This window comes from Kitasatospora sp. NPDC041917, from assembly GCF_055589745.1.
The window spans coordinates 172,188-228,967 of the sequence record NZ_JBVJBI010000007.1 but is presented as its reverse complement, the minus strand read 5'-3'; the positions used below and the strand labels follow the sequence as shown (position 1 = coordinate 228,967).

Annotated in this window: 53 protein-coding genes (1 of these 53 only partly in view); 16 read left to right on the top strand and 37 right to left on the bottom strand. The window is 72.5% G+C overall.

The window, feature by feature from the left end; all coding sequences use genetic code 11:
• Positions 1-99 precede the first annotated feature (99 nt).
• From ACZ6EM_RS11425 to ACZ6EM_RS11410, 4 genes are all read right to left on the bottom strand, one after another.
• Positions 100-1,512 carry a hypothetical protein gene (locus ACZ6EM_RS11425; protein WP_465772275.1) on the bottom strand — a complete coding sequence of 471 codons (1,413 nt, stop codon included), beginning with the start codon at positions 1,510-1,512 and terminating at the stop codon, positions 100-102.
• Entirely contained in the window at positions 1,509-2,228 is a 720-nt protein-coding gene (locus tag ACZ6EM_RS11420) for a DUF6114 domain-containing protein (protein WP_465772274.1), read from the bottom strand. Before ACZ6EM_RS11420 ends, ACZ6EM_RS11425 begins: the two co-directional genes overlap by 4 nt.
• A 133-nt stretch (positions 2,229-2,361) precedes the next feature.
• Positions 2,362-3,024 (bottom strand): DUF6230 family protein, encoded by a 663-nt coding sequence (locus tag ACZ6EM_RS11415; protein WP_359899897.1) that lies wholly within the window; start codon positions 3,022-3,024, stop codon positions 2,362-2,364.
• A gap of 700 nt (positions 3,025-3,724) precedes the next feature.
• Positions 3,725-4,717 carry a tetratricopeptide repeat protein gene (locus tag ACZ6EM_RS11410; protein WP_452177016.1) on the bottom strand — a complete coding sequence of 331 codons (993 nt, stop codon included), beginning with the start codon at positions 4,715-4,717 and terminating at the stop codon, positions 3,725-3,727.
• 539 nt (positions 4,718-5,256) lie between these two features.
• Between ACZ6EM_RS11410 and ACZ6EM_RS11405 the strand changes: the two genes are divergently transcribed.
• Positions 5,257-5,808 carry a TetR/AcrR family transcriptional regulator gene (locus ACZ6EM_RS11405; RefSeq protein WP_359900018.1) on the top strand — a complete coding sequence of 184 codons (552 nt, stop codon included), beginning with the start codon at positions 5,257-5,259 and terminating at the stop codon, positions 5,806-5,808.
• 64 nt (positions 5,809-5,872) lie between these two features.
• Here the strand turns inward: ACZ6EM_RS11405 and ACZ6EM_RS11400 are convergent, their stop codons facing one another.
• From ACZ6EM_RS11400 to ACZ6EM_RS11390, 3 genes are all read right to left on the bottom strand, one after another.
• Positions 5,873-7,558 carry an acyl-CoA mutase large subunit family protein gene (locus tag ACZ6EM_RS11400; protein WP_401055126.1) on the bottom strand — a complete coding sequence of 562 codons (1,686 nt, stop codon included), beginning with the start codon at positions 7,556-7,558 and terminating at the stop codon, positions 5,873-5,875.
• Positions 7,559-7,766: 208 nt separating this feature from the next.
• The gene (locus ACZ6EM_RS11395) at positions 7,767-8,108 is read right to left on the bottom strand and encodes a DUF3817 domain-containing protein (RefSeq protein ID WP_359899903.1); all 342 of its coding nucleotides are present in this window, start codon (positions 8,106-8,108) and stop codon (positions 7,767-7,769) included.
• Between the two features lie 76 nt (positions 8,109-8,184).
• Positions 8,185-8,721 carry a MarR family winged helix-turn-helix transcriptional regulator gene (locus tag ACZ6EM_RS11390; protein ID WP_401045014.1) on the bottom strand — a complete coding sequence of 179 codons (537 nt, stop codon included), beginning with the start codon at positions 8,719-8,721 and terminating at the stop codon, positions 8,185-8,187.
• Positions 8,722-9,219: 498 nt separating this feature from the next.
• On the opposite strand from ACZ6EM_RS11390, the gene ACZ6EM_RS11385 reads away from it, so the two are divergent.
• Together ACZ6EM_RS11385 and ACZ6EM_RS11380 are read left to right on the top strand one after the other, a co-directional pair.
• Positions 9,220-10,851 (top strand): M4 family metallopeptidase, encoded by a 1,632-nt coding sequence (locus tag ACZ6EM_RS11385; RefSeq protein ID WP_401045016.1) that lies wholly within the window; start codon positions 9,220-9,222, stop codon positions 10,849-10,851.
• A gap of 398 nt (positions 10,852-11,249) precedes the next feature.
• A complete protein-coding gene (locus ACZ6EM_RS11380; RefSeq protein WP_465772273.1) occupies positions 11,250-12,875 on the top strand; it encodes a M4 family metallopeptidase in 1,626 nt (541 codons plus the stop codon).
• Positions 12,876-13,026: 151 nt separating this feature from the next.
• Here ACZ6EM_RS11380 and ACZ6EM_RS11375 read toward each other — a convergent pair whose 3' ends face one another.
• A complete protein-coding gene (locus tag ACZ6EM_RS11375; protein WP_380348672.1) occupies positions 13,027-13,338 on the bottom strand; it encodes a DUF3817 domain-containing protein in 312 nt (103 codons plus the stop codon).
• Between the two features lie 266 nt (positions 13,339-13,604).
• Here ACZ6EM_RS11375 and ACZ6EM_RS11370 point away from each other — a divergent pair, with 266 nt between their 5' ends.
• From ACZ6EM_RS11370 to ACZ6EM_RS11350, 5 genes are all read left to right on the top strand, one after another.
• Positions 13,605-14,402, top strand: coding sequence for a DUF2127 domain-containing protein (locus tag ACZ6EM_RS11370; RefSeq protein ID WP_465772272.1), 798 nt, complete (start codon positions 13,605-13,607; stop codon positions 14,400-14,402).
• 103 nt (positions 14,403-14,505) lie between these two features.
• Entirely contained in the window at positions 14,506-15,144 is a 639-nt protein-coding gene (locus ACZ6EM_RS11365; RefSeq protein ID WP_401045021.1) for an AIM24 family protein, read from the top strand.
• The gene (locus tag ACZ6EM_RS11360) at positions 15,144-15,794 is read left to right on the top strand and encodes an AIM24 family protein (protein WP_359899915.1); all 651 of its coding nucleotides are present in this window, start codon (positions 15,144-15,146) and stop codon (positions 15,792-15,794) included. Before ACZ6EM_RS11365 ends, ACZ6EM_RS11360 begins: the two co-directional genes overlap by 1 nt.
• 242 nt (positions 15,795-16,036) lie before the next feature.
• Positions 16,037-16,846, top strand: coding sequence for an AIM24 family protein (locus tag ACZ6EM_RS11355; RefSeq protein ID WP_401045034.1), 810 nt, complete (start codon positions 16,037-16,039; stop codon positions 16,844-16,846).
• A gap of 40 nt (positions 16,847-16,886) precedes the next feature.
• Complete coding sequence (locus ACZ6EM_RS11350) at positions 16,887-17,402, top strand: MarR family winged helix-turn-helix transcriptional regulator (protein ID WP_359899917.1); 516 nt, start codon at positions 16,887-16,889, stop codon at positions 17,400-17,402.
• Between the two features lie 60 nt (positions 17,403-17,462).
• Here the strand turns inward: ACZ6EM_RS11350 and meaB are convergent, their stop codons facing one another.
• Both meaB and ACZ6EM_RS11340 read right to left on the bottom strand, forming a co-directional pair.
• Entirely contained in the window at positions 17,463-18,419 is a 957-nt protein-coding gene (gene meaB / locus ACZ6EM_RS11345; protein WP_359899919.1) for a methylmalonyl Co-A mutase-associated GTPase MeaB, read from the bottom strand.
• Between the two features lie 87 nt (positions 18,420-18,506).
• Positions 18,507-19,700, bottom strand: a complete 1,194-nt coding sequence (locus ACZ6EM_RS11340) for an acetyl-CoA C-acetyltransferase (RefSeq protein WP_465772271.1) — start codon at positions 19,698-19,700, stop codon at positions 18,507-18,509.
• 251 nt (positions 19,701-19,951) lie between these two features.
• Here ACZ6EM_RS11340 and mce point away from each other — a divergent pair, with 251 nt between their 5' ends.
• From mce to ACZ6EM_RS11325, 3 genes are all read left to right on the top strand, one after another.
• Complete coding sequence (gene mce / locus ACZ6EM_RS11335) at positions 19,952-20,392, top strand: methylmalonyl-CoA epimerase (protein WP_316526247.1); 441 nt, start codon at positions 19,952-19,954, stop codon at positions 20,390-20,392.
• A 509-nt stretch (positions 20,393-20,901) separates the two neighbouring features.
• Complete coding sequence (locus ACZ6EM_RS11330) at positions 20,902-25,794, top strand: hypothetical protein (protein WP_465772270.1); 4,893 nt, start codon at positions 20,902-20,904, stop codon at positions 25,792-25,794.
• A 117-nt stretch (positions 25,795-25,911) separates the two neighbouring features.
• Entirely contained in the window at positions 25,912-26,841 is a 930-nt protein-coding gene (locus tag ACZ6EM_RS11325; RefSeq protein ID WP_359899925.1) for a coiled-coil domain-containing protein, read from the top strand.
• A 125-nt stretch (positions 26,842-26,966) separates the two neighbouring features.
• Here ACZ6EM_RS11325 and ACZ6EM_RS11320 read toward each other — a convergent pair whose 3' ends face one another.
• A complete protein-coding gene (locus ACZ6EM_RS11320; protein WP_224283203.1) occupies positions 26,967-27,287 on the bottom strand; it encodes a hypothetical protein in 321 nt (106 codons plus the stop codon).
• Positions 27,284-28,081, bottom strand: coding sequence for an alpha/beta fold hydrolase (locus ACZ6EM_RS11315; protein ID WP_401046768.1), 798 nt, complete (start codon positions 28,079-28,081; stop codon positions 27,284-27,286). Before ACZ6EM_RS11315 ends, ACZ6EM_RS11320 begins: the two co-directional genes overlap by 4 nt.
• A 93-nt stretch (positions 28,082-28,174) precedes the next feature.
• On the opposite strand from ACZ6EM_RS11315, the gene ACZ6EM_RS11310 reads away from it, so the two are divergent.
• Both ACZ6EM_RS11310 and ACZ6EM_RS11305 read left to right on the top strand, forming a co-directional pair.
• The gene (locus ACZ6EM_RS11310; RefSeq protein WP_401046765.1) at positions 28,175-29,179 is read left to right on the top strand and encodes an ABC transporter ATP-binding protein; all 1,005 of its coding nucleotides are present in this window, start codon (positions 28,175-28,177) and stop codon (positions 29,177-29,179) included.
• A 1-nt stretch (position 29,180) separates the two neighbouring features.
• Complete coding sequence (locus ACZ6EM_RS11305) at positions 29,181-29,948, top strand: ABC transporter permease subunit (RefSeq protein ID WP_401046763.1); 768 nt, start codon at positions 29,181-29,183, stop codon at positions 29,946-29,948.
• A gap of 19 nt (positions 29,949-29,967) precedes the next feature.
• On the opposite strand, the gene ACZ6EM_RS11300 is transcribed toward ACZ6EM_RS11305, so the two are convergent.
• Entirely contained in the window at positions 29,968-30,291 is a 324-nt protein-coding gene (locus ACZ6EM_RS11300) for an ATP/GTP-binding protein (protein ID WP_359899933.1), read from the bottom strand.
• 229 nt (positions 30,292-30,520) lie between these two features.
• Here ACZ6EM_RS11300 and ACZ6EM_RS11295 point away from each other — a divergent pair, with 229 nt between their 5' ends.
• Positions 30,521-31,831: an LLM class flavin-dependent oxidoreductase gene (locus ACZ6EM_RS11295; protein WP_401046761.1), complete on the top strand. Its 1,311-nt coding sequence runs from the start codon at positions 30,521-30,523 to the stop codon at positions 31,829-31,831.
• A gap of 127 nt (positions 31,832-31,958) precedes the next feature.
• Here ACZ6EM_RS11295 and ACZ6EM_RS11290 read toward each other — a convergent pair whose 3' ends face one another.
• Positions 31,959-32,351, bottom strand: coding sequence for an SCO5389 family protein (locus tag ACZ6EM_RS11290; protein ID WP_401055799.1), 393 nt, complete (start codon positions 32,349-32,351; stop codon positions 31,959-31,961).
• Positions 32,352-32,832: 481 nt separating this feature from the next.
• Between ACZ6EM_RS11290 and nucS the strand changes: the two genes are divergently transcribed.
• On the top strand, positions 32,833-33,492 hold the full coding sequence (nucS, locus tag ACZ6EM_RS11285; RefSeq protein ID WP_359899935.1) for an endonuclease NucS: 660 nt from the start codon (positions 32,833-32,835) through the stop codon (positions 33,490-33,492).
• Positions 33,493-33,496: 4 nt separating this feature from the next.
• Here the strand turns inward: nucS and ACZ6EM_RS11280 are convergent, their stop codons facing one another.
• From ACZ6EM_RS11280 to ACZ6EM_RS11260, 5 genes are all read right to left on the bottom strand, one after another.
• On the bottom strand, positions 33,497-35,776 hold the full coding sequence (locus ACZ6EM_RS11280; protein WP_465772269.1) for an ATP-binding protein: 2,280 nt from the start codon (positions 35,774-35,776) through the stop codon (positions 33,497-33,499).
• A gap of 264 nt (positions 35,777-36,040) precedes the next feature.
• A complete protein-coding gene (locus ACZ6EM_RS11275; RefSeq protein ID WP_401055425.1) occupies positions 36,041-36,361 on the bottom strand; it encodes an STAS domain-containing protein in 321 nt (106 codons plus the stop codon).
• A 354-nt stretch (positions 36,362-36,715) separates the two neighbouring features.
• Positions 36,716-37,585, bottom strand: a complete 870-nt coding sequence (locus ACZ6EM_RS11270; protein ID WP_401053215.1) for a 3-hydroxyacyl-CoA dehydrogenase family protein — start codon at positions 37,583-37,585, stop codon at positions 36,716-36,718.
• Positions 37,586-37,755: 170 nt separating this feature from the next.
• Positions 37,756-38,406, bottom strand: coding sequence for a response regulator (locus ACZ6EM_RS11265; protein ID WP_380538219.1), 651 nt, complete (start codon positions 38,404-38,406; stop codon positions 37,756-37,758).
• Positions 38,403-39,611 (bottom strand): sensor histidine kinase, encoded by a 1,209-nt coding sequence (locus tag ACZ6EM_RS11260; protein WP_401053218.1) that lies wholly within the window; start codon positions 39,609-39,611, stop codon positions 38,403-38,405. Before ACZ6EM_RS11260 ends, ACZ6EM_RS11265 begins: the two co-directional genes overlap by 4 nt.
• A 157-nt stretch (positions 39,612-39,768) precedes the next feature.
• On the opposite strand from ACZ6EM_RS11260, the gene ACZ6EM_RS11255 reads away from it, so the two are divergent.
• Entirely contained in the window at positions 39,769-40,389 is a 621-nt protein-coding gene (locus ACZ6EM_RS11255) for a hypothetical protein (protein ID WP_465772268.1), read from the top strand.
• Between the two features lie 66 nt (positions 40,390-40,455).
• Here the strand turns inward: ACZ6EM_RS11255 and ACZ6EM_RS11250 are convergent, their stop codons facing one another.
• The 18 genes from ACZ6EM_RS11250 to rpmE form a co-directional block, all read right to left on the bottom strand.
• Positions 40,456-41,028: a cob(I)yrinic acid a,c-diamide adenosyltransferase gene (locus tag ACZ6EM_RS11250; protein ID WP_359899948.1), complete on the bottom strand. Its 573-nt coding sequence runs from the start codon at positions 41,026-41,028 to the stop codon at positions 40,456-40,458.
• A gap of 135 nt (positions 41,029-41,163) precedes the next feature.
• Positions 41,164-41,664: a DUF2550 domain-containing protein gene (locus tag ACZ6EM_RS11245; protein ID WP_030057523.1), complete on the bottom strand. Its 501-nt coding sequence runs from the start codon at positions 41,662-41,664 to the stop codon at positions 41,164-41,166.
• A 148-nt stretch (positions 41,665-41,812) separates the two neighbouring features.
• Entirely contained in the window at positions 41,813-42,196 is a 384-nt protein-coding gene (locus tag ACZ6EM_RS11240) for a F0F1 ATP synthase subunit epsilon (RefSeq protein WP_401048964.1), read from the bottom strand.
• 186 nt (positions 42,197-42,382) lie between these two features.
• Positions 42,383-43,828 carry a F0F1 ATP synthase subunit beta gene (atpD, locus tag ACZ6EM_RS11235; protein WP_401048966.1) on the bottom strand — a complete coding sequence of 482 codons (1,446 nt, stop codon included), beginning with the start codon at positions 43,826-43,828 and terminating at the stop codon, positions 42,383-42,385.
• A gap of 2 nt (positions 43,829-43,830) precedes the next feature.
• The gene (locus ACZ6EM_RS11230; protein WP_401048968.1) at positions 43,831-44,745 is read right to left on the bottom strand and encodes a F0F1 ATP synthase subunit gamma; all 915 of its coding nucleotides are present in this window, start codon (positions 44,743-44,745) and stop codon (positions 43,831-43,833) included.
• Positions 44,746-44,777: 32 nt separating this feature from the next.
• Complete coding sequence (atpA, locus tag ACZ6EM_RS11225; RefSeq protein WP_359899956.1) at positions 44,778-46,352, bottom strand: F0F1 ATP synthase subunit alpha; 1,575 nt, start codon at positions 46,350-46,352, stop codon at positions 44,778-44,780.
• A 156-nt stretch (positions 46,353-46,508) separates the two neighbouring features.
• The gene (locus ACZ6EM_RS11220; RefSeq protein ID WP_380538225.1) at positions 46,509-47,324 is read right to left on the bottom strand and encodes a F0F1 ATP synthase subunit delta; all 816 of its coding nucleotides are present in this window, start codon (positions 47,322-47,324) and stop codon (positions 46,509-46,511) included.
• Positions 47,321-47,881, bottom strand: a complete 561-nt coding sequence (locus ACZ6EM_RS11215) for a F0F1 ATP synthase subunit B (protein WP_401048971.1) — start codon at positions 47,879-47,881, stop codon at positions 47,321-47,323. The genes ACZ6EM_RS11220 and ACZ6EM_RS11215 overlap by 4 nt, the downstream gene beginning before the upstream one ends.
• 34 nt (positions 47,882-47,915) lie before the next feature.
• Positions 47,916-48,158 carry an ATP synthase F0 subunit C gene (atpE, locus tag ACZ6EM_RS11210; RefSeq protein WP_030302757.1) on the bottom strand — a complete coding sequence of 81 codons (243 nt, stop codon included), beginning with the start codon at positions 48,156-48,158 and terminating at the stop codon, positions 47,916-47,918.
• 91 nt (positions 48,159-48,249) lie between these two features.
• Positions 48,250-49,062, bottom strand: coding sequence for a F0F1 ATP synthase subunit A (gene atpB / locus ACZ6EM_RS11205; RefSeq protein WP_380538228.1), 813 nt, complete (start codon positions 49,060-49,062; stop codon positions 48,250-48,252).
• Between the two features lie 285 nt (positions 49,063-49,347).
• Entirely contained in the window at positions 49,348-49,791 is a 444-nt protein-coding gene (locus ACZ6EM_RS11200) for a hypothetical protein (protein ID WP_401049824.1), read from the bottom strand.
• A gap of 297 nt (positions 49,792-50,088) precedes the next feature.
• Positions 50,089-51,378, bottom strand: coding sequence for an MraY family glycosyltransferase (locus tag ACZ6EM_RS11195; protein WP_401049822.1), 1,290 nt, complete (start codon positions 51,376-51,378; stop codon positions 50,089-50,091).
• A gap of 172 nt (positions 51,379-51,550) precedes the next feature.
• A complete protein-coding gene (locus tag ACZ6EM_RS11190) occupies positions 51,551-52,831 on the bottom strand; it encodes a serine hydroxymethyltransferase (protein ID WP_465772267.1) in 1,281 nt (426 codons plus the stop codon).
• 145 nt (positions 52,832-52,976) lie between these two features.
• Entirely contained in the window at positions 52,977-53,618 is a 642-nt protein-coding gene (locus tag ACZ6EM_RS11185; RefSeq protein WP_355252781.1) for an arsenate reductase/protein-tyrosine-phosphatase family protein, read from the bottom strand.
• Between the two features lie 32 nt (positions 53,619-53,650).
• The gene (locus ACZ6EM_RS11180; RefSeq protein ID WP_359899969.1) at positions 53,651-54,298 is read right to left on the bottom strand and encodes an L-threonylcarbamoyladenylate synthase; all 648 of its coding nucleotides are present in this window, start codon (positions 54,296-54,298) and stop codon (positions 53,651-53,653) included.
• Between the two features lie 180 nt (positions 54,299-54,478).
• A complete protein-coding gene (prmC, locus tag ACZ6EM_RS11175) occupies positions 54,479-55,345 on the bottom strand; it encodes a peptide chain release factor N(5)-glutamine methyltransferase (protein WP_401049816.1) in 867 nt (288 codons plus the stop codon).
• Positions 55,346-55,403: 58 nt separating this feature from the next.
• The gene (gene prfA, locus ACZ6EM_RS11170) at positions 55,404-56,480 is read right to left on the bottom strand and encodes a peptide chain release factor 1 (RefSeq protein ID WP_387690898.1); all 1,077 of its coding nucleotides are present in this window, start codon (positions 56,478-56,480) and stop codon (positions 55,404-55,406) included.
• A gap of 132 nt (positions 56,481-56,612) precedes the next feature.
• A protein-coding gene (gene rpmE, locus ACZ6EM_RS11165; RefSeq protein WP_030235761.1) for a 50S ribosomal protein L31 crosses the window boundary here: on the bottom strand, positions 56,613-56,780 show its 3' portion. 54 nt of this gene lie beyond the right edge of the window; the window shows 168 of its 222 coding nt (coding positions 55-222); its start codon lies off the right edge, out of view — the gene reads right to left on this strand; it ends in the stop codon at positions 56,613-56,615.

The following is a 56,780-nucleotide window of genomic DNA, read 5'->3' as shown; positions in this document are numbered from 1 at the left end:
CCCGACCCGAACGCCCGTGGGGCGGTCCTCCTTCCGGAGGGCCGCCCCACGGGCCTTGCGGCGCACGCCGCTCGTCGCCCGCGCCGCCCGTCGCCGCCGCTATTTGTCGCTGTAGGGGGCGTCGTCGTTGAACATGCGCATCCCGGGGATCCGCAGGGTGCCGCCGAACTGACCGGCCTGCTTGGCGGTGACGCCGGTCAGCTCCAGGTCCAGCGGGATCGGGATGGAGCCGATCAGGTCGTACAGCCAGCGCGGCAGGGTGTCCGGGGTGAGGGTGATCTCGCCCAGGTCGATCAGGATCGGCAGGCCGAGCACCTTGGAGAGGTGGCCGGACAGCCGCTCCACGTACATGGTGACCGGGCCCTTGCGCATCGTCGAGGTGGACCCCGGGGCGCCCTGGACGTGGAAGGTGACGCCGTTGCCCTCCAGGGTGGACATGTCGAGGTTGTCGATGTCCACGCTGTCGACCACGAACTTCAGGACGCGCTTGCTGCCGGTCGGGGTCTTCACGTCGTAGACGCCGTGGAAGGCCGCGCCGTGCAGGGCGAGCCGGCTGGTCTTCAGGGTCCAGTTCTGCTCCGGGACGACGTGCCCGGGGGCGGGCGCGCCGGCCGTCAGAGACCGGGCGTCCACATCGCAGTTGGGGTTCTCGGTGGGCGTGGCGGACGGGCTGCCGGAGGCGCCCGCGGAGGGCGTCGCCGAGGCGTCCGCGGACGGCGTCGCGGAGGGCTTCGGCCTGCCGGTCGCCTTGCCGCTCGGCGCGGCGGTGGGCGTGGCGGTGGGCGAGGGCTCGTCGTCGGCCGGCCGGGTCGCGGGCGGCGCGGTCTGCGGGGCGGCGGCCCGGGCCTGCGGCTGGGCGGGCTGGGCCGGGGTGCCCGTGCTCGGGGCGGGTGCGGTCGGGCCCGTCGGAGCGGTCGGCGCCGTGGTGGCCGCCGGTGTGGTGGCCGGCGTCGGGCTCGGCGCGGCGTTCGGGTTCAGCAGGTGGCTGATGCCGCCGACCAGGTCGTCGATCAGGCCGGTCCGGACCGCCGTGCCGGTGTCGGTGGAACCGGCGACGGCGGAACCGGCGACGGACGGCTGGGCGGTGGCGGCCGACGGCTTGACCGGCGAGGTGGGCTGCTGGGCGGGCGCGGTGGTCGGCACCTGGGTCGGCACCGAGCCGGGGTCGGTCGAGGGGCCGGCCGGGGGCGCCGTGGTCGGGGCCTGGCTCGGCGCGCCGGACGGGCCCGGCGGCGGCTCCGGCAGCTCGCTCTTGGGCACCGGCGTCTCGATCGGCGCGACGTCCGGCACGGTGGCCGGAGCGGTGCCGCAGGGCTTGCCCGCCGCGGACTCGGCGACCGCCGGGTTGGGCGTGTAGGCCGCGGCCATCAGCAGCGCGGTCGGCACCGCCGCCATCGCCAGCGCCCGGCCTCTCAGCCGGACCCGTACGGGCGTGCGCGGGGCCGCGTGCCGGCCGGAGCGCTGCGCGGGAACGGTCGTACCGTTGTCGGCTTGCTCGGCCGGCCCGGTCACCGCGCCTCCTCCTGGTCCACGGCGTCGGCCTGCTTCGGGACGGTGCTCCCGGCGACGGTTTCGGCGGCCGCGGGGACGGTCGCGGCGGCGGTCGCCGGCGGCGCGCCCCGGGCGGGCAGTTCGGCGGTGGGCACCGCGACGGCGCCGTCGGTGGCGGGCGCGGCGGCGGTCCGGGTCTCGGCGTTCGGCTCGGCGTTCGGCTCGGTGGCGACGCTCTGCGCGACGGCGCTCCCGGCCGCCGCGTCCCCGGCGCCGCTCCCGGCCCGGCGCCGGCGCCGGCCCTTGGCGGCCTTTCCGGCCTCGGGCTCCGGCAGCGGGGCCCAGGAGACCATCAGCCCGCCGCCGATCAGGCCCGGCAGCAGGGCCAGCCCGAAGCCCCCCAGGTTGGAGACCGGGATCGAGACCAGCGTCAGCAGGGTGGTGGCGATACCGGCGAAGACCCGCACGGCCGGCTGGAACCACGCGGTCAGTCCGAGCACCACCAGCAGCACGCCGATGATCAGTGACCCGGCACCCGCCGTGGTGGCCATGGCCACGGTCATGCCGCCCAGCGAGAGCTTGGCGTACGGGAAGTACATGATCGGGACGCCGGCGATCATGGCCAGCAGACCGCCGTAGTACGGCCGCGTCCGGCGGAACGTACGGAACACCCGGCGCAGCCACTGGGCGGGGTTCTCGTGCTCGGCGGGCCGGTAGGAGGCAAGGGCGCTGGACACGGTGCAGCTCCTCGATGGTGTGAACGAGGGGATGGACGAGACACGGGATCCGGGGACGGCGCACACACCGTCCCCGGTCCCGCAGGTGCCGTCGGGGCGGGCGGACCGGGCCCGGTCCGCCGCCGTCAGCGGCTCAGTAGCACTCGCCGGAACCGTCGGTGTGCAGCGCGAGCTTCAGGCCCTGGAGCTTGAAGGTGCCGGCCGAGGTGGCCCAGGCGGTCTGCTGCACGTTGTACAGGTCGGCCTTCTCGGCGGCCTGGGCGAAGCCGGTCTGACCGGACGGCAGGCCGCCGAGCTTGGACTGCCAGCCCTGGGTGGCCGAGCCCTTGAGGGTCGAGGCGTCCTGGCCGATGTTGATGTTGGTGAACTCGGCGTCGGCGTTCAGCTGGTCGAGGTCGATCAGCAGGTTCTTGGCGTAGACCTGCTTGTTGACGTCGTCGCTGTTGCCGGCCTCCAGCCGCAGGACGATCTTGGGCAGCTTCCACGGCAGGTGGGGGATGACGTTGGGGTCGGTCACCACCGACTGGCAGAGGCCCTTGATGGTGGCCTCGTCGAAGGCCGAGACGGCGACCGGGTGCGGAGTGCCGTTCGTCTCCGCGTCGATCGAGCCGAACTGGGCGAAGTTCTTGCCGTGCAGCTCCGGCGTGGTGACCTTGAAGCTCTGGCCGGACACGCTGAACGAAGCCGCCAGCGCGTTGTTGGCGATCGAGATGCCGACCATCGCGGTGGCCGCGACGCTCGGCACCATCACCAGGGCGAAGCGCTTCCAGCGGGTCTTGCCGTAGGTCTGGGACATGCGAGTCCTCCTTCTAGGACGTACATCTCCGGCTCCCCGGCGGTGCGTCCCGCACCGGTGGGGGCCTGGGATGGGAGAGAGCTACGTCCTCGGTAGCGGAGAGCGCCTTGGGCGTCGTCGGACGCGGGAGCGACCCGCGTGCAGCGGGCGTCCCGTCCGAACGCCGGCCGACCTTGCGGGGCGGCGGGCAGGACCGACGACATCGGCGATCACCCCCGAGCGACAACCAGCGACCGCGCAGGGCCGCGCGGCCGGTCGAAGGACAGGAACCGCCGTGGGACCGCGGATACCCCCCTGCCCTCCCTCCCGCCGGCCGGGGCCGGCGGATCACCCGGTGGGGATCCCGCGCTCCGCGTGGCCGACCGGGGTCGGCGGAGGTGGAGTCTGGGACCGGGCGTGGCCGATCGTGCTTGAATCCCGGGCGAAGCACAAGAGGTTCCTTACTGACGGGTAATGCAACATCAGGTGATGTTGATCATGAAATCGACCCGAGCCGCACCCTGCGTGACGCCTTGAAGGAATCGTGATGGCGAAATCCGCCGGAAACACCAGTGAAACACCCGCGGGTGGTCACACATGGTGACCACCCGCGGGTGAAATCAAGATTTGGTAAACCTCTGTTCGGTTGACCGGATTGTCGCCAAATCCCCCGCGACACCGCAGGTCATCCGCCGTGCCAGACGGCGGGCCCGATCCGGACTCAGAACAGCACGCGCGCCAGCGCCGTACGGGCCGCGACGACCCGCGGGTCCTCCGCGCCGATCACCTCGAACAGCTCCAGCAGGCGCAGCCGGGCGGCGTCCCGGTCCTCACCGGCCGTCCGCCCGACGGTGGTCACCAGACGCCCGAAGGCATCCTCGACGTGACCGCCGACCAGGTCCAGGTCGGCCGCCTTGAGCTGGGCCTCGACGTCCTTCGGGTCGGCGGCGGCCGCCGCCCGGACGGCCTGGAGGTCCAGGCCCTCGATCCGCTTCAGCAGCTCGGCCTGGGCCAGGCCCAGCTTGGCCTCGGTGTTGCCCGGCTGCTCGATCAGCACGTTCTGGTACGCACGGATGGCGCCGCCCAGGTCACCGGAGTCCAGCGCGTCGTGCGCGGCGGACAGCGCCGGGTCCTCGGGACGCTGCGGCGCGGCGGCCTCGGCCTCGCCCGGGCCGGCCGCGCCGCCGGCCACGCCGAAGCGCTGCTCGGCGACCAGGATCAGCTGGTCCAGGATCTTGCGGATGTTGGCGGCGCTCTCCGCGCCCTGGAACAGCGGCACCAGCTGGCCGGCCACCACGGCCATCACGGCCGGGATGCCCTGGATGCCGAACTGCTGGGAGAGCAGCTGGTTGGCGTCCACGTCGATCTTGGCGAGCACGAAGCGGCCGGCGTACTCCTCGGCCAGGTCCTCCAGGATCGGGCTCAGCTGCTTGCAGGGCCCGCACCACTCGGCCCAGAAGTCGATGACGACCGGCACCTCGGTGGAGCGCTGGACGACCTCGGTCTCGAAGGTGTCCTCGGTGACGTCGATGACGAGCCGGTGGGCGGACTGGGCGGGGACGGCTCCGGCCGAATCGGCGGCGGCCGCCTGCCGGGCCCGCTCGGCCCGGGCCTGCTCGGCCTTCTGGGCGGCTTCGCCGGCCGCCTTCACTGCGGCGAGGTCGACCGCGCCGCGCAGGGCGGAGCTGTTGAGACGCGAATTCCGTGGCTGCATGGCACCATCCTCCCCCGTCCGCGCTGCTCGCGGGCACCATCCTCCGGAAAGTCGCCCCGCGCGGACCGCGCGGCACGGAATTCCGGGCGCGGTGCCGCTCCCCCGGTAGCCTGGACCGTTCGGCGCGGATCCCCACCCGCGCCCGCGCCGCCCCCGTCCCACGGGACGCGGCGCCTGGTTGTCACTGCTTTCGCTACGAGTCGTAGCGTAACTGGAGCCGGTGCCCCGCCCGCAAGCCCCACCGGCGGTTCGGGGACGTGACCTGCCCCACTTTCCCGGGCCGCCCCGCTGCCCGAACGGGCGAACAGTCGCTACCGTTACCAACCCCACCCAAGTTACTTACCAGTAAAGCGCGAGGAGGCCCGGTGCCGGCCGCCCAGCCCCCAGCGAACCCGGACAGCGTGGAACGCGCCGGGCCCACGACCCGGACCTGCCCCGCCCCGGCCGGCGCGGCCCCCCACCGGGCCGCCGCCACCCCGGAACCCGCGGGCGCCGCCCGGGCCAAGGGCCGCCCCCGCAGCGCCGCCGCCGACCGCGCGATCCTCGACGCCACCCGCGAGGCGCTGGCCGAACTCGGCTGGGGCGGACTGACCATGGGCCACGTGGCGAGCCGCGCCGGGGTCGCCAAGACCACCCTCTACCGCCGCTGGCCGTCCAAGAACGAGCTCGTGGTGGACGCCGTCGCCACCCTCTTCGACGACCTGGTGATGCCCGACCTCGGCAGCCTGCGGGCCGACATCGAGGCCGTGGTGGCCCAGTTCGCCGATCTGCTGGCCCGCCCGGAGACCCAGGCCGCGCTGCTCGCGCTGTTCGCCGAGGGGACCCGCGACCGCCAGCTGCGACGCCGGATCCGCGAGTCCATCGTGGATCCGCAGAAGCGGCTGGTCCGCCAGGGCCGGGCGGCCGCCCAGGCACGCGGAGAACTCGGAGCGGACTGCGACGCCGACTCGGCCCGCGAGGAGGTCGACATCATCTTCGACACCATCGCCGGCACCGTCGAGCACCGCGTCCTGGTCAGCGGCGAGCCGATCACCCCGGAGTGGACCCGCCGCTTCACCGACCTGCTGCTCGGACCGCTGCTCGCCGGCTGAGCGCACGGCGGAGCCGCCGTACGGGATCCCGGTCCCGTACGGCGGCTCCGCTCCGGCCGCGGCCTCAGAACATCGCGTTCTCCTGGTACGTCCCCCACTCCTGCCGCAGCGCGTTGCAGATCTCGCCCAGCGTCGCCTCGGCGCGCACCGCGTCCAGCATCGGCGGGATCATCGACTCGCCCGAGCGGGCCGCCGCCAGCATGGCGTCCAGCCCGGCGCGGACGGCCGCCTCGTCCCGGGCCGCCTTGCGCTCGCCCAGCGCCCGGACCTGCTCGCGCTCGACCTCGTGGCTGACCCGCAGGATCTCCAGCTCGGGGGTGACGCTGCGCGGGTGGCAGTTGACGCCGACCACGCGCTTGTCGCCCTTCTCCACCGACTGCTGGTACTGGAAGGCCGCCTCGGCGATCTCCCCGGTGAACCAGCCCTCCTCGATGCCGCGCAGGATGCCGGAGGTGATCGGGCCGATCTCGTGGTCCTCGCGGCCCTTGTCGAGGATCCGCTGGAAGATCGCCTCGGCCTGCTGCTCGATCCGGTCGGTCAGCGCCTCGACGTACCAGGAACCGCCCAGCGGGTCGGCCACGTTGGCGACGCCGGTCTCCTCCATCAGCACCTGCTGGGTGCGCAGGGCGATCTCGGCGGCCTGCTCGGAGGGCAGCGCCAGGGTCTCGTCCAGGGCGTTGGTGTGCAGCGAGTTGGTGCCGCCGAGCACCGCGGCCAGTGCCTCCACGGCGGTGCGGACCACGTTGTTGTACGGCTGCTGCGCGGTCAGCGAGACGCCGGCGGTCTGGGTGTGGAAGCGCAGCCACTGCGCCTTGTCGGTCTTGGCGCCGAAGCGCTCGCGCATCCAGCGGGCCCAGATCCGGCGCGCGGCGCGGAACTTGGCGATCTCCTCGAAGAAGTCCAGGTGCGCGTCGAAGAAGAAGGACAGGCCGGGCGCGAAGACGTCCACGTCCAGGCCGCGGGACAGGCCCAGCTCGACGTAGCCGAAGCCGTCCGCGAGGGTGTACGCCAGCTCCTGCGCGGCCGTCGCCCCGGCCTCGCGGATGTGGTAGCCGGAGACCGACAGCGGCTTGTACGCGGGGATGCCCTCGGCGCAGTAGGCCATCAGGTCGCCGATCAGGCGCAGGTGCGGCTCGGGGGCGAAGAGCCACTCCTTCTGCGCGATGTACTCCTTGAAGATGTCCGTCTGGAGGGTGCCGTTGAGCACCGCCGGGTCCACGCCCTGGCGCTCGGCGGCGACCAGGTACATGCAGAAGACCGGCACGGCCGGGCCGCTGATCGTCATCGAGGTGGTGACCTCGCCGAGCGGGATGCCGGCGAACAGCACCTCCATGTCGGCGGCCGAATCGATGGCCACTCCGCAGTGGCCGACCTCGCCGAGCGACTTCGGGTCGTCCGAGTCGTAGCCCATCAGGGTGGGCATGTCGAAGGCGACCGAGAGGCCGCCGCCGCCGGCGTCCAGGATCATCCGGTAGCGCTCGTTGGTCTGCTGGGCGTTGCCGAAGCCGGCGAACTGGCGGATGGTCCAGGTGCGGCCCCGGTAGCCGGTCGGGTGCAGGCCGCGGGTGTACGGGTACTCGCCCGGCCAGCCGATCCGCTCGAAACCCTCGTGGGCCTGCCCGGCGGGCGGGCCGTAGACCGGCTCGACCTCGTCACCGGAGAGGGTGGTGAAGTCCGCGTCCCGCTTGCGGGCCTTGTCGTACCGCTGCTGCCAGCGCTGCCGGCCGCGCTCGATCTCCTCGGCGTCCATGACCCCGAACTCCGCTCCGTACGGCCGCCACGGCGACGGGCGGCACAGCTAGTAGGACGTCCTAACAATTTACTCGGACGTCCTAGTACTTGTCGATGGACGACCGCCGGCACGGCCGGGAATCCACTCCGAAGGGCCCACGAAACGCCGGGAGCGCCCCTCCCCCTTGATCGGGGAGGGGCGCTCTCGACGGCGCGGGCGGCGGGGCTCAGACCCCGGCCGGCTGGCGGGCGGCGCCGCCCGCCGGGAGCTTCTCGGCGGCCTCGCGGGCCACCTTGCGCTCGAAGACGAAGGAGAGGAAGGGGATGCAGCCCGCCGCCAGGGTCAGCACCAGCCGGCCCATCGGCCACTTCAGCTTCTGCCCGAGCAGGAAGGTCACCACGAAGTACCCGATGTAGAGGTAGCCGTGCAGCATCGCGACGTACGTGGTCACGTCCTCGGCCGCGCCGAAGCCGTACTTCGCGACCATGAAGCCGCAGAACACCAGCAGCGCCACACCGGTCGCAACGGCCAGGGCCCGGTACCAGCCCAGCAGGGGGGTCGCCTTCATGATCTTCCTCGCGTCGCTCGGCAGCATCGGCCGGTACGCCCGGATCCGCGCACCGCTCCAACGAGGGTAGCCGCCCTCACGCCGTCCCCTTCGCAGCCCCCTCGCCCGGGTCGGTGAAGTCGCCGGCGGCCACCCTCAGCGGCCTGAGCAGATCGAAGACCTTGCGGCACTGCTCCTCGCCGTACTCCTCCAGCCCGAACTCCATCGCCATCAGCCGCCCGGTCGCCTCCTCGACCACCTCGCGGCCGCGTTCGGTGATCGTGGCCAGCACGCCGCGGCCGTCCAGCGGGTTGGGCCGGCGGGCGACCAGACCGGCCCGCTCCAGGCGGTCGACGGTGTTGGTGACGCTGGTCGGGTGGACCATGAGCCGCTCGCCGATCTTGGAGAGCGAGAGCTCGCCGGTCCGGCTGAAGGTCAGCAGCACCAGGGCCTCGTAGCGGGCGAAGGTCAGCCCGTACGGCTTGAGCACCGCGTCCACCCGGGAGAGCAGGATCTGGTGGGCGCGCATGACCGAGGTGATCGCCGCCATCGAGGGGACCGCGCCCCAGCGGCGGGTCCACAGCTCGTCGGCGCGGGCGATCGGGTCGAAGTCGAGAGCGAGGGGCTTGGCCACCTCCTTACCGTACCGGCGGACGCGGCGCGTGTTACCAGGCGTCCTGATGGTGGACAAGCGCAACACGTGGCGGGAACCCGCCAATCGGACGGCCAGGTCCATACCAGGACATTGCGCCGATGTGAACGCGCGACAACGGGCCCCCGGCGCAACGGGGTTGACCCCCGATCGGCCCGGTGCCCTGCCACCAGGCCTCGGTTCGGACAGCAACCCGCCGCAAGGCCGGGTGATTCCTCCCTTTTGTCCACCCGTTCACATTCCTCCGCCGTGGCGGGACTTGGCCAATTCATGAGCAAGACCTGTCATTTGATTTGCTCGATTGTCATGCTTTCGGCCAACCCGTTCGGTAGCCACCACCCCCACCCACTGGTGGCACAGCCGCTCCGACCGCACGGGGACCTGCACGTCAGCGCTCGTTCCGCCCCTCAGGTGCCGGCCCCCGGCCCCCGGAACGCCGCGCGACCGCGTCCGCTCGCGGTTTCCCGGAAGGACTCGTTCGTGAAGCGAAAGCTCGCCGCAGTCGCCGTACTCTCCGCCACCGCCCTGCTCACCGGCGTCGTCCAGGTGAGCGCCGTGGCCGTCGCGGACCCCGCCCCGCAGTCCCAGGGCGCGCAGCAGCGTGCCGACCTGATCGCCCTGGCGAACGGCCAGGCCGGCAAGGTGGCGCACGCCCTGGCCCTGGGCGGCCAGGAGCAACTGGTGGCCAAGGACGCCGTGGTGGACGCCGACGGCACCCGCCACCTGCGCTACGAGCGCACCCTGGCCGGCCTCCCGGTCCTGGGCGGGGACCTGGTGGTGCACCAGAAGGCCGACGGCTCGACCACCTCCGTGGACAAGGCGACCGGCGCGACCCTCGCGCTGCCGAGCCTCACCCCGCAGATCCCCGCCGACCAGGCCGCCGCCCAGGCGACCGGCGCCGTGCAGTCCACCGTGGGCATCGCCGCCGACGAGGACGAGTCCCCGCTGACCGAGGTCCACCAGGCCGGCAAGGCCGAACTGGTCGTCTGGGCCGCCGACGGCAGCCCGCGCCTGGCGTACCGCACCACGGTCGAGGGCCTGCGCGCCGACGGCACCCCGAGCCGCCAGCTGCTGGTCACCGACGCGGCGAGCGGCCAGGTGCTCTCCACCCACGAGCAGGTCCGGACCGCCTCCGGCACCGGCAAGGGCGTCTTCGTCGGCACCGTCCCGCTGACCACCACCCAGAGCGGTTCGAGCTACCAGCTCAAGGACGCGAGCCGCGGCGGGCAGGCCACCTACACCCTGAAGGGCAAGACCTCCGGCTCCGGCACCCTGGTCGCCAAGACCACCAACAGCTTCGGCAACGGCCTGGCCTCCAACGCGGAGTCCGCCGCGGTGGACGCCCAGTACGGCGCCGCGGCGACCTGGGACTTCTACAAGAACACCTTCGGCCGCAACGGCATCAAGAACAACGGCGTCGGCGCCGCGAGCCGGGTCCACTACGGCTCCAACTACGTCAACGCGTTCTGGGACGACTCCTGCTTCTGCATGACCTACGGCGACGGCACGAGCAACACCCACCCGCTGACCGAGCTGGACGTGGCCGGCCACGAGATGAGCCACGGCGTCACCTCCGCCACCGCCAACCTCAACTACTCGGGCGAGTCCGGCGGCCTCAACGAGGCCACCTCGGACATCTTCGGCACCATGGTCGAGTTCTACGCCAACCTGCCCGCCGACAACCCGGACTACCTCATCGGCGAGCTGATCAACATCAACGGCGACGGCACCCCGCTGCGCTACATGGACAAGCCGTCCAAGGACGGCGCCTCGGCCGACTACTGGTCCTCCACCGTCGGCAACAAGGACGTCCACTACTCCTCCGGCGTCGCCAACCACTTCTTCTACCTGCTGTCCGAGGGCAGTGGCGCCAAGACGATCAACGGCGTCAGCTACAACAGCCCGACCTCCAACGGCTCGACCCTCGCCGGCATCGGCCGGGACAAGGCCGCGCAGATCTGGTACCGCGCGCTGACCACCTACTTCACCTCCACCACCAACTACGCGGGCGCCCGCACCGGCACCCTCAAGGCCGCCGCCGACCTGTACGGCGCGAGCAGCGCCGAGTACAGCGCCGTCGCCGCCACCTGGAGCGCCGTCAACGTCAACTGACGCACCGCACAGGCGCACCGGACGCCCGGGACCTCCATCGGGAGGGCCCGGGCGTCCGGCCGTTGCGGAGGGCTGTCAAGGCCGGGCGGCTGGCGGAGTCCCGCCAGGGGGACGAACCGCCGAAACCGGGCAGCGGGCGGCAACCGAACCATCCGTACCGGGATTGGCGGTTCCTGGCCAATCCCCGGAGGCACCCTGTCCATCCCTGCCAACGATTGTCATGCTTCTGACCAAGTCCCGTCCGACCCTCCGCCGCCCCCACCCACACCCGGCGGAGCGTCAGGAACCGCACGGGACCGGCACGTCCGCGCCCTACCGCCCCAAGGCGCCAACCCCGGCGCCCCGGTACGCGGCGCACCCGCACGCACCCGCGGGTCTCGTGGAAGGAACCCCCGCACGTGAAGCGAAAGCTGACTGTCGGAGCCGTACTCTCCGCCACCGCCCTGCTGGCCGGCGTCATCCAGATCGCCGCCGCCCCCGCCCAGGCCGCCGCCCCCTCGCCGGCCCAGCAGCAGTCCGCGCTGCTGGCGCTGGCCTCCGGGCAGAGCGCCCCGGTCGCCCAGGCCCTCGCCCTCGGCGGCCAGGAGAAGCTGGTGCCCAAGGACGTCGTGGTGGACAAGGACGGCACCCGCCACCTGCGGTACGACCGGACCTACGCGGGCCTGCCGGTCATCGGCGGCGACCTGGTCGTCCACCAGAAGGCCGACGGCTCGGTGAAGTCCGTCGACCAGGCCTTCGCCGGCCGGCTGTCGGTGCCCAGCCTCACCCCGGGCCTCGCCGCGCCGCAGGCCGCCGAGGCGGCCACCGCCGCGGTGCGGGCGACCGTCGGCATCACCGCCGACGCCGACGAGGCGGCGCTCAGCCGGGTCGACGGCGCCGGCGCTCCCGAGCTGGTCGTCTGGGCCGCCGACGGCACCCCGCGACTGGCCCACCGCACGGTGGTCTCGGGCCAGCGCTCGGACGGCACCCCGAGCCGCCAGGAAGTGATCACCGACGCCGCCACCGGCCAGGTGCTCGCCAGCGACGAGAAGGTGCAGACCGCCACCGGCACCGGCAAGGGCGTCAACGTCGGCACCGTCACGCTGACCACCACCCAGAGCGGTTCGAGCTACCAGCTCAAGGACGCCTCCCGGGGCAACCAGTCCACCACCGACCTGAAGGGCGGCACCTCGGGCAGCGGAACGCTCTTCAGCAACACCACCAACAGCTTCGGCAACGGCACGCCCTCCAACCGCGAGTCCGCCGCGGTCGACGCCCAGTACGGCGCCGCGGCGACCTGGGACTACTACAAGAACACCTTCGGCCGCAACGGCATCAAGAACAACGGCGTCGGCGCCGCGAGCCGCGTCCACTACAGCACCAACTACGTCAACGCGTTCTGGGACGACTCCTGCTTCTGCATGACGTACGGCGACGGCGCGAGCAACACCCACCCGCTGACCGCCATCGACGTCTCCGGCCACGAGATGAGCCACGGCGTCACCTCCGCCACCGCCGGCCTGATCTACTCCGGCGAGTCCGGCGGCCTCAACGAGGCCACCTCGGACATCTTCGGCACCATGGTCGAGTGGTCCGCCAACCTCCCGGCCGACCCGCCGGACTACCTCATCGGCGAGAAGCTCAACATCAACGGCAACGGCACCCCGCTGCGCTACATGGACAAGCCGTCCAAGGACGGCGCCTCGGCCGACAACTGGTCCTCCACCGTCGGCAACAAGGACGTCCACTACTCCTCCGGCGTCGCCAACCACTTCTTCTTCCTGCTCGCCGAGGGCAGCGGGTCGAAGGTCATCAACGGGGTCAGCTACAACAGCCCGACCTCCAACGGCTCGACGGTCACCGGCATCGGCCGGACCAAGGCGGCCGCGATCTGGTACCGCGCCCTGACCGTCTACATGACCTCCACCACCAACTACAAGGCCGCCCGCACCGCGACCCTGAAGGCCGCCACCGACCTGTACGGCGCGAGCAGCACCGAGTACAACACGGTCGCCGCGGCCTGGAGCGCGGTGAACGTCAACTAGGGCGGGCCCGACACGCCCCGACCGGCCCCGGCGCGAACCGCCGGCAGGACCGGCCCGAGCCACCCCCGGTAAGAAACGGCGACAGGCTGCCGCGGCCCTTTGGGAGAGGAGGCCGCGGCAGCCTGTCGACCGTCCACGATGACGCCGGGGCTCAGGCGGTGGCGGGCTTCGGCTCGCCCCGCTCCTCGCGGGCGAGCATCCGCTCGGCGAAGAAGCCGCCGGTGGGCAGCACCGCGAGCACGAACATCAGGACGCCGCGCTTGGCGTCCCACTTCTGCGCCTGCCAGGCCTGGATCCAGAAGACCGCGTAGAGGATGAACAGGACGCCGTGGACCATGCCCATCACCGGGACGGCGTCGAACGAGGTGGTCCGCTTCAGCACCGAGCAGATCAGCAGCAGGATGAAGGAGACCCCTTCGGGGCCGGAGACCAGGCGCAGGCGGTGGACGGCGCTGCTGTTCACGATGGATACCTCAATACGGGGGTCGGCGGCGCGGGCGCGCTTGTGAAGCAACTCACAAGCCTTCCGGCCATTATCGCCGAGCACACGCGGGGACCCCCGGCCGGGGGTGGCCACCGTGCCCGATCTCACAGCGCCCGCCCGCCCTGTCACAGCTGTGTGCCGGAACGCCTCCGAGCGCGACCGCCCGTCACCGGGAACCCCTATCCTGCTGCCCGCGCGCCCACCGATCCGGGCGCCGACGCATCGCACACGGGGGTAGTCGCCACATGCTCAAGCTCGACTGGGACCGCAGGACCTGCGCCAGGCGCGGTCACACCACCTACGCGCCGACGGAACCCGAACTGGCCTCCCGGCTGCACGCCTCCACCGCCCTCGGCGACGCCTGGCGCTGCCTGCGCTGCGGCGACTTCGCGCTGGGCGACCCGCACGGCTCCGGACCGGCCGAGGACGCGCCGCTGGTGCCGCGCGGCAAGGCGCTGCGGGACCTGTTCATCCTGCGCTTCCTGGCCGTCGAACGGGTGCTGCGCGGGCTGCTGATCATCGTCGTCGCCTGGGCCGTGTGGAAGTTCTCCAACAGCCAGGACGCGGTGCATCGGGTGTTCGACGAGAACCTCACGGTCTTCAGGCCGGTCACCGACCACTTCCACTGGGACCTCGAACACGCCCCGATCGTCGAGACCATCCGCAAGACCTTCGACTTCAAGAAGAGCACCCTGCTGATCGTCGCGGGCGCCCTGATCGCCTACGCGGTGATCGAGATCGTCGAAGCGGTCGGCCTGTGGCTGAACAAGCGCTGGGCCGAGTACCTGACGGTGGTCGCCACCGCGGCCTTCCTCCCCCTGGAGGGCTACGAGCTGAGCCACCACGTCAGTGCGCTCAAGGTCTGCACCCTGGTGCTGAACATCGCGGCGGTGCTCTGGATCATGCTCTCCAAGCGCCTGTTCGGACTGCGCGGCGGCGTGGTGGCCTTCGAGGCGGAGCGCCACTCGGCCTCGCTGCTGGAGGTCGAGCAGGCGGCCGGCACCGTTGTGCGCCCCGGACAGGGGGCGCACGCCCGAGCCTGAGCGGGGCGCGCGCCCCGGCCTGACCGGCGCGTTTGTCGCAAGCTGGTACCAGTTGGCCCGCGCACCCTCCCCGGGCCACGGCCGCAGCGGCTAGATTGCGGCCGTGGCACAGTTCAGACTCCAGGGATCGCGCGTGCTCGCCGTCGAATTGGGCGGGGACGCCGTCAAGGCGCGAAACGGTTCGATGGTCGCCTACACCGGGCAGATGGCCTTCAAGAAACTGACCGGCGGCGGGGACGGCCTGCGCGGCATGGTCACCCGCCGGCTGACCGGCGAGAAGATGACGGTCATGGAGGTGAAGGGACAGGGCACCTGCTACTTCGCCGACAAGGCCACCGAGATCAATCTGGTCCGGCTGAACGGCGAGACGCTGTACGTCGAATCGGACAACCTGCTCTGCACCGAGTCGACCCTGCACACCGGCACCAGCTTCACCGGGCTCAACGGCATGTCCTCCGGCAACGGCCTGTTCACCACCAAGGTGGAGGGCCACGGCTGGGCGGCCGTCACCTCCAACGGGCCGGCCGTCATCCTGCGGGTCGACAAGAGCATGCCGCTGCGGGTGGACCCGGGCGCGTACGTCGCGCACACCGGCACCCTGCAGCGCAGCCTGAAGTCGGGCGCGGGCTGGACGACGATCATCGGCGAGGGCGGCGGCGAGGCCGTCCAGATCGAGTTCACCGGCGAGGGCCTGGTGTACGTCCAGCCCTCCGAGAAGGTCACCGTCGGGGGCGACGTCTGATGGGCTTCACGAAGATCAACGGCAAGATGGTCGAGGCCCAGGTGCTACCCGGGCAGCGGCTGTTCAGCCAGCGCGGCGCGATGCTCGCGTACAGCGGCGACGTCCGCTTCACGCCGAACATCACCGGCGGGCAGGGCGGCGTGATGTCGATGATCGGCCGCCGGGTGGCCAACGAGGACACCCCGCTGATGACCGTCGAGGGCCAGGGCCGGGTGATGTTCGGCCACGGCGGCCACCACGTCCACGTGATCGACCTGTTCGGCGACACCCTCTACGTCGAGGCGGACCGGCTGCTCGCCTTCGAGGGCACGCTGCGGCAGTCCACCATGTTCATGGGCTCGCAGGGCGGGGTGATGGGCATGGTCCGCGGCCAGGTCACCGGGCAGGGCCTGTTCACCACCAAGCTGGAGGGCCAGGGCGCGGTCGCGGTGATGGCCCACGGCGGCGTCTTCGAGCTGCCGATCGTCCCCGGCCAGTCGGTGCACGTCGACCCCCAGGCGTACGTGGCGCACCGCGGCGACGTGCGCAACAAGCTGTCCACGGCGCTGGGCTGGCGCGACATGATCGGCCGCGGCTCGGGCGAGGCGTTCCAGCTGGAACTGTCCGGGCAGGGCGCGGTGTACGTCCAGGCGAGCGAGGAGAAGCTCTGATGTCCCACCCGCCGCAGCCCCCGTACGGCTCCCCGCACAACCAGCCGACCCAGCCCGGCTTCGCGGTCCCGCCGCCCCCGCCGAACTACGGCCCGCCGCAGGGCTACCCGCCGCCCCCGCCCGGCGGCTACCCCCCGCCGCCGCAGCAGCCGTACGGCCAGCAGGCCCCGCCGCCGCACCAGCAGCCGCACCAGCAGCAACAGCCGTACGCCCAGGAGCAGTTCGGCGGACCGGTGGCCCCGCTGCCGACCGGCCACGGCGGCGCCGGGCCGGTGGTGTGGGACGCCCACAGCCTGCCGGCCGGCGACAACGTCAACCCGTACGCCTTCTCGGTCGACCTGAACGGCTCGTACTTCCTCCAGAAGGGCAAGATGGTCGCCTACTACGGCGACATCACCTTCAAGGGCGTCGGCGCCGGGGCGGTCGACCGGATGCTCGGGCAGCACTTCAACTCGCCGATGCACGCGGCGGACTGGGTGGTCGCCGAGGGCCGGGGCAAGCTGCTGCTGGCCGACCGGGCGTTCGACCTCAACTCGTACGACCTGGACGAGGGCAACCTGACCGTCCGCTCCGGCAACCTGCTGGCCTTCGACCCGACACTGCGGCTCAAGCAGTCGATCATCCCGGGCTTCCTGACCCTGATCGGCACCGGCCGCTTCGTCGCCGCCTCCAACGGGCCGGTGCACTTCGTCGAGCCGCCGATCCGGGTCGACCCGCAGGCGCTGGTCGGCTGGGCGGACTGCCCGGCGCCGTGCCACCACTACGACCACGACTACATGCACGGGCTGATCGGCGGCCTGCGCCGGCTGACCGGCTTCGGCGGGGCCTCCGGCGAGGAGCACCAGTTCGAGTTCATCGGCGCCGGCCAGGTGCTGCTGCAATCGAGTGAAAAACTCCTGGCCGAGCGGTCGGTCGGCGCGGTCGGGGCCGAGGCGGGCGTGCCGATGGGCGGCGTGCCGTCCCAGCCGGGCACGGCCGGGCACGGCGGCGGGAATCCCAACATCCCCGGGCTCGGTAACCTGGGCGACCTCGGCCGACGTTTCGGTCTGTAAACTTGTACAAGATTGAACTAAATCGGCTATGCTGGGGAGCATGGATACGCACACGATCGACACTGCGGACACCCCTCCGCCGCAGCCCGAGGAGGAGACTCCCTGGCTGACCGCCAGGGAGCAGCGGATGTGGCGCGCCCATCTGGAGGTCGCCAAGCTGCTGGACTACCAGCTCAGCCGCGAACTCCAGCCGCACAACCTCGCGATCAACGACTACGAGATCCTGGTGGTGCTCTCCGAGGCACCGGACCGCCGGATGCGGATGACCGACCTCGCGACCGCCACCCTCCAGTCGAAGAGCCGCCTCTCCCACCAGATCACCCGGATGGAGAACGCCGGCCTGGTCCTGCGCCAGGAGTGCCCCGGCGACCGCCGCGGCCTCTACGCCCACCTCACCGAACACGGCTGGGAGACCATGCAGCGGGTCGCCCCGGACCACGTGCGCAGCGTCCGCGCCCACTTCATCGACCGCTTCACCCCGGAGCAGCTCGACGACATGTACCAGGCCCTCGCCCCCATCGCCGAACACCTCCGCGGCCTGCGCGGCAAGCCGTAGCGCCGCCCCCGCACCGCACCGCCCCGCCACGACCACCGTCGCGGCGGGGCGGACCGCGTCTCAGCTCGCGGTCAGGCCGGCGACCAGTTCGTCGGCCGCGCCGTACGGGTCCAGCGCGCCCTCGGCCACCCGTTCGGCCAGGACGGCCAGGCGCCGGTCCCCGCGCAGGTCGCCGATCCGGGCGCGCAGTTCGGCCAGGGCGATCGCCTCGATCTCCTCGGCGGCCCGGCGGCGGCGCCGCGCGGCGAGCTCACCGTGCTCCTCCAGCCAGGCCCGGTGCTTCTCCAGCGCCTCGACCACCTCGTCCACGCCCTCGCCGCGGGCCGCGACGGTCTTGACGATCGGCGGACGCCAGTCCCCCGGCTCCCGGGCCTCGCCGAGGCCCAGCATGTGGTTGAGCTCCCGGGCGGTGGCGTCGGCGCCGTCCCGGTCGGCCTTGTTGACCACGAAGACGTCGCCGATCTCCAGGATCCCGGCCTTGGCGGCCTGGATGCCGTCACCCATCCCGGGGGCCAGCAGCACCACGGTGGTGTCGGCCTGGGCGGCGACCTCGACCTCGGACTGGCCCACCCCGACGGTCTCCACCAGGATCACCTCGCAGCCGGCCGCGTCCAGCACCCGCAGCGCCTGCGGCGCCGCCCAGGAGAGCCCGCCGAGGTGGCCGCGGGTGGCCATCGAGCGGATGAACACCTCCGGGTCGGTGGCGTGGTCCTGCATCCGGACCCGGTCCCCCAGCAGCGCGCCGCCGGAGAACGGCGAGGACGGGTCGACGGCCAGGACCCCGACCCGCTTGCCGAGCCGCCGGTAGGCGGAGACCAGCGCCGAGGTGGAGGTGGACTTGCCGACCCCGGGCGAGCCGGTCAGGCCCACCGTGTACGCCCGCCCGGTGTGGGGCGCGAGCGCGGCCATCGCCTCCCGCAGCTGCGGCGCGGCGTTCTCGACCAGCGTGATCAGCCGGGCGACCGCCCGCGGCCGGCCCTCCCGGGCCTGCTCGACCAGCGTGGCGACATCGATCATCAGGAGCTCCTAGCGCAATGCCGTCGAATGCCGAAAGGGGCTGCGGACCGCCACTCGCGGTCCGCAGCCCTGGAGCGATCGGCCGGGTCAGGCCTTCGGGACGCGCACGATCAGCGCGTCGCCCTGGCCGCCGCCACCGCACAGCGCGGCCGCGCCGACCCCGCCGCCGCGGCGCTGCAGCTCCAGCGCCAGGGTCAGCACCACGCGGGCGCCGGACATCCCGATCGGGTGGCCGAGCGCGATGGCGCCGCCGTTGACGTTGACGATGTCGGAGGAGACGCCCAGGTCCTTCATGGACTGGTGGGCGACGGCCGCGAAGGCCTCGTTGATCTCGATCAGGTCGAGGTCGGCGACCTCCAGGCCCTCCTTGGCCAGCGCGTGCTTGATCGCGTTGGACGGCTGCGACTGGAGCGAGTTGTCCGGGCCGGCCACGTTGCCGTGGGCGCCGATCTCGGCGATCCAGGTCAGGCCCAGCTCCTCGGCCTTGGCCTTGCTCATCACGACCACGGCGGCGGCGCCGTCGGAGATCTGCGAGGAGGTGCCGGCGGTGATCGTGCCGTCCTTGGCGAAGGCCGGGCGCAGCTTGGCCAGGCCCTCGACGGTGGTGTCCGCGCGGATGCCCTCGTCCTGGCTGAACAGCACCGGCTCGCCCTTGCGCTGCGGGATGGCGACCGGGGTGATCTCGGCGTCGAAGACCCCGTCGGCCTGCGCCTTGGCGGCCCGCTGGTGGGAGGCGGCGGCGATCTCGTCCTGCACCTCGCGCGGGATGCCCAGGCGGGTGTTGTGCTTCTCGGTGGACTCGCCCATCGGGATGTTCTCGTAGGCGTCGGTGAGGCCGTCGTGGGCCATCGCGTCGAGCATCGCGATCGCGCCGTACTTGAAGCCCTCGCGGGACTTCGGCAGCAGGTGCGGGGCGTTGGTCATCGACTCCTGGCCGCCGGCCACCACGATGTCGAACTCCCCGGCGCGGATCAGCTGGTCGGCCAGCGCGATGGCGTCGAGGCCGGAGAGGCAGACCTTGTTGATGGTCAGCGCCGGGACGTTCATCGGGATGCCGGCCTTGACGGCGGCCTGGCGGGCCGGGATCTGGCCCGCGCCGGCCTGGAGCACCTGGCCCATGATCACGTACTGGACCTGCTCGCCGGTGATCCCGGCCCGCCCCAGAGCGGCCTTGATCGCGACGCCGCCGAGGTCGGCGCCGGAGAAGCCCTTGAGGGAGCCCAGCAGGCGGCCCATCGGGGTCCGCGCACCGGCAACGATCACAGAGGTGGTGTTGGTCATGGGACGGGCCCCTTCGCACGTCGTGGCCAGGTGAGGATGCGCTCAATGTACTGACCTGTTACCCGCCCGTCACCGGAACGACGGTGTGATCGAGCGCACTGGCACCCTCCAGTCAACACCGTGCCGACCCGCTCCGGGTGAACCGCCCGCCGTGTGAGCAGGCTCGCACGCCGGGTACTGGCGTACGGCGCGGGCCATGCGCTGCACTTGGTGCACCTTTCCCACCGCCCTTCCCCACCCCGGAGGCCGTCGTGCTGACCCGCATCGACCACATCGGCATCGCCTGCCGAGACCTCGACAAGACGGTCGAGTTCTACCGCGCCACCTACGGCTTCGAGGTCTTCCACTCCGAGGTCAACGAGGAGCAGGGCGTCCGCGAGGCCATGCTCCGGATCAACGGCACCGACGACGGCGGCGCCTCCTACCTCCAGCTGCTGGAGCCCACCCGGCCCGACTCCACCGTGGCCAAGTGGCTGGAGAAGAACGGCGAGGGCGTGCACCACATCGCCTTCGGCACCGCCGACGTGGACGGCGACTCCGAGGCCATCCGGGACAAGGGCGTCCGGGTCCTCTACGACCAGCCGCGGATCGGCTCGATGGGGTCGCGGATCACCTTCCTCCACCCCAAGGACTGCGGGGGCGTCCTGACCGAGCTGGTGACGTCCGCGCAGCAGGGCCACGACGAGCACTGATCCCCTCCCGGCCCGCCCCGGGGCGGGCCCCGCCCCGGCGGCGACCGACGGCCCGCCGGTCATGACCCGTCAGTAACCTGGCGGGAAGAGCCGGAAAACACCCCTGCGGCCATTCCCCCGCAGTGCGCTCCCACTACAATGCCCAGGTGCGCGACGGCTCCGGGGGACGGAGGCGACGGGCACGGCCGAAGACAGGCCCGTCCGCCCTCCGGTGGTCGGCCCGTCGCAAGGGGAGTCCATTACGCGGGCACGGCTGAACAGTCGCAAGACGGATCTGTCACCATTCTCCACAAGGCAAGAGTTCGCCCAGGAGTCCACTCGGACGGGGGAACGCGGCATCCCCGCGCTCCCGCGCCCCGGACTCCGACGACCGCGGCGGGCGGCCCCGACATGGCGGGGAGCCGTCCACCGGCTGCGGATGCAAGGACCAGTCGGACCGGCGCCCGGGATACCGGAGCCCGGCCCCGGCCCGGTCGAGGACGCGACCAGGAGATGGATGGGACCGCGGAGTGCGGGGCAACGACCGCTACGAGGCTGACGATCACCTCTCCCAGTTCGAGGCCGAGATGGGTCGGACTCGGAAGGAGCGGGACAAGGCAGTCGAGCATGCCGAGGACCTCGCCTACCAGGTGGAGGTACTGCGGGCGAAACTGCACGAGTCCCGCCGCATGCTCGCCCAGCCGCGCGCCTTCGACGCCGTCTCCGGCCAGGCCGAGCAGATGCTCCGCACCGCCGAGATGCAGGCCCAGCAGCTGCGCGCCGACGCCGAGCGCCAACTGCGCGACTCCCAGGCCGCCACCCAGCGGATCATGGCCGAGGCCGCCGAGCGCACCGCCCGGCTGGAGGCCGACCTGGCCGCTCGCCGCCGCCAGCTGGAGGACGAGCTCACCGAACTGCGCCGCTCCGCCGAGCAGCATGTCAACGGCTGGGCCGAGCAGACCCGGGCCGGCTCCGAGCAGGAGGCCCAGCGGCTGCTCCAGGAGGCCCGCGCCGAGGCCGAGCGGATGGTCGCCGCCGCCCGTGCGGAGGCCGTCGCCCTCTCCGATCACGCCCGCGCCCGGACCGCCGCCGACGTGGACGCCGCCCGCGGTGAGGCCCAGGCCGCCGCCGAGGCCGCCCTGCAGCGGGCCCAGAACGACGCCGAGCGCCTGCTGCGCGCCGCCTCCGAGCAGGCCCAGCAGGCCGGCGCCCAGGCCGCCGCCGACGTGGACGCCGCCCGGGGCGAGGCCCAGCAACAGCTGGCCGCCGCACACGCCGCCGCCGAGGGCCAGCTGGCCGGTGCCCAGGCCGAGATCGGCCGGCTCAAGGCGCAGGCCGCCGCCGAGCAGGCCCGGGCCGAGCAGCAGCTCGCCGCGGCCAAGGCCGAGATAGAGCGGCTGCGCGCCGAGGTGATCGCCGAGGCGGAGCGCACCCGTTACGAGGTCACCGAGCTGCGCGCCCAGGCCGAGCAGGCCGCCGAACAGCTCCAGGCCGACGCCGAGGCCGCCGCCGAACGCAGGGTCGCCGACGGCGAGGCCGCGAACGAGCAGCGCTCGCAGACCGCCCGGGCCGAGGTGGCCCGGATGGTCGCCCAGGCCACCAAGGAGGCTTCGGCGATCCGCGCCGAGGCCGAGGCCGTCCGCGACGAGGCCGCCACCAAGCAGGCCGAGGCCGACGCCGCCAAGGCCGCCGCGGCGGAGGAGAGCGAGCGGCTGCGGGCCACCGCCGAGTCGGTGGCCACCGAGCTGAAGACCGAGGCCGAGGCGGCGATCGCCGAACTGCGGGCCCAGGCCGAACGGGACGTCGCCGAGCTGCGGGCCCAGGCCGAGGCCGACGCCCAGCGGCTGCGCGGCGAGGCCGAGGAGGCGGGCCGGGCGGCCGGCGCCAAGGACGCCACCGTCCACCTCGCCAAGGCCGCCAAGACCGCCGAGGAGGTGCTCGGTCGGGCCGACCAGGACGCCGAGAACGTCCGCGGCGAGGCCGCCGCCGAGGCCGAGCGGATCCGCGCGGAGGCCGCCGCCGAGGCGCAGCGGCTGCGCGAGCAGGCCCAGGCCGCCGTCGAGCAGGCCCAGAACGCCGCTCTGGACGACGCCGCCGCGATCCGCGAGCGGATCGAGCAGATGCAGGACGAGGCGGCCCGGCTGCGGGCCGAGGCCGAGGAACTGCGCGCCCAGGCCGCCGCCGAGGCCGACCGGGTGCGCGGCGAGGCCCGCCGCCAGGCCGTGGTCCAGATCGAGGAGTCGGCGAAGAACGCCGAGGAACTGCTCAGCAAGGCCAAGGCCGACGCGGACGAGCTGCGCGCGGGTGCCGCCGGGGAGATCGAGCGGCTGCGCGAGCAGGCCCAGGAGCAGGCCGCCGAGACCCAGGGCCGGGCCGAGCAGACCCTGACCCGGGCCCGCGCCGAGGCCGGGAAGATCACCGAGGCGGCCGAGCAGCAGGGCCAGGACGCGCTCGCCGCCGCCAAGGCCGCGGCCGCCGAGAACCGGGCCGCGGCCGAGCGCGAGACCGCCGAACTCCGGCGCGAGGCAACCGAGTTCGACCAGCAGGTGCGCGCCGGGGCGACCGCCGCGGCACAGGCCCTGACCACCGAGGCGCAGGCCGAGGCGGCCTCCGTCCGGGACGCCGCGGTGGCCGACGCCGAGCGGGTGCGCACGGAGGCCGACGCCGAGGCCGCCCGGGCCCGGGCCGAGGCCGCGGCCGCCGCCGACGCGCTGCGCGAGGAGAGCCGGCGCGAGCGGGAGGAGGCGGCCGAGGGGCTGCGGCGCGAGCGCGAGGAGACCTCCGAGCACCTGGACGCCGCCGAGGCCGCCCGCGAACAGGCCGAGCAGGCCGCCGCGGAACTGCGGGCCCTGGCCCAGCAGGAGACCACCCAGCAGCGCGAAACCGCCGAGGCCTACGCCGACCGCGTCCGCACCGAGGCCGAACAGCACGCCACCGACCTCACCGAACGCACCGCGGCCGAGACCGCCGAGGTCCGCGAGGCGGCCGACCAGCACGTCGCCGAGGTCCGCGAGCAGGCCGACGCCTACGCCGACGAGCAGCGCACCACCGCCGACACCTACGCCGCGCAGACCCGGACAAAGGCCGAGCAGGCCGCCGCGGAACTGCGGGCCCTGGCCCAGCAGGAGACCACCCAGCAGCGCGAGACCGCCGAGGCCTACGCCGACCGCGTCCGCACCGAGGCCGAACAGCACGCCACCGACCTCACCAAGCGCACCGCGGCCGAGACCGCCGAGGTCCGCGAGGCGGCCGACCAGCACGCGGCCCAGGTCCGCGACGCCGCCGAGCAGCACGCCACCGAGGTCCGCGAGCAGGCCGACGCCTACGCCGACGAGCAGCGCACCGCCGCCGACGCCTACGCCACCGACGTCCGCGAGCAGGCCGACGCCTACGCCGACGAGCAGCGCACCGCCGCCGAGGAGGCGCTGGAGCGCGCCGAGGCCACCGCCGAGCAGCGCCGCGCCGAGGCCGCCAAGGACGCCAAGGCCACCCGCGAGAAGGCCGCCGCCGAGCTGGCCCTGGCCAACGAGCAGGCCTCGACCGTCCGGGCCGAGGCCGGCCGCGAGTTGTCCGAGGCCCGCGCCACCGCCGACGGCATCCGGGCCGAGGCCACCGCCGAGCTGGAGCAGGCCAAGGCCGACCGCGCCGAGCTGATCTCCGCCGCCAAGGCCGAGGGCGCCGAGCTGGTGGCCGTCGCCGAGGAGGAGGCCGCCGAGGTCCGCCAGGCGGTGGCGGGCATGCACGAGGCCGCCGCCGAGCAGATCGCCGCGCTCAGGGCCGCCGCCGCGCAGGAGGCCGCCGAGGTCCGCGAGGCCGCCGAGCAGGACGCCACCGAGCTGCGCGTCCTCGCCGAGCGGGAGACCACCGAGCAGCGGGAGTCCGCCGACGCGTACGCCGCCGAGCTGCGCAGCCTGGTGGAGCGCGAGAGCGCCGAGCAGCGCGAGCTCGTCGACCGCGAGACCGCCGACCTGCGGGCCCGTACCGAGGCCGAGACCATCGCCCTGCGCGAGCAGACCGAGCTGGAGCTGGCCGCCGAGCGGGAGGCCACCGAGAACGAGCTCGGCCGGCAGCGCGCCGAGGCCCTGGCCTACGACGAGCAGCTCCGCGCGGACGCCGAGGCCGAGCTGCGCGCCGCCCAGGAGGCCGCCGAGCAACTGCGCGCCGACGCCGGGGCGCAGGCCGCCCGGACGGTGGCCGAGGCCGAGGCCCAGGGTGCCCGCGGCATCGCCGACGCCGAGGAGCTGGCCGCCGGTCTGCGGGCCGAGGCCGAGGAGTACGCCCTCGCCACCCGCACCCTGGCCGACGAGTACGACTCCGCCACCCACTCCCGCGCCGACGACTACGACGCCAAGACCCGGGAGGCCGCCGAGCAGTTCGACAGGGCCACCCGCGAGCACGCCAAGTCCGTCCTGGAGAAGGCCTTCGCGGACGCCGAGGCGCTCGGCGAGGACGCCCAGACCACCGCGCTGGCGACCACCGCCGCCGCGGAGGAGCAGGCGGACGCGATGGTCGCCGCCGCCCGCAAGGAGGCCGGCCGGCTGGTCGCCGCCGGCGAGGCGGCCGGCCAGGCCGAGGTCGAGAAGGGCCGTTCCGACGCGGACGCCCTGCTCGCCGAGGCCCGCCGGGACGCGACGGCGATCCGCGAGCGCGCCGAGGAGCTGCGCGAGCGCACCGACGCCGAGGTCGAGGCCCTGCACGAGCGCGCCCGCAAGGAGAACGCGGCGGCCATGAAGTCGGCCGGCGAGCGGGTGGACGCGCTGGTGACGGCCGCCCAGGAGCAGCTGACCGAGGCCGAGGAGCAGGCGGTGGCCACCGTCGCCGAGGCCGAGGACCGCGCGGCGGCGCTGGTCGCGGCGGCCGAGGAGCGCGCGAGCGAGCTGACCTCGGAGGCGTCCGCGGAGGCCAGCAAGGTCCGGCTGTCGGCCGTCCGCAAGGCGGAAGGCCTGCTGAAGGAGGCGGAGACCAAGCTCGCCAACTCCACGGACCGCGCCGAGTCGCTCATCGAGAAGGCCGAGGCGAAGCTGCGGTCGTCGGAGAGCGAGGCCGAGGAGCGGCTGGACCGGGCCGCCACCGAGGCGGAGAAGCGGCTGCGGGACGCCGACGAGGCCGCGGACGAGCAGATCGAGCTGGCGAAGGCGGAGGCCGAGCGGCTGCTCGCCGAGGCGACGGCCGAGGCGAAGCGGGTCACCGACGAGGGCCGGCGCGAGCTGGACGAACTGGTGCGCCGCCGCAAGGACATCAACACCGAGATCTCCAGGGTCCAGGACGTGCTGTCCGCCCTGGAGGCGTTCGAGGCGCCGGCGCCGGTCGCCCAGGCCAACGGGGGAAGCAGCACCAAGAAGGACGGGGGCGCCAAGGCCGGTGCCGGAGTTGGCTCCCCCCGGTCGGGTGGCAATCGCTCCAAGAGCGCACCACCCGATTGAGCGGACATTGGCGGTCATTGTCCGTGAGAGAACGGCATATCGCCGTCGACACTCCGGTACCGTGTCAGGATTCCCTCAACCACCTCAGCGGTTTGACGACAGGAAGCCCAGAACCCCATGAGCGACAGTCACTCCCCTCACGGCTTCGACCTGGTGCGCCGTGGGTACGAGCGCGCCCAGGTCGACGAGCGGATCACCAAGCTGGTGGCCGACCGTGACAGTGCCTTGACCCGGATCAGTGCGCTGGAGAAGCGCATCGAGGAGCTCCACCTGGAGACCCAGTCCGCCCAGGCGGCGGTCGTGGAGCAGGAGCCCTCCTACGCCGGTCTCGGCGCCCGGGTCGAGAAGATCCTGCGACTCGCCGAGGAGGAGGCCAAGGACCTGCGCGACGAGGCGCACCGCGCCGCCGAGCAGCACCGCGAGCTGGCCGAGGCCGCCGCCCAGCAGGTCCGCTCCGAGGCCGAGAACTACGCCAAGGACCGCAAGGCCAAGGCGGAGGACGAGGGGATGCGGATCGTCGACAAGTCCAAGAGCGACGCCGCCCAGCTGCGCGCCGAGGCCAACAAGGACGCCCAGAACAAGCGCGAGGAGGCGGACGCCCTCTTCGAGGACACCCGCACCAAGGCCGCCCAGGCCGCGCTGGAGTTCGAGACCAACCTGGCCAAGCGCCGCGAGCAGTCCGAGCGGGACCTGGCCGCCCGTCAGGCCAAGGCCGAGAAGCGCCTGGCCGAGATCGAGCACCGGGCCGAGCAGCTGCGCCTGGAGGCCGAGAAGCTGCGCACCGACGCCGAGCGCCGCGCCCGCCAGACCGTCGAGACGGCCCAGCGCCAGTCCGAGGACATCGTGGCCGACGCCAACGCCAAGGCGGACCGCATCCGCAGCGAATCCGAGCGCGAGCTGGCGGCCCTCACCAACCGCCGCGACAGCATCAACGCCCAGCTGACCAACGTCCGCGAGATGCTGGCGACGCTGACCGGCGCGGCCGTGGCCGCCGCCTCGCTGCCGACCGACGACACCCTGGGCGTGCCCGCCCAGCAGTCGCGCTGACGCACGCAGGCCCCGGCAGCACCGCAGGCCCTCACCCGCCCGGGTGAGGGCCTGTCGGCTTTCGCGCCGTCACCGTCCCGAGCGGGCGCGGGCCGGGCGCTCCCGGGCCGGTCGGGCGCTGGCCCTCACCTCGGGTAGGCGCCGTCCGGCCGCTGGTAGCCGCTGCTGAGCTGGTTGCCCTCGTCGTCGGAGACGGTGCCGAACCAGGAGGTGCACCAGACCGACACCGAGTCCGGCCAGTACTGCACCTCGAAGGGGTGCCCGGGCCCGTAGTCGCCGTACGAGGTGACGATGAAGGTCTCCCCCGGGCGCATCCAGTAGTCCTCGCCGAGCGGTTCCAGGGTGAGCTCGACCAGCCCCTCGCCCCGGTTGGTCACGGGCATCCGGCCGGTCACCTCCAGGGCGGAGAAGTCCCAGGCCGCCGCGTCCTGGCTCTCCTGGCTCATCCGGCGGCCACCCGGGCGAGCAGGGTGCGCACGACGGCGTCGAAGGCCTCGGGCGCCTCCAGGGCGCTCAGGTGGCCCACCCCGGGCAGGACGGTCAGCTCGGCGTCCGGCCGGGCCCGCAGCATCGGCTCGGCCTCCTCGGGCGCCACCAGGGCGTCCTGGGCGCCCGCCACGACGGAGACCGGCACCCGCAGGGCGGCCAGGACGTCCAGGGCGTCCGGGCGGGCCGCCATGGCCCGCTGGGCCCAGGCGACGGCGGCCGGCGGCGCGGCGGCGACCATCGTCTGCACCCGCTCCACCAGGTGCTGCGAGTCGGGCCCGAGCTGCCCGGCCGCGACCTGCTCGTCGAGCAGCAGCCGCACGCTGTCCCGCGCGGTGACGGCGGCGGCGATCCGCTCCCGGTTGGCCCGTACCGCGTCGGTGTCGGCGGTGGCCCGGGTGTTGGCCAGCAGCAGGCCGGCCAGCCGGTCGGGGTGGCGGCGGGCGAAGGCCAGCGCCACGTAGCCGCCCATGGAGAGCCCGGCGACCACCGCGCGCTCGATCCCGGCCGCGTCCAGCAGCAGCGCGAGGTCGTCCGCGACCGGGTCCAGCGAGGGCTCGTCGGCGCCCAGCACAGTGCCGCCGAACCCCCGCTGGTCGGGGGCGAGCACGCGCGCTTCGTCCCCGGTCAGGCCGGGCAGCGTGTCCAGTTGGGACGACCACATCGAGGCGTTCAACGGAAAGGCGTGCAGCAGCACGAGTGGTGTTCCGGTACCGCTCTCGCGGACCGACACTGCGGAGGGGAGCTGGGTCATGCGTCCAACCTATTCCGGCACGCCCGGCGGGCCCACTCAGCGGGCCGCGATACCCCCTTTGTCCTAGCCTGGCAAGGAAGTGAGGGAGCGCGAATGATCGAGTTGCACGACCTGACAAAACGTTACGGCAGGACGCTCGCGGTGGACCGGCTCAGCTTCCAGGTCCCTCGGGGCGTGGTGACCGGCTTCCTCGGCCCGAACGGCGCCGGCAAGTCCACCACCATGCGCATGATCCTCGACCTCGACCGCCCGACCGCCGGCCGGGTGACCATCGACGGCAGACGGTACGGCCAGCTCAGCGAGCCGCTCAAGTACATCGGCGCGCTCCTGGAGGCCAAGGCCGTCCACCCCGGCCGCACCGCCCGCGACCACCTGCTCTGGCTCGCCCAGAGCAACCGCATCCCCGTGCGCCGGGTGGACGAGGTGCTCGCCCTGGTCGGCCTCACCCCGGTCGCCCGCAAGCGGGCCCGCGGCTTCTCGCTCGGCATGGGCCAGCGCCTGGGCATCGCCTCCGCCCTGCTCGGCGACCCGGAGATCGTCATGTTCGACGAGCCGGTCAACGGCCTGGACCCGGAGGGCATCCTCTGGATCCGCAACCTGATGAAACGCCTCGCCGCCGAGGGCCGGACGGTCTTCGTCTCCTCCCACCTGATGAGCGAGATGGCCGTCACCGCCGACCACCTGGTGGTCATCGGCCGCGGCCGGCTGCTCGCCGACCTGCCGATGCCGGAGTTCATCCGGCGCAACTCCCGCTCCGCCGTACGGCTGCGCACCCCGGAGCCCGAGCGGCTGCTCGACGTGCTGGCCGAGGCCGGCCTGCGGCCCGAGCCCGGCCCGGACGGCTCCTACGAGGTGGTCAACGGGGACATCGCGCGGCTCGGCGAGCTGTTCGCCGGGCACGGCGTGGTGCTGCACGAGCTCAGCCCGCAGCAGGCCTCGCTGGAGGAGGCCTTCATGCAGATGACGGCCGACTCGGTGGAGTACCACGCGGGCGACGGACCGGGCCGGGACGCGGCCGGCGCGCCCACCGCGTGGGGCGCCGGCTGGAAGGCGGACGGCGCCCGGCCGACCACCACCGCACGGCAGGAGGAGAACTGAGATGGCGTCCTTCCCGGCGATCCTCCGCTCCGAGTGGACGAAGATCCGCAGCGTCCGCTCGACGGTCTGGACGCTCGCGCTGACCTTCGTCGTCACGGTCGGCATCGGCGCGCTGCTGTCCCTGCTCACCAACAACAACTTCACCGAGTTCCGCCGCGACGACCAGTCCCCGTTCGACGCCACCGGGACGTCCTTCTCCGGCATCATGCTCGGCGAGCTGGCGATCATCGTCTTCGGGGTGCTGGCGATCGGCAACGAGTACAGCAGCGGCATGATCCGGGTCACCCTGGCCGCCGTCCCGCAGCGCGCCACCCTGCTCACCGGCAAGGCGGCGGTGCTCGGCGCCCTCGCCCTCGCGGTCTCGCTGGTAACGGCCTTCGTCACCTTCTTCGTCGGCCAGTCGCTGCTCGGCACGCACTCCACCACGATCGGCGAGCCCAACGTGCTGCGGGCGGTGTTCGGGGCCGCGCTGTACCTGACGATGCTCTGCCTGTTCTCGGCCGGCGTCACCACGATGCTGCACAACCAGACGCTCGCGCTCGGCGTGCTGGTGCCGTTCTTCTTCCTGCTCTCGCCGATCCTCTCGGCGGTGCCGAAGGTCAAGACCCTGGCCCACTACTTCCCCGACTACGCGGGCTCGCGGATGCTGCTGGTGTACGAGCAGCACGGCCAGCCGTACGGGCCGTGGACCGGCTTCCTGATCTGCCTCGCCTGGACGGCCGCGGCGCTGGTCGGCGGTGCGCTGGTGTTCAGGAAGCGCGACGCCTAGCGGGACCCGGCCGGACCCGTCAGTACCGCGGAGCGCCGCGGCCTCGCAGGACGTTGGAGGCCCGGCGCTCCCGCGCTCCCCAGCAGGCGCGGTGCCAGTGCCGCCGGTCGTCCACTCCCGCGCCGTACTGCGGCCAGGCCACCACGTGGCCCACCCCCGGCGGGATCTCCTGGTCGCAGCCCGGGCAGCGGTAGAACCGTCCCGCCGTCCCGGCGACCGTCTGAACCACCCAGTCCTCGCCCTGGTAGCTCTCGGTGCGGCGCAGCGAACCGCCGACCGGGGCGGTCGGCTCTGCGCTCTCGTGCGGGGCGGCGCTCTTGATCCGGTTGCGGCGCGGCGACACGGCGGACTCCCTCTCCTCCTGGGCTCTGGATCGTTCCAGCCTACGGCCGGGCGGGCCCCCCGCACGGCCACTACCACGGCTCCGTCCGGCACTTCGGCGTTTTTGCCGAGATCCACCCGATCATCGGGGAAATCGGGAGTTCCGCGTGCCATTGGCACATGACATCGGATACCCACAAGGGGAGAAGGCGGGGCCCGCAGACCCTGCGCGCACCCGAGGAGGCCCAACGATGAGCAAGACCAGCGCCCGCGCCGAGAGCGGCGGGCCCGTCGGGGTCCGGCCGGTCGCCCCCGGTCCGACGCTGACGTCCGTCCCCCCGGTCACGGCCGTCGTGGGCCGGCCGCTGCCGGCGCCCCAGCGGGCGGGCGCGCTGCCGCCGTCCACCGGTCCGGTACGGGTCGGCCTGTTCCTGCTGTCCGCGCAGTTCCCCGGGCAGAGCCACGGCGAGGCGCTGGAGCGCACCGTCGAATCCGCCGTCGAGGCCGAACGCGCCGGGCTGGACAGCGTCTGGCTGGCCGAGCACCACTTCGTGCCGTACGGGGTCTGTCCGGACGCCGCCACGCTCGCCGCGATGCTGCTCGGCCGCACCCGCCGGATCGGCGTCGGCACGGCGGTCAGCGTGCTCTCCACCCGCCACCCGGTGGGGCTCGGCGAGCAGGCCGCGCTGCTGCACCTCACCTCCGGCGGACGGTTCACGCTCGGGGTGGGCCGCGGCGGGCCGTGGATCGACCTGGACGTGTTCGGCGGCGGCGTGGACGCCTTCGAGAAGGGCTTCCCGGAGCGGCTGGACCTGCTGCTGCGCTGGCTGCGCGGCTCCCGGGTGGGCGCGGACGGCCCGCAGTTCGCCTTCCCCGAGGTCGCCGTGGTGCCGCGGGCCACCGAACCGGTGCGGCGGCCGGGCCTGAGCAGCTGGCTGGGCCTCGGCGGGCGGACCGGCCCGGTGCGCTTCCCGCGCCAGCGCCGGGACGACGAGGGCCTCGGCGAGGAGCTCACCGCCTCCGGACGGCCGGTGGCCGGGCCGCCCGTGGTGGTCGCCTGCACCTCGCCGGGCGGGGTGCGGCTGGCCGCCGAGCGCGGCCTGCCGATGCTGCTCGGCATGCACTCCGGGGACGACGACAAGCTGCGGATGCTGGAGCTGTACCGGACCGCCTGGCTGGCCGCCGGGCGCGGCGAGGAGCAGCTGCGCCGGATCGGCCGACAACACGTCGCGGCCGGGGTGGCCCAGGTCGACGACCGCGCCGCGGCGGCCCGGTCCACGCTGCTGAACGCGATGCCCGGCTGGTTCGAGTACGGGCTCGGCGCCCACCGCACCGTGGACGGCCGCGAGCGCAAGATGCGCGATCCGCGCCAGTACACCGAGCTGCTCTGCGACCTGCACGCGGTGGGCACCCCGCGGCAGTGCGCCGACCGGCTGCTGGCCACCGCCGAACGCACCGGCATCCGGCGCTTCGCCCTGCTCGCCGAGGGCAGCGGCGACCAGGAGGCGACCCTGCACAACATCGCCCGGCTCGGCTCGGAGGTGCTGCCGCAGCTGGGCTAGACGTGCCCGGCGGGGGGACGGGCCCGGCGGGGGGGACGTACCGGGCGGGGGGACGGGCCCGGGCCGCCGCCCCTCCCCCCGCACCGGGGGACGGGGGCGGCCGGCGCCGCAGCGGGCTACGGCGGGGTCAGCAGTCCCGCAGTTCCTCGGACTGGTTGAGCAGCTGCTCCCGGACCGAGGTGAAGCGGTCGTACCGCGCCTCGTTGGCGTCCGACGGCAGGAACACCGCGACCCGGTGACAGTTCTGGAAGGCCAGCCGAACCCCGAAGTGGCGCTGGAGAGCGCCCCGGATGGCGTCGCTGGCGAGCGCGCGCAGCAGCTGGCCGCGGGCCTGCTCGCCGGGCGGCGGCACCTGGTTGTCGGCGAAGTCGGTGCCGTCGACCTTCGCCTGGGCGACCAGCGAGCTGATCAGGTCCCAGGCGTAGGGCAAAGAGACGCGGACGCAGTCGACGAATTCCCGCTCGTCGACCTCGCCCCGCTCGGCCTTCTCCAGCAGGGCCGGTGAGACGTCGAGCGACATGGATTCTCCTCTCGCGGTCCACCCGCGCGGCGCCCGGGTGGTCGTGCGTAGGTCAAGCTCACAGTGAGGGTGGCGGATTCGCATGGGGTGTCCGGAACACCGAGGGACAGGGGTTTCCGGCACCTTCGCGACAGCGGCGGCACCACGGGACGTGACGTCCTGGATACCGAACGCGCTCAGAACAGCGTGGCAGTCAACGGCGCGGCAGGCCGGTCATTCCTGCGGATTGCTTCGGAAATATGTTGCGGTGCACCGGATTGGCCGGATCCCGTCGGATCGTTCATCTGAAGTCTCCATCCCCGTTGACAGCGATCCCGCGAGCATGCCGTCACACACCGTAGCGACTTGCGGGTGGGGGCGCCAGACCTCGACGGGGCGGTGGCGGGACCGCAGGACCTCCATGTTGGCCGGGTTCGCGCTTTCTTCACCCAGCCGTCGCGGAATCGCATCAACTGGCCCCGGTGGGCTAGCGTGGTCGACCGTGCGTCTCGTAATTGCCCGCTGCTCAGTCGACTATGCCGGTCGGCTCTCCGCCCATCTGCCCTCCGCCACCAGGCTGATCCTGGTCAAGGCCGACGGCAGCGTCAGCATCCACGCCGACGACCGCGCCTACAAGCCGCTCAACTGGATGTCCCCGCCGTGCGCCCTCAAGGAGGCCGACGGGGTCTGGACGGTGGAGAACAAGGCCGGCGAGAAGCTCATCATCACGCTGGAGGAGGTGCTGCACGACTCGTCCCACGAGCTCGGGGTCGACCCGGGCCTGATCAAGGACGGCGTGGAGGCACACCTCCAGGAGCTGCTCGCGGACCGGATGGAGGTGCTCGGTGCCGGCTGGTCGCTGATCCGCCGCGAGTACCCCACCGCGATCGGCCCGGTCGACATCCTCTGCCGCGACGCCGACGGCGCCACGGTGGCCGTCGAGATCAAGCGCCGCGGTGAGATCGACGGCGTCGAACAGCTCACCCGCTACCTCGAACTCCTCAACCGGGACCCGCTGCTGGCCCCGGTCAAGGGCATCTTCGCCGCGCAGGAGATCAAGCCGCAGGCCCGCGTCCTGGCCACCGACCGCGGTATCGGCTGCGTGGTGCTGGACTACGACGAGCTGCGCGGCATCGACGACGACAAGCTCAAGCTGTTCTGACCGCTCAGGACGGACCGGACGACGGGCTGGACGTGCCGGTCGGACCGGCCGAGCCGCTCGACGACGGGCTCGGTCCGGCGGTCGTGGTGGACGGCTCCGGCGACGGCGAGGTGCCCGTGCCGCCGCCACCGGGCTGAGTGCCGCCTCCGCCGGTGCCACCCGCGCCCGGACCGCCGGGGTTCGGACCCGGCTGCTGCTGACCCGGTACGGGCGGCTGCTGCGGGGCCTGCGACCCGCCCGCCCCCGGCGAGGAGCTCGGCCTCCTCGTCGGCGAGGCGCTCGGCGAGTGCGAGGCACTGGCGCTCGCGGACGGCGCCGGGCTACTCCCCTGCGTCGGCGCACCGCCCGGCCCGGCACCGGCCGTCGTCGGCCCGGCAGTGCCGGACTGCTGCGGGAACGGCGGGTCCTGGGTGCCGCCGCCGTCCAGCCGACCGTTGTTGTGCGGGTCCTTCCCCCTGGCCTCCTCCGGCCCGCTGAAGCTCATCGCCACCGCCGCGCCGAGGACCCCCAGGGTCAGCACCGCGGTGGAGACCACGGCCGCCCGGCGGCGCCTGCTGGACTTCAGGCGGGCCGGCACCCGGGCCGCGATCTTGCGGATCACCGGGGCGCGGCCGGGCGCCGCGGCGGGCGCGGCGGCCGGCAGCTGCCGGCCCTCGGCGCGCAGCAGGTCGAGCATCCGGCGTGCGGCGGCCACCCCGCGCTGCTCGCCCGCGGTGGCCCGCAGGGTGAGCGCGGTCTCCAGTTCGGCGACGGCCCGGGAGGGCTGCCGGACGCAGATCGCGTGCACGCCCGCCTCGTGGTGGAACCAGGCCTGGTCGACCGCCGAACCGGTGCGGCGGGCCGCCTCCAGACCGAGCTGGAGCACCCGCTCCCAGGCGCCCCAGCGCAGCGACAGCGCCAGCGCGGGCGCCGCCGCCCGGGCGAGCCGGACCACCGCGTCGTGCCGTCCGGCGGTGCGGTCGGCGAGCAGCACGCCGACCATCACCTCGGCCTCGGCGGCGACCTGTTCCAGCGTCACCGAGCCGTGCCCCACCCACCAGGCGAAGTGCTGGGCGGCCCCGTCGACGGAGCCCCGGGCGGGCCAGTGCGGGACGAGCAGGTCGAGCGCGCCGGCGGTCAGCCGGTGGTGCCCGCCGATGGACACCGCCAGTCCGGCGTCGGCGAGTTCGGCGAGGGCGGCCTCGCCCTGCCCGACGTCGATCAGCGCCGGCAGGTGCGGCGCGGTGGGGCACTCGCCGCCGAGCGCGACCGCGAGCCGCAGCACGGCCTGCGCGGGCTCGCTCAGCCCCTCGGCGAGCCGGACCGCGGGCGAGGCGGTCTCCGCCACCGAGGGCAGCGGGACGGTGAGCCGCAGCGCGTTCTCCCGGATCGCCGGGTCCTCGTCGTGGACGGGCTCGTCGACGGCCCCGAAGACGTCCATCCGGTCGTCCTCGGCGGCCACCAGCGCGTCCACCGAGACGTCCCGCTGGCGCAGCAGCGCGGCGGCCTGGACGAAACGCAGCGGCAGGCCCTCTGACTCGAACCAGAGGTCCACCGCCCAGGCCTTCTCGGTGACGTCCAGCGGCCGCCCGGCCAGCCGGGCGGTGAGGGCCAGGCAGGCGGAGCGGGAGAGTCCGGCCACCAGGTGGTCCTGGAGCCGGGAGCCGGGGGGCGGCGGCGGGCCGTCCGGGGCGGCGGAGATCAGGAAGGCGCAGCCGGGGGCGGCGGCGAGCAGCTCCTCCAGCTCGGCACCGGAGGGCTCGGCGGCGTCGATCACCACGATCGCGCCGACCTCGGCGAGGTGGACGGCCAACTGCCCGGGGTCGGGGCGGTATCCGGGGGCGTGGTGGGTGGCCGCGAAGAGGTCCTGGAGCAGGTCGGCGCCGGTCCGGCGGTGGCCGCAGAGCTGCACCACGCCGTCGGGGGCGAGGTCGGCGGCGGCCTCGGCGACGGCCGACAGCAGCGCGCTGCGGCCCGAGCCGGCCTGGCCGACCAGGCGTATCGATCGGCCCTCGGCGAGCAGGGCGAGCAGTTCGGCGGTGTCGGTCTCGCGGTCGAGCATCGGCAGATCGGCGGGCCCGGCGCCGAGCGCGAGCGGGCCGACCGCGCGGCCGACGCCGCCGACCGGACCGCGGGCGGGCTCGCTGCGTCCGGTCCGGCGCGGACGGGGCCGCCACTCCTCGGGACAGGTCCTGGCCTCGGAGCCGTCCGGGGCGCCGACGCCCACCAGCAGGGCGCCGGAGACCAGTTCGCCGCCGCGGGTGCGAACGGCCTCCTGCCGGAACTCCCCGGATGGCTGTGCCACGTTCTGCTCCGCATCGTGCTCGGCCGTCGGCGCCCCGCGCCGCCCGGCTGACGTCCCGGTGGCGGCCGCGGCCGGGCTGGAGGCAGCCCCGGCGGCCGTCTTCTGACGGGCAGACTCTTGCACATCCGGCCCCGGCCGTGCAGAGCGGTCCGTGGCCGACGGCCGGTCCGCGGCGCTGACCAGGGGCGTTGCGCGGACGGACCGGGGGTGCGCAGGCGCACGGTCCCGGCGCGCGGCGCGGTGGGGGCCATGGGGCCGCCGGAGTCAGAGAGCGACCCCGTGCGCCTCGGCGGCGCCGTCGACGGCCAGGATGCGGTGCAGCTTGGTGGCCACCAGCAGCCGCTGCAGCTGGGCCGGGACGGAGCGCAGCACCAGCCGGCGGCCGATCCGGCCGGCCCGCCGGTGGGTGCCCATGATCACGCCGAGCCCGGTGGCGTCCCAGAACTCCAGCCGGCCGAGGTCGAGTACGAGGTCGCCGAGGCCGCCGTCCACGGCCTGGTGCAGCCGGGCCCGCGCGTCGGCGGCGGTGCGCACGTCGAGGCGGCCTTCGATGGCCAGCGCCGTGTGGTCGCCGGTGATGCGCATGCTCTCCTCCTTCGCCTGGACGGCCTGGTGCGGGGCGGGTCCGCCCCGGCCGTGCCGGGAGCGGGAGCGGGGGGTGCATACGGGCGGGCCGAAGCCCCACACCCGGACCCGGGCGGAATGCCGGGTTCCCTCATCTGACGGTGAACCGGCTCCGCAGGTTGCTGGTTTTGGCCAGATCTGAAGCAACTTCACCCGTCCGAGGGAATATACGCAGGTCGGCCCCACACCTACGCTCGATTACCGCCCAAATCACCCGTCTGCGGTACCCGGCGTGAGGAAACTCACCCGGCCCTGCGGAGCGGGCCGTACGATGCCCCGATCGCACGGCCCGGCCGGTCGTTCAGCCCTGCCGGCTCACTTGCCCTCGTACGGGTAGAAGCCGCGGCCGCTCTTGCGGCCCAGGTCACCGGCGGTGACCATGCGGGCCATGATCTCCGGCGCGGCGAACTTCTCGTCCTGGGTCTCGGTGTAGATGTTGCGGGCGGCGTGCAGCAGGATGTCCACGCCGGTCAGGTCGGCGGTCTGGAGCGGGCCCATCGCGTGGCCGAAACCGAGCCGGCAGGCGGTGTCGATGTCCTCGGCGGTGGCCACGCCCGACTCGTACAGGCTGGCGGCCTCGACGACCAGCGCGGTGATCAGGCGGGTGGTCACGAAGCCGGCCACGTCGCGGTTGACCACCACGACCTCCTTGCCGACGCCCTCGGCGTAGGCGCGGGCGGTGGCCAGCGTCTCGTCGCTGGTCTTGTAGCCGCGGACCAGCTCGACCAGCTTCATCATCGGGACGGGCGAGAAGAAGTGGACGCCGACGACCGACTCCGGGCGCCCGGTGGCGGCGGCGATCCGGGTGATCGGGATGGCGGAGGTGTTGGAGGCCAGTACGGCGCCGTCCTTGGCGAGCTTGTCGAGTTCGCGGAAGACGCGCTCCTTGACCTCCAGCTCCTCGAACACGGCCTCGACCACGATGTCGGCCTCGGCGACGGCGCCCAGGTCGGTGGTGGTGGTGATCCGGCCCAGCGCGGCCTCGGCGTCCTCGGCGCTCAGCCTGCCCTTGGCGACGAACTTCTCGTAGGAGGCGCGGATGCCGGCCAGGCCCCGCTGGAGCGCCTCCTCGGTGACGTCCCGCAGCACCACCGGGTGACCGGCCTGCGCGGACACCTGGGCGATGCCGGCGCCCATCAGGCCGGCACCGATCACGGCGATCTGCTTGCTGGACGCATTGCTCATGGCTGGGTCTCCCGATGCCGTCGCCGCCCCGCGGGCGGGCCCTGAAGGCGGCTCAGGGCAGGGGTCGCCGCCAGAGAGCCGCATCGCTCGTTTTTCCGGGACTCTAATGCCCAAATCCCCCGTGCAATAGCAATCGGGAGTGTGATCTGCAACCGACCTAAAACAGGTGATCAGACGGTCAGTCCGAGGTCCTGCGCCAGGATCGCCGCCTGCACCCGGCTGCGCAGCCGCAGCTTCGCCAGGATCCGGCTGACGTGCGTCTTGGTGGTCGCCTCCGCCATCTCCAGCCGGGCCGCGATCTCCCCGTTGGACATCCCGGCCCCGATGCAGGCCAGCACCTCCCGCTCGCGGCCGGTCAGCGTCCCCACCGCGGCCCGGGCCTCCGGTCCGACCGGCCGCTCGGGGCGGGCGAAGGCCCCGATCAGCCGTCTGGTCACCGAGGGCGCCAGCATCCCGTCCCCGCGCGCCACCGTGCGGATGCCCTCGATCAGGGTGTCCGCCTCCAGGTCCTTGAGCAGGAACCCGGACGCCCCGGCCCGCAGCGCGCCGTAGACGTACTCGTCCAGGTCGAAGGTGGTCAGCACGAGCACCTGGCCGGCCCCGGCGGCGACCACCTCGCGGGTCGCCGAGACGCCGTCCAGCCGGGGCATCTGCACGTCCATCAGCACCACGTCCGGCCGCAGCTCCAGGGCCAGCCGGACGGCCTCCTCGCCGTCCGCGGCCTGCCCGACCACCTCGAACTCCGGCTCGGCGCGCAGGATCATCACCAGCGCCGCGCGTACCGCCGCCTGGTCCTCCGCCACCAGCACCCGGATCGTCATGCCCGCCCCTCGTTCCCCCGGGCGCGCGGCAGCACCGCGCGCACGCTCCAGTACCCGTCCTTCGGCCCGGCCTCGAAGCTGCCGCCGAGCAGCCCGGCCCGTTCCGCCATGCCCACCAACCCGGCCCGGGCACCGGGCAGTTCACGGCCCGGACCACCCCGGTACGGGCTGTCGACCGAGATCCGCAGTTCCTCCGGCGCGAACTCCAGCCGCAGGCTGACCAGTCCGGGCCCGGCGTGCTTGAGGGCGTTGGTCAGCGACTCCTGGACGATCCGGTACGCGGCCAGCCCGACCGGCACCGGCACCTCCCCGCGCTCGCCGCGCTCGTCCAGCGCGAAGTCCAGCCCGACGTCCCGGCCGGCCGCCCGGGCCTTGGCCAGCAGGGCGTCCACCGCGGCCAGGTCGGGGGCCGCGTACGACTCGTCCACCTCTCCCCCGCCACTGTCCCGAAGCAGTCCGATCATCCGACGCATTTCGGCCAATCCCTGGACGCTGTTCTCCCGGATCACCGCCAGCACCTCCACCAGGGGATCGTCCTGGGGCAGGTTCCGGCGCCGGGCCACCGACTGCGCACCGGTGGCGTGGATCGCGATCGCCGACAGGTGGTTGGCCACCACGTCGTGCAACTCCCTTGCCATCCTGGCCCGTTCGGCGCCGATCGCCTCCCGCCGGTCCATCTCCGAGAGCAGCGCGGTCTGTTCCGCCCGCAGCCGCTCGGCCTCCGCCTCCTGCCGGTGCTTGCGCACCACGTCGCCGCTCCACACCGGGCCCAGGAAGACCAGTGTGCTGACCACCACGATCAGCAGCGCCAACGAGGTGCCGCCGTAGACCGCCGCCAGGGTGGACAGCGCCAGCACCGTGGCCCCGCCGGACAGGTGCAGCACCCGGGACATCCGCGGGGTGCCGTAGATCACCGCCGCGTACAGCAGGTCGGTGTACATGATCAGCGTGGCCACCAGGTTGCCGGCGAACACGCTCGCCGCGAAGGCCAGCCCGCCGAGCGACACCGCGAGCACCGGCCTGGTCCGCCGGACCAGCTCCAGCCCGGCCATCACCAGCAGCGGCGGCGCCACCACCCACGGCGGCACCCGGTCGGCCCGGTCGTACACCCCGAAGGCGATCAGCACCGCACCGCCGAGCAGCCCGGCGAGGGCGATCAGCTGGTCCTGTCGGCGTGGGGGGAGCGCGGGGAACGGGAGCGGCACGTCCCCATCTCATCATCCCCGGCGGCCGGCCCGGCTCCGGTCCACGAAGGAGCCCGCTACATCGAAAGGTGCAGGCCGGTACGGCACCGTGCGACGACGACAGCGGCACGCCCCCGCACGAGGCTGGAAGCACCACCGAAACGTCCGGGAGCAGAACGTGATCGTCACTCTCATCGTCGCGGCCGAGATCTCCTTCTGGATCCTGCTCGGCCTCGGACTGACCGCCCGCTACCTGCTCCGGTGGCGCCGCACCAGCACCGCGCTGCTGGTCGGCCTGCCGGTGGTGGACCTCACCCTGTACGCCCTCACCGTCCTCGACCTGCGCGGCGGCGCCACCGCGAGCTGGACGCACGCCCTGGCCGCGAGCTACGCGGGCTTCTCGATCGGCTACGGCCCCTCGCTGGTCCGCTGGGCCGACCGGCACTTCCTGCACCGCTTCGCCGGCGGCCCCAAGCCGCTGCCCTCGCCCAAGTACGGGCCGGAACGGACCAGGTACGAGTGGCAGATCGCCGGCCGGACCGTCGTGTCCGCCGCGGTCACGCTGAGCCTGATCACCCTGCTCGTCCCGCTCTCCGCGGGCTCCGCCCACTTCGGCACCTTCCTCCAGTGGTACCTCAAGCTGGGCATCGCCGCCGTGGTCAACGTGATCGTGGCCGGCTGCTACTCGCTCTGGCCCAAGCAGCCGCCGGCCGGCGTGGTGGTCGAGGACGACCGGGTGGCCACCGGGAAGACCCTCGCCGGCAGCGCCCCCGACCGCACCCCGGCCGACCGGCCCTGAACCGTCGAGGGCCCGTCCTCGGACTCCCACGGGGGAGCGGTCCGAGGACGGGACTTCGGCATGTTCCTAGCGGTTCTCGCCCGGGACCCAGAGCACGTCCCCGCGCTCCTTGTTGGCCACCCGGGCCAGGATGAACAGCAGGTCGGACAGCCGGTTGAGGTACTTCGCGGTCAGCGGGTTGACGCTGTCGCCGTGCTCCGCGATCGCCGACCAGGTCGAGCGCTCGGCCCGCCGCACCACCGTGCAGGCCAGGTGCAGGTGGGCCGCCCCGGGCGTACCGCCGGGCAGGATGAAGCTGCGCAGCTTCTCCACCCGGGCCAGGTACTCGTCGCAGTCCGTCTCCAGCCGGTCGATGTAGGACTGCAGCACCCGCAGCGGCGGGTACTTCGGGTCCTCCACCACCGGGGTGGACAGGTCGGCGCCGACGTCGAACAGGTCGTTCTGGACCCGGACGAGCACCGCCGTCATGTCCTGCGGCAGCTCACCGACGGCCAGGGCCACGCCGATCGCGGCGTTGGCCTCGTTGGCGTCCGCGTACGCGACCAGTCTCGGATCGGTCTTGCTGGTCCGGCTCATGTCGCCGAGCGCGGTGGTGCCGTCATCGCCGGTACGGGTGTAGATGCGCGTCAGATTGACCATGCGGCCAGAGTAGCCGCCGGGTTAGGCGCCGTTAACCCCGCCTCGGAAGCCCCCCGGGCGTGTCGGCAGGCCGCTGCGCGACGTCGACCCTCCCCCGCCCTCCGGCCGGGGCACGCCCGTCCGGGAGTCCGGTCGCTACGCGACATTGACCCGCTGGCCGGGCGGGGCCGCCTCCAGCCAGGCCAGGAAGCCGGTCAGCGCGTCCTCGCTCATCGCCAGCTCCAGCGGCGCCCCGTTGTGCAGGCACCGCAGCACCACCGAGCCGGACAGCAGCGCCAGCTCTTCCTGGCCCTCCGGGTAGCGCCGGCCGAGCACCTCGATCTCCCGGCGCGGCAGCACCTTGCGCGGGCGCGGGGCGTACGAGAAGACCCGGAACCACTCGATCGAGTCACCGCTGTACCGGCCGATACCAAAAACCCACCCCTTGCCGTCGGTCGGGGGGACCGGGGCTGAGGTGGGCTTGCCGTTCTCGTCGAGGTCGGGCTGCGTCGAGGCGTCGGCCGGCATTTTGAGCCGGTAACTGCAGTCGAAGGTGCCGCCGACCCGCTGGATCAGGCGGCGCCGGACGGCGAAGGCCATCAGCCCGATCACACCCAGGGCCACGACCGCCGCACACACCACAAGCGCGAGGACCATGCTCACCCACCTCCTCGCTACCCGCGTTCCCCGTAGCGGTCGTATCAAGCGACCGCGCTGACCTACCAACTACGACGACAGTCCCGGGGTCACGCTCACGCGTCCCCGGGACCGTCGGTCGACCCCGCCAAGCCGGGGTCCGGCGCACTCAGACGTGGGCCTTGAGGCCGCGCGCCGCGAACAGACGGACCTCGGCGCGCCGCTCGGCGTGCTCGTCCAGGCCCGACTTGGCCTTCTCCAGTGCGCGCTCGGCACGCGCGACGTCGATCTCGTCCGCCAGCTCGGCGATCTCCGCGAGCAGAGACAGCTTGTTGTCGGCGAAGGAGATGAAGCCGCCGTGCACCGCGGCGATCACGGTGCCGCCGTCCACCGTGCGGATGGTGACCGGACCGGTCTCCAGCACGCTCAGCACCGGGGTGTGGCCCGGCATGATGCCGGTGTCACCGGAGGCCGTACGGGCGACGACGATGGTGGCCGCACCGGACCACACCTTGCGGTCGGCTGCGACCAGCTCGACGTGCAGCTCAGCCAACGTGGGCTCCTAGGCTCATGCAACGCCCGATTACTCGGGAGTTTCGGTAAGAATAACGGCCCCGCGCCTCCGGCATGAAACCGGCGGCACGGATTTGACCGGAATCACAGCCGATGTGCCGCGAGGGGTGGTCCCCAGGCTCGGGGGCCACCCCTCACGGTCACGCACAGCTGCTACCGGCCGCGATTACTTCTTCGCCAGCTCGGCGGCGTTCTTCTCGAGGTCCTCGATGCCACCGCACATGAAGAAGGCCTGCTCCGGGACGGAGTCGTACTTGCCGTCCGCGATCGAGTTGAAGGCCTCGATGGTCTCGGACAGCGGCACGGTCGAACCCTCGACACCGGTGAACTGCTTCGCCACGTAGGTGTTCTGCGAGAGGAAGCGCTCGATGCGGCGGGCACGGTGCACCGTGACCTTGTCCTCCTCGGACAGCTCGTCGATACCGAGGATCGCGATGATGTCCTGGAGGTCCTTGTACTTCTGCAGGATCCCCTTGATACGGATGGCCGTGTCGTAGTGGGTCTGCGCGATGTACCGCGGGTCGAGGATGCGGGACGTGGAGTCCAGCGGGTCGACGGCCGGGTAGATGCCCTTCTCCGAGATCGGGCGCGACAGAACGGTCGTCGCGTCCAGGTGGGCGAAGGTGGTGGCCGGCGCCGGGTCGGTCAGGTCGTCCGCGGGGACGTAGATCGCCTGCATCGAGGTGATCGAGTGACCGCGGGTCGAGGTGATGCGCTCCTGCAGGAGGCCCATCTCGTCGGCCAGGTTCGGCTGGTAGCCCACCGCGGAGGGCATGCGGCCGAGCAGGGTCGACACCTCGGAACCGGCCTGGGTGAACCGGAAGATGTTGTCGATGAAGAGGAGCACGTCCTGCTTCTCGACGTCACGGAAGTACTCCGCCATGGTCAGCGCGGACAGCGCGACGCGCAGACGGGTGCCCGGCGGCTCGTCCATCTGGCCGAAGACCAGCGCGGTCTTGTCCAGAACGCCCGAGTCGACCATCTCGTCGATGAGGTCGTTGCCCTCACGGGTGCGCTCACCGACACCGGCGAACACCGACACACCACCGAAGTTCTCGGCGACGCGGTAGATCATCTCCTGGATCAGAACGGTCTTGCCGACACCGGCACCACCGAACAGACCGATCTTGCCACCCGTGACGTACGGGGTGAGCAGGTCGATGACCTTGATGCCGGTCTCGAACATCTCGGTCTTGGACTCGAGGTCCTTGAACGCCGGGGCCTTGCGGTGGATCGGCCAGCGGACCTCGACCTGCTTCTCGAACTCCGCCGGGTCGACGTTCAGCACGTCGCCGAGGGCGTTGAACACCTTGCCCTTGGTGATCTGGCCGACCGGGACGGAGATCGCCGCACCGGTGTCGGAGACCTGCGAACCACGGACCAGGCCGTCGGTCGGCTGCATCGAGATGCCGCGGACCATGCCGTCGCCGAGGTGCTGGGCGACCTCAAGGGTCAGGGTCTTCTTGCCCGTGCCGTCGGGGTTGTCCACCTCGACGTGCAGGGCGTTGTACATGTCCGGGATCGCGTCGACGGGGAACTCCACGTCGACGACCGGGCCGATGACCCGCGCGACGCGGCCCGTCGCCGTGGTCGGCTCAACAGTGGTGGTCATACTCATTCGCTCCCGCGGCTAGCGTCGGCGAGGGCGTTGGCACCGCCGACGATCTCGCTGATTTCCTGGGTGATCTCGGCCTGACGGGCCGAGTTGGCAAGCCGCGTGAGCGACTTGATGAGCTCGCCGGCATTGTCCGTCGCGCTCTTCATCGCGCGGCGGCGGGCGGCGTGCTCGGAAGCGGCCGACTGCAGCAGCGCGTTGTAGATCCGGCTCTCGACGTACCGCGGCAGCAGCGCGTCCAGGACGCCCTCCGCCGACGGCTCGAAGTCGTACAGCGGGAAGATCTCCGACTTGGCCGGCGTCTGGTCGCTGAGCTGGACCTCGTCCAGCTTCAGCGGCAGCAGCCGCGCCTCGACCGCGTTCTGCGTCAGCATGGACACGAACTCGGTGGAAACCAGGTGGAGTTCGTCCACACCGCCGGTCTCGGCCGTGAAGGCCTCGATCAGGTCGGCCGCCACGGTCTTCGCGTCACCGTACGTCGGCTTGTCCGAGAATCCCGTCCACGAGCCCTCGATCGTCAGACCGCGGAACGTGTAGTACGAGACGCCCTTGCGGCCGATGATGTACGCCACCACGTCCTTGCCCTCGGACCGCAGGCGCTCGGCGAGCACCAGCGAAGCCTTGATGGCGTTGGTCGAGTAGCCGCCGGCCAGGCCGCGGTCCGCCGTGATCAGCAGGACCGCCGCGCGCTTGGCGTTCGGGTTCTCGGTGGTGAGCGGGTGCTTGGCGTTGGACCGGGTGGCCACCGCCGTCACCGCCCGGGTGAGCTCATCGGCGTACGGAGTGGAGGCGGCCACCGCGCGCTGCGCCTTGACGATGCGCGACGCGGAGATCATCTCCATCGCCTTGGTGATCTTCTTCGTCGCGGTGACAGAGCGGATCCGGCGCTTGTAGACCCGAAGCTGTGCTCCCATGGGTCGTTACGTCCTTTCCCTCGCTACCGGACTCAGGCCTGCTCGGAGAGCAGCTTGCCGTCAGCGGTCTGGTAACCCTGCTTGAAGGCCTCGATCGCGCTGGTCAGCGCGTCGACGGTGCCGTCGGCCAGCAGACCGGTCTCGACGATGCCGGCGAGCAGGTCCTTGTGCTGCAGGCGGACGTGGTCCAGGAACTCGCGCTCGAAGCGGCGGATCTCGGCGACCGGGACGTCGTCCAGCTTGCCGTTGGTGCCGGCCCAGATGGAGACGACCTGCTCCTCGACCGGGAACGGCTGGTACTGGCCCTGCTTCAGCAGCTCGACCATGCGCGCACCGCGCTCCAGCTGGGCCTTGGAGGCCGCGTCCAGGTCGGAACCGAAGGCGGCGAAGGCCTCCAGCTCACGGTACTGGGCGAGGTCCAGACGCAGACGGCCGGCGACCGAGCGCATGGCCTTGATCTGGGCGGAGCCACCGACGCGGGAGACCGAGATACCGACGTTCACGGCCGGGCGGATGCCGGCGTTGAACAGGTCGGACTCCAGGAAGCACTGGCCGTCGGTGATGGAGATGACGTTGGTCGGGATGTACGCCGAGACGTCGTTGGCCTTGGTCTCGATGATCGGCAGACCGGTCATCGAGCCGCCGCCCAGGGCGTCGTTCAGCTTGGCGCAGCGCTCCAGCAGGCGGGAGTGCAGGTAGAAGACGTCACCCGGGTAGGCCTCGCGGCCCGGCGGGCGGCGCAGCAGCAGGGAGACGGAACGGTAGGCCTCGGCCTGCTTCGACAGGTCGTCGAAGATGATCAGGACGTGCTTGCCGTCGTACATCCACTCCTGGCCGATGGCCGAACCGGTGTACGGGGCGAGGTACTTGAAGCCGGCCGGGTCGGAGGCGGGAGCGGCCACGATGGTGGTGTACTCCAGCGCGCCGGCCTCCTCCAGGGCGCCGCGGACGGACGCGATGGTGGAGCCCTTCTGGCCCACGGCGACGTAGATGCAGCGGACCTGCTTCTCCGGGTCGCCCGAGCGCCAGTTGTCGCGCTGGTTGATGATCGTGTCGACGGCCACCGCGGTCTTGCCGGTCTGGCGGTCACCGATGATCAGCTGGCGCTGGCCGCGGCCGATCGGGGTCATCGCGTCGATGGCCTTGATGCCGGTCTGCAGCGGCTGCTTGACCGACTTGCGGGCCATGACGCCGGGGGCCTGCAGCTCCAGGGCACGGCGACCGGTGGCGGCGATGTCGCCCAGGCCGTCGATCGGGTTGCCCAGCGGGTCCACGACGCGGCCGAGGTAGCCGTCGCCGACCGGAACCGAGAGGACCTCGCCGGTGCGGCGCACGGTCTGGCCCTCTTCGATGCCGCCGAACTCACCGAGGACGACGACACCGATCTCGCGGGTGTCGAGGTTCAGCGCGAGGCCGAGCGTGCCGTCCTCGAACTTCAGCAGCTCGTTCGCCATGACCGAGGGCAGGCCCTCGACATGCGCGATGCCGTCCGCCGCGTCAGTGACCGTGCCGACCTCTTCCACAGAAGCGGCGTCCGGCTGGTACGACTGGACAAAGTCGGCCAGCGCGTCCCGGATCTCCTCCGGACGGATCGTAAGCTCCGCCATCAGGCTTCCCTGCTCTCCTAGTTTGCGATCCTCGGCCCGCCATTGAGGGCCGCAAGTATTCGACTCTCGGCCGGGTCTTCCGAACCGGCCGTACGATGTGCCGGCTCCTTGGGGAGCCGGTTTCCCGACCGAGGGTCGGATGTGCTGCTTCGGTACTCAGCCTTCGAGCGACTGGCGAGCGCCTTCGAGGCGGCTCGACACGGTGCCGTTGATGATCTCGTCGCCGATCTGCACCTGGACGCCGCCGACGACCTCGGGGTCGACGTCGATGTTCAGGTGGACCTGGCGGCCGTACATCCGGCCCAGAGCACCGGACAGGCGCTCCTTCTGGGTGTCCGACAGCGGCACCGCGGTGGTGACCAGGGCCACCACGCGGCCACGGCGTGCGGCGGCGAGCTTCGAGTAGGACTCAAGGCCCTGCTCCAGGCTACGGCCACGCGGCGCGTTGACGAGGGCGGTGACCAGCCGGACGGTGCCGGCGTTGGCGCGGCCGCCGAGCAGCTTCTTGATCAGCTCGGCCTTCGCGACGGCTCCGGCCTTCGGCTCGGTCAGCGCGGCGCGCAGCTCGTGCGCGCCGCTCACCACCCGGCCGAAGCGGAAGAGCTCGTCCTCGACGTCGTCCAGGGCGCCGGCCTTGTCCGCGGCGATGATCTCCGCGTACGCGGAGAGCTGCTCGGTCGCGTCCACCAGGTCGCGCGAGCCCGACCAGCGGGAGCGGACCAGGCCGGAGACCAGGTCGACGGCCTCGCCGGAGACCTGGCCGGTCAGCAGCGAGGTGACCAGCTGGGCCTTGTCCTGGCCGGACCGGGACGGGTCCGTCAGGACTCGGCGCAGCGACACCTCACGGTCCAGCACGGCCGTGACGGCGGTGAGCTCCTCGGCGAGCTTGGCCGCGTCCACCGAGGTGGAGTCGGTCAGGCTCTCCAGGTTCTGCCGGCCGGCAGCGAGGGCCTCACGGCTGGCGCCGATCACTTGGCCGCACCCTGAGCAACGGTGGCCTTGGCCTCCAGCTCGTCCAGGAAGCGGTCGATGACGCCGCTCTGCCGGGCGTGGTCCTCCAGGGACTCGCCCACGATGCGGGACGCCAGCTGGGTCGCCAGCGAGCCCACGTCCTGACGCAGGGCGGCAGTGGCCTGCTTCTTGTCCGCCTCGATCTGGGCGTGACCGGCGGCGACGATGGCCTCGCGCTGGCGCTGGCCCTCCTCGCGCATCTCGGCGAGCTGGGCGGCACCCTGCTCGCGAGCCTGCTCGACGATGCGGGCAGCCTCGTGGCGCGCCTCGGCGAGCTCGGCGCGGTACTGCTCAAGCAGGGCCTGGGCCTCCACCTGGGCGGCCTCGGCGCGCTCCATGCCGCCCTCGATCGCGTCCCGGCGCTCCGACAGCACCTTCTCGATGCTGGGGAGGAGCTTCTTGCCGAGCAGACCGAAGACGATGAAGAAGCAGAGCAGGCCGATGATGATCTCGGGCCATGCGGGCAGGAGAGGGTTCATGATCTCCCCCTCCTCCGCGAGGTGAGCCGCGATGGTCATATCTGGACCTTCCTCGAATGGTCTACGGCGGGGATTACTTGGGGCCCTGGCCGAAGACGAACGGCATGACGATGCCGATGAGGGCGAGCGCCTCGGTCAGCGCGAAGCCGATGAACATGTTGGAGCGGATGAGGCCGGCAGCCTCGGGCTGGCGGGCCATGGCCTGAACGCCGTTGCCGAAGATGAGACCGACACCGATGCCGGGGCCGATCGCGGCGAGGCCGTAGCCGATCGAAGCGACGGAACCGTAGACGCCGACCTCAGCGAGCATGCTCATTGCAATGTGTCCTTTGCGGGGATGGTGTACCGGTGGTGATTGGCCACCGGGCGTTCCGGGGGGTGGTTCAGGAGGGCCGTGGGCCCCTGGCTCAGTGCGCCTCTTCCAGGGCACCGGCGATGTAGCTGCTGGCCAGCATCACGAAGATGTAGGCCTGCAGGAACTGGACCAGCAGCTCGAAGCCGGTGAGGCCGACGGCGACGACGAACGAGGCCGAGCCGTACAGCGCGCCCAGGGTCGGGCTGAGCAGGTACCAGGAGGCGATGGAGAACATCACGATCAGCAGGTGGCCGGCGAACATGTTCGCGAAGGCTCGGACCGCGAGCGTGAAGGGGCGCACGAAGATGTTCGAGAAGAACTCGATCGGCACCAGGATGAACATGACCCAGCCGGGGATGCCCGAGGGCCAGCAGAGGTTCTTGAGACCGCCGACGAAGCCGTGCTTCTTGAAGGTCAGCGTCATGTAGGTGACCCACACGACCGCGGCCAGGCCGGCCGGGAACGCGATCGCCGCCGTCACCGGGAACTGGGCGAACGGGATGACCGACATGATGTTCAGCAGCCATACGAAGAAGAACATCGAGACCAGCATCGGGACGTACTTCTCGCCCTTTTTGCCGATCGTCTCCAGGACGATGGAGCGCTTGACGAAGTCGTAGCCGATCTCACCGACCAGCTGCAGCTTGCCGGGGACCAGCTTCGGCTTCGCGAACGCGGCCCAGAAGAACACCACGACCAGCGCTGCGACGATGATCGACAGCAGCATCGGCTTGTTGAACTCGAAGCTACCGATGGAGAAGATCGGCTCGAACTGGAACTCGTTCAGGCCAGGGGCCGGGAAGCCGCAACCAGCGTCCCCGAAGTGGCAACTGCCTGAGGCGAGGGACGTGAGTTCAGCACTCACCACGGACTCCTTCGTCGTGACGCATGGATACGGCAACCTCGGTGTGTCGGCATGGCCTGCGGCCACGGAGCGGCACTGGTACTTGATGGGTTTCTCGCCGACCCCGCGCGCCGGCGCACAGCACCACAGCGGGATCATCGAAGACTGCGCGGATTCGGGGGGCGATCGGTCCGCTGTCCGGACAGACCTGGCCTCTTCCCGTACTCCGTTGTTGCGACGGACGATAGCAGCCCGTCAGCGCGGCATAAACACCGCCCCCCTCGTTGGGGGGACAGTTGGGCCTCGTCACTGTTGACGCCCCTTGTCGGAGGGCTTGTCGCCCTTCTTTTCGGAGGCGTCGGGGTCGACGTAGAAGGTCTTGGCCTTGAGCGCACCACGCACCTGGAAGCCCGTCCAGATCAGGGCGCAGCCGAGCAGGGTGAAGGCGAAGGCCTGCCGGTTGAAGAGATCGGTGTCCTTGAAGACCGCGAGCACGATGCCGACCAGCAGGATCTGCGTGGTGTACACCAGCAGCGCCGCGGCCATCATGATCTGCGGGTTCGACCTGGTCAGCCGGTCGAGCGCGAACTGGCCGGAGGCGAAGAAGGCCATCACGAGCAGCGCACCGAAGAGGGCACCGAGCAGGCCCTTCCCACCGGCGACGGCGAAGCAGATCGCCATGGCGATGATCCCGGCGGCCGCAGTGGGAATCGCGGCGCCTCGGAGGATCCGGGCGTCGGTGGACGGCATGTCGGCAGCTCCGGCGGCATGTCGATGTGGCGGGGGACGGGCACAGCGGTGGCGGGTGACACCGGACCGAGGCATCGCCGCGGGCCGCCCATCGAAACGGCGGGCCCGGTGAGGGAGACCGACAGGGACGGAAGTCATCCACCTGTCAGGTCTTTCGGCGTGTTCTCGGTACTCGTGAACGGTATCACAAACTATTTGATGAGAGCTTTACCATGAATATGTGGCACCTGTCACACCAACGGCGCAACGGATCCGCCATTCGAGTGAACGCCATCGGATGGACCCTCAACTCCCTTGTCAGTGGCGGCCGGTGGCCTTGTGGTGGGGGTCGACCGCGGTGGAGCCCACGCCGGAGTCCCGGCCGGCTTCACCGAGGAGTTGCTTGTCCTTCGCCGACAGTTCGGCCATCGGACCGCTCTGCTGCCGCCGGTAGCGCGGGGGGACGAAGGACTGCACCGCCCGCGGGGCGCGCGGCCGGAACCGCGGGGTGAGCAGCACCACCAGGCCGACCAGGCAGAGCCCGGCGAGCGTCAGGACGACGGTGCGGCCGGTGTTGGTCACCGAGAAGGCCACCGAACCGAAGGCGATCAGCGCGGCCCAGAAGTACATGATCAGTACGGCGCGGCTGTGCGAGTGACCCACCTGGAGCAGCCGGTGGTGGAGGTGGCGCTTGTCCGCGGCGAACGGGGACTGGCCGGCCCAGGTGCGGCGCACCACCGCGAGCAGCAGGTCGGCCAGCGGCAGCGCGATGACCGTCAGCGGCAGCAGCAGCGGGATGTAGATCGGCACCAGGGCGTGCACGGCGGCGGTCTGCGAACCGGTCTCGTTGCTGATCAGGTCCGGGTCGACCCGGCCGGTGATCGAGATCGCGGCGACGGCCAGCATCAGGCCCAGCATCATCGAGCCGGAGTCGCCCATGAAGATCCGCGCGGGGTGCATGTTGTGCGCCAGGAAGCCCAGGCACATGCCGATCAGCAGCACGCTGAACAGCACGGCGGGGGCCGCGTCGGTGATCGTGTAGCCGTACCAGAGCCGGTAGCTGTACAGGAAGAAGGCCATCGCGGCGATGCAGACCATGCCGCCGGCCAGGCCGTCCAGGCCGTCGATGAAGTTCACCGCGTTCACCATGACGACGACCAGGGTGACCGAGATGACCATGCCCTGGGTCGGGCTGACCGCGACCGGGCCGACACCGGGCACCGGGAGGGTGATCACCGTGACGCCCTGCCAGACCATCACGCCGGCGGCGATCATCTGGCCGCCGAGCTTCACCAGCGCGTCCACGCCCCACTTGTCGTCGAGGACCCCGAGCAGGAACATGATCCCGGCGCCGGACAGCAGCGCGCGGATGTCGGTGCCCTGCGAGAACACCTTGCTCAGGTTGTCGAGCTGGGAGGCGACCAGGATGCCCGCGCACAGTCCGCCGAACATCGCGATGCCGCCGAGCCGCGGCGTGGGCTCGCGGTGCACGTCGCGGGCGCGCACCGGCGGCATGGCGCCGGCCGCGATGGCGAACTTCCGGACCGGGCCGGTCAGCAGGTAGGTGACGGCGGCGGTGCAGAACAGCACCAGCAGATACTCACGCACCACTGGCCTCCTGCATCACTGTCGAACGGGGAAGTACCGAAGGTACTCCCCTGCCTTCCCGGGGTTCGAGGTGCGTCGCCACGGCACACACCTTATTGAGTCGGACGCCGGGACCGTGCATCGCGGTTCGCCCTCCCGGGTAGGAGATCCGGATACCCGCGGAGAACCTCCGTCAGCCACGGTCGGCGAAGGCCAGCGCCAGCTCCCGGACCCGCGCCGCGGCGGGGGCGACCGCGCCCCCGGCGAGCACCCGCGCGATCAGCCCGGCGATCTCCGTCAGCTCGGGCTCCCCCATCCCCTGGCTGGTCACCGTGCCCGTGCCCAGCCGGATGCCGGAGGCCTCGGCGGCCGGCGCCGGGTCGTACGGCAGCGCGCACTTGCCGAGCAGCAGCCCGGCCGCCGCGCAACGCCGCTCGGCCTCCGCTCCGGTCACCCCGAGCGGGCTCACGTCGGCGGTCACCAGATGGGTGTCGGTGCCGCCCGTCAGCGGGCGCATCCCGGCCTCCGCGAGCCCGCCGGCGAGCACCCGCGCCCCGGACACCGCCCGCTGCGCGTACGCCCGGTACGCGGGCCCGGAGGCCTCCGCGAGGGCCACCGCCTTGCCGGCCACCTCGTTCATCGCCGCACCGCCCTGGCTGAACGGGAACACCGCCCGGTCGATCCGCTCGGCCAGCTCCGCGGTGCACAGCAGCAGCCCGCCGCGCGGACCGCGCAGGAGCTTGTGGGTGGCCGCCACGGTCACGTCCGCATACGGCACCGGGGAGGGCGCCACCCCGGCCGCGATCAGCCCGGTGGTCTGCGCGGCGGAGGCGATCAGATAGGCGTCCACCTCGTCGGCGATCTCCCGGAACGCCGCCCAGTCCGGGTGCCGGGGGTGCGAGATCGAGCCCGCCACGATGGCCTTGGGACGGTGCTCCCGGGCCAGGTCGCGGACCTGGTCGAGGTCGATCAGCCCGTCGCTCTCGCGCACGCCGTAACCGGTGAAGGCGAACCAGCGCCCGGAGAAGTTGGCGCGCGAGCCGCAGCTGAGGTGGCCGCCGTGCTCCAGCGACATCGCCAGCACTCCGTCGCCGGGCCGCAGCAGCGCCGCGTACGCCGCCAGCATCGCCGAAGTCGCCGACCGCGGCTGGACGTTGGCGTGCGGGGCGGCGAACAGCTCACGGGCCCGGTCGATCGCCAGCAGCTCGGCGGCGTCCGCCAGCGCGCAGCCGGTGTGGTGCCGGCGGCCCGGGTAGCCCTCGGCGTACTTGTCGATCAGCGGGCCGGTGAGCGCCGCCAGGACGGCGGGGGTGGTCAGGTTCTCCCCCGCCAGCAGCTGGATCGTTTCGGCGCGCCGCTCGGCCTCCGCGGCCAGCAGGTCGGCCAGCTGCGGATCGGCCCGGTGCAGCGCCTCGGACGCCCAGGGGCGCCCGGTCGTCGTGGTGGGGTCGGTCGCGGCATCGGTGACGGTCATGGCGGGGCTCCCGGGCGCTGCGGGGACTGTGTCACCCAGCGTAGGACCGCCGACCGCGCCCGGCCCGCCGAGCCACGGCCGGACGGCCCCATTCAGCGCCTCGGCGCCCGCCCGCGGGCCGTCAGCGCGGCGCGGCGCGGGGACGTCAGCGCGGCGCGGGGACGCCGGTGAGCGCGGTGACCACCGGGTCGACCGCGTGGAATATCTCCTCGCCGCAGTTGCGGAACATGCCGATCGGCGCCCCGTACGGGTCGTCCAGCTCGTCCGACTCCGGGGTGGCGGCCAGCAGCCAACCGCGCAGCGCGGCGGCCGCCCGGACCAGCGCGCGGGCCCGCTCGGTGACGTCGGCGCCGCGCCGGGGGTCCGGCAGGGTGCCCGGGTCTATCGTCCGCACCAGGCGGGTGAACTCCTTCAGCGTGAAGGTGCGCAGCCCCGCCTCGTGACCCATCGAGATCACCTGGGCGCGGTGGTCCAGCGTCGCGGTGAGCACCAGGTCGGCCTCGACCACGTGCTCGTCCAGCAGCTCGCGGCCGGTGAAGCCCCCGCTGTCGGCGCCGTACTCGTCGAGCACGGTCGCGGCGTGGTCCTCCATCGGCGCGCCCTCGTGGCCCCAGGTGCCGGCGCTCTCGACCAGGATCCGCCCGGCCACCCGGGGGCTCAGCCGGGTGTCCAGCTCACGCCGGGTCAGCCGCTCGGCGATCGGCGAGCGGCAGATGTTCCCGGTGCAGACGAACAGGATCCGGAAGTGGTCCAGCGGCCTGGGGCCCACGCTCAGGTACGGCGCTATGCCCGGCCCGGCGTGGAGCGAGGCGGTGGGCGTCAACTGCCGGCCTCCAGGTCGGGGACGACCTCCCTCAGCTGCTCGACACTGATCGCACCGGCCCGCAGCAGGACCGGGACCTTGCCCGTGACGTCGACGATCGACGAGGTGGCGGAGTCCTCGGCCGCCCCGCCGTCCAGGTAGACCGAGATCGCGTCGCCGAGCTGGGCCTGGGCCTCGTCGCAGGTCAGCGGGGGCGTCCCGCCGATCCGGTTGGCGCTGGAGACGGCCAGCGGGCCGGTGGCGTTCAGCAACTCGATGGCGACCGGGTGCAGCGGCATCCGGACCGCGACGGTGCCGCGGGTGTCGCCGAGGTCCCAGCGCAGCGAGGGCTGGTGCCGGGCGACCAGGGTGAGCCCGCCGGGCCAGAAGGCGTCGACCAACTCCCAGGCCTGCTCGGAGAAGTCGGTGACCAGGCCGTGCAGGGTGGTCGGCGAGCCGACCAGCACCGGCGAGGGCGTGTTGCGGCCCCGGCCCCGGGCGGCCATCAGCTCGGCGACGGCCTCCGGGGAGAAGGCGTCCGCACCGACCCCGTACAGGGTGTCGGTGGGCAGCACGACGAGTTCGCCGCGGCGGACGGCCGAGGCGGCCTCGCGCAGACCGGTGGCGCGGTCCCCGGCATCGGCACAGTCGTAGCGGCGGCTCATCGGTGCGGTCCCCTTCCGGAGTGGCTCATGGCAGTCACTACGGCCGCCACTGTGGTCACAGCGCGGCCTTGCGCGCTGTCGTGCAGCGCTTGGTGTTCACGACCCGACCCTCCGGGCGGTCGTACTGCGCCCGACTGTTCACGACCCGACCCTCCGGGCGGTCGTACTGCGCCCGACTGTTCACGACCCGACCCTCCGGGCGGTCGTGAAGCGCGGCCGGTTGTTCAGGTCGCGGTGGTCGGCGGTGTCCGTCCAGCCGTGTTCCTCGTTGAAGATCCACGGCACCTGGCCGCCCTGCTGGTCGGCGTGCTCGATGACCACCGCGCCGCCCGGGCGCAGCAGTCGGGCCGCGACCCGCTCGATGCCCCGGATGGTGTCCAGGCCGTCCTCGCCGGAGAACAGCGACATCTGCGGGTCGTGGTCGCGGGCCTCCGGCGCGACGTACTCCCACTCGGTGAGCGGGATGTACGGCGGGTTGGAGATGACCAGGTCGAAGCGGCCGTCCCAGGAGCGGTCGTCCTCGAAGGCCCTGGTGGCGTCACCGGCGTGCAGGGTGACCCGGGCGCGGTCCGGGCTGGCCTCGATGTTGCGCCGGGTGTACTCCAGCGCGCCCTCGTCCAGTTCGAAGGCGTGCACGGTCGAGCGCGGCAGCTCCTGGGCCAGGGCGAGGGCGATCGCGCCGGAGCCGGAGCACAGGTCCACCACCAGCGGCTCGGCCACGTCCATGTCGCGCACCGCGTCTATCGCCCACTCGACGACCGTCTCGGTCTCCGGCCGGGGCACGAACACCCCGGGGCCGACCTCCAGTTCGAGGTAGCGGAAGAACGCCCGCCCGGTGATGTGCTGGAGCGGCTCGCGTGCCTCGCGGCGGGAGACGGCCTCCCAGTAGCGGGCGTCGAAGTCGCCGTCCTTCACCGTGTGCAGCTGGCTGCGCTTGACGTTGTGGACGTAGGCGGCGAGCTCCTCCGCGTCGAAGCGCGGCGACGGCACGCCGGCCGCGGCCAACCGCTGGGTGGCCTGGGCCACCTCGGCGAGCAGCAGGTTCATCCGTACGACCTCTTGTTTCTCCGGCTCCGGGCGAAACGCGGGCTGGGGCGCGCCGGTCTCAGTTCTCTTGGGCCGCGGCGAGCTTGGCCGCCGCGTCCTTGTCGACGCAGGACTGGATCACCGCGTTCAGGTCGCCGTCCAGGACCTGGTCCAGGTTGTACGCCTTGAATCCGGTGCGGTGGTCCGAGATGCGGTTCTCGGGGTAGTTGTACGTGCGGATCCGCTCGGAGCGGTCCACGGTGCGGACCTGGCTGCGGCGCGCGTCCGAGGCCTCCCGCTCGGCCTCCTCCTGCGCGGCGGCCAGCAGCCGCGAACGCAGGATGCGCATCGCCTGCTCCTTGTTCTGGAGCTGGCTCTTCTCGTTCTGGCAGGACGCCACGATACCGGTCGGCAGGTGGGTGATCCGGACCGCGGAGTCGGTGGTGTTGACCGACTGGCCGCCGGGGCCGGAGGAGCGGTAGACGTCGATCCGCAGGTCGTTGGCGACGATCTCGACCTCGACCTCCTCCGCCTCGGGGGTGACCAGCACGCCCGCCGCGGAGGTGTGGATGCGGCCCTGCGACTCGGTGGCGGGGACGCGCTGCACGCGGTGCACGCCGCCCTCGTACTTCAGCCGGGCCCAGACGCCCTGGCCGGGCTCGGTGCTGCCCTTGGTCTTCACGGCCACCGAGACGTCCTTGTAGCCGCCGAGGTCGGACTCGTTGGAGTCGATGAGCTCGGTCTTCCAGCCGACCCGCTCCGCGAAGCGCAGGTACATCCGGAGCAGGTCGCCGGCGAACAGCGCGGACTCCTCGCCGCCCTCGCCCGCCTTGATCTCCAGGATGACGTCCTTGTCGTCGCTCGGGTCGCGCGGCACCAGCAGCAGCCGCAGCTCCTCGGTGAGCTCGTCCCGGCGTGCCTCGGAGTCCTTCACCTCGGCGAGGAACTCCGGTTCCTCGGCGGCGAGTTCGCGCGCGGCCTCGATGTCCTCGCCGGCCTGCCGCCACTGCCGGTAGACCCGGGTGATCGGGGTCAGCTCGGCGTACCGCTTGGCCAGCTTGCGGGCGTTGTTCTGGTCGGCGTGGACGGACGGGTCGGCCAGCCTCGTTTCGAGGTCGGCGTGCTCGACGAGGAGCTCTTCGACTGCCTCGAACATGGGGTGGCCTTCTTCCCGGGGACTCGGAAACGTGTGGGGGGTGGGGAACTCGCGGGGGGACGCGAACGGCGCCGGCCCCCAGCGCCCCCGACAACGAGTACGGGGGCACCGGGAACCGGCGCCGAGGGAGCGCTAGGCCTTCGCGCTGTGCTGCTTGCCGAAGCGGGCCTCGAAGCGGGCCACGCGGCCACCGGTGTCGAGGATCTTCTGCTTGCCGGTGTAGAACGGGTGGCACTGCGAGCAGACCTCGGCGCGGATCTCGCCACTGGTCTCGGTCGAGCGGGTGGTGAACTCGGCACC

Coding starts and splice junctions, on each gene's coding strand:
- ACZ6EM_RS11200 (WP_401049824.1), bottom strand. CDS start 49,791: ATGCCGTCCACCGACGCCCGGATCCTCCGAGGCGCCGCGATTCCCACT.
- ACZ6EM_RS11180 (WP_359899969.1), bottom strand. CDS start 54,298: ATGAGCCGCCGCTACGACTGTGCCGATGCCGGGGACCGCGCCACCGGT.
- ACZ6EM_RS11230 (WP_401048968.1), bottom strand. CDS start 44,745: ATGGGAGCACAGCTTCGGGTCTACAAGCGCCGGATCCGCTCTGTCACC.
- ACZ6EM_RS11310 (WP_401046765.1), top strand. CDS start 28,175: ATGATCGAGTTGCACGACCTGACAAAACGTTACGGCAGGACGCTCGCG.
- ACZ6EM_RS11265 (WP_380538219.1), bottom strand. CDS start 38,406: ATGACGATCCGGGTGCTGGTGGCGGAGGACCAGGCGGCGGTACGCGCG.
- ACZ6EM_RS11250 (WP_359899948.1), bottom strand. CDS start 41,028: ATGGTCAATCTGACGCGCATCTACACCCGTACCGGCGATGACGGCACC.
- ACZ6EM_RS11295 (WP_401046761.1), top strand. CDS start 30,521: ATGAGCAAGACCAGCGCCCGCGCCGAGAGCGGCGGGCCCGTCGGGGTC.
- atpA (WP_359899956.1), bottom strand. CDS start 46,352: ATGGCGGAGCTTACGATCCGTCCGGAGGAGATCCGGGACGCGCTGGCC.
- ACZ6EM_RS11320 (WP_224283203.1), bottom strand. CDS start 27,287: ATGAGCCAGGAGAGCCAGGACGCGGCGGCCTGGGACTTCTCCGCCCTG.
- atpD (WP_401048966.1), bottom strand. CDS start 43,828: ATGACCACCACTGTTGAGCCGACCACGGCGACGGGCCGCGTCGCGCGG.
- ACZ6EM_RS11325 (WP_359899925.1), top strand. CDS start 25,912: ATGAGCGACAGTCACTCCCCTCACGGCTTCGACCTGGTGCGCCGTGGG.
- ACZ6EM_RS11410 (WP_452177016.1), bottom strand. CDS start 4,717: ATGCAGCCACGGAATTCGCGTCTCAACAGCTCCGCCCTGCGCGGCGCG.
- ACZ6EM_RS11370 (WP_465772272.1), top strand. CDS start 13,605: ATGCTCAAGCTCGACTGGGACCGCAGGACCTGCGCCAGGCGCGGTCAC.
- ACZ6EM_RS11275 (WP_401055425.1), bottom strand. CDS start 36,361: ATGCGCATCACCGGCGACCACACGGCGCTGGCCATCGAAGGCCGCCTC.
- ACZ6EM_RS11350 (WP_359899917.1), top strand. CDS start 16,887: ATGGATACGCACACGATCGACACTGCGGACACCCCTCCGCCGCAGCCC.
- ACZ6EM_RS11340 (WP_465772271.1), bottom strand. CDS start 19,700: ATGACCAACACCACCTCTGTGATCGTTGCCGGTGCGCGGACCCCGATG.
- prmC (WP_401049816.1), bottom strand. CDS start 55,345: ATGAACCTGCTGCTCGCCGAGGTGGCCCAGGCCACCCAGCGGTTGGCC.
- ACZ6EM_RS11215 (WP_401048971.1), bottom strand. CDS start 47,881: ATGACCATCGCGGCTCACCTCGCGGAGGAGGGGGAGATCATGAACCCT.
- ACZ6EM_RS11245 (WP_030057523.1), bottom strand. CDS start 41,664: ATGGTCCTCGCGCTTGTGGTGTGTGCGGCGGTCGTGGCCCTGGGTGTG.
- ACZ6EM_RS11305 (WP_401046763.1), top strand. CDS start 29,181: ATGGCGTCCTTCCCGGCGATCCTCCGCTCCGAGTGGACGAAGATCCGC.
- atpE (WP_030302757.1), bottom strand. CDS start 48,158: ATGAGCATGCTCGCTGAGGTCGGCGTCTACGGTTCCGTCGCTTCGATC.
- ACZ6EM_RS11395 (WP_359899903.1), bottom strand. CDS start 8,108: ATGAAGGCGACCCCCCTGCTGGGCTGGTACCGGGCCCTGGCCGTTGCG.
- ACZ6EM_RS11270 (WP_401053215.1), bottom strand. CDS start 37,585: ATGAGCAATGCGTCCAGCAAGCAGATCGCCGTGATCGGTGCCGGCCTG.
- ACZ6EM_RS11415 (WP_359899897.1), bottom strand. CDS start 3,024: ATGTCCCAGACCTACGGCAAGACCCGCTGGAAGCGCTTCGCCCTGGTG.
- ACZ6EM_RS11400 (WP_401055126.1), bottom strand. CDS start 7,558: ATGGACGCCGAGGAGATCGAGCGCGGCCGGCAGCGCTGGCAGCAGCGG.
- ACZ6EM_RS11315 (WP_401046768.1), bottom strand. CDS start 28,081: ATGACCCAGCTCCCCTCCGCAGTGTCGGTCCGCGAGAGCGGTACCGGA.
- ACZ6EM_RS11190 (WP_465772267.1), bottom strand. CDS start 52,831: ATGACCGTCACCGATGCCGCGACCGACCCCACCACGACGACCGGGCGC.
- prfA (WP_387690898.1), bottom strand. CDS start 56,480: ATGTTCGAGGCAGTCGAAGAGCTCCTCGTCGAGCACGCCGACCTCGAA.
- ACZ6EM_RS11290 (WP_401055799.1), bottom strand. CDS start 32,351: ATGTCGCTCGACGTCTCACCGGCCCTGCTGGAGAAGGCCGAGCGGGGC.
- meaB (WP_359899919.1), bottom strand. CDS start 18,419: ATGATCGATGTCGCCACGCTGGTCGAGCAGGCCCGGGAGGGCCGGCCG.
- ACZ6EM_RS11360 (WP_359899915.1), top strand. CDS start 15,144: ATGGGCTTCACGAAGATCAACGGCAAGATGGTCGAGGCCCAGGTGCTA.